Below are 55,160 nucleotides of genomic sequence, written 5' to 3'. Positions count from 1 at the left end.
TGGACGGTGACGGGCCGCATCGATGGATCGATGCAGAGCTTCAAACGTTGCCGCGATATCATTGTTTCACCACGAGGACAGGCATGACCGCAATTTCCCTGAGATCCCGGTCCTGGCCGAGGGCCAGCGCCTATGCGCTGGCCCTGGTTGCAGGGCTGGCATGCTGGCCTGCCGCCGGCCAGGTTCGGCAGGTGCCCGAGACGCGCCAGGAGATTTCGCTGTCCTTTGCCGGCGTCGTCAAGAAGAGCGCCGGCGCCGTCGTCAACGTCTATGGCGCGCGCGTCGAAGCCCAGCCGCGCAACCCGTTCATGGACGATCCGTTCTTCCGCCGCTTCTTCGGCGATCGCGGCTTCGGTGTGCCGCAGGAGCGGGTCAAGCGTTCGCTCGGCTCGGGTGTGGTGGTGGACGGCAGCGGCCTCGTCGTCACCAATAACCACGTCATCGAGGGGATGAGCGAGGTCAAGGTCGCGTTTGCCGACAAGCGCGAGGTCGAGGCGACGATCCTGCTGCGTGACCCGCGCACCGATCTCGCCGTGCTCAAGCTCAAGAGCGCCAAGGATCTGGTTGCGATCGAACTCGCCGATTCCGACAAGGTCGAGATCGGCGATATCGTGCTGGCGATCGGCAACCCGTTCGGTGTCGGCCAGACGGTGACGCAAGGCATCGTCTCGGCGCTGGCGCGCACGCAGATCGGCGTCGGCGACGCGCAATCCTTCATTCAGACCGATGCTGCGATCAACCCGGGCAATTCGGGCGGCGCGCTGGTCGATATGCAGGGCCGGGTGATCGGCATCAACACGGCGATCTTCTCGCGCTCGGGCGGCAGCCATGGCATCGGCTTCGCCATTCCCGCCGCCATGGTGCGCGTCGTGGTCGAAAGCGCCAAGACGGGGGCCACCACCGTGCGCCGCCCCTGGTTCGGGGCACGGCTCCAGGCGCTGACGGCCGAGGTCGCCGACGGGCTCGGGCTCGATCGACCGGCCGGCTCGGTCGTCGCGGGCGTGGTCGAGAAGGGCCCGGCGGCGGAGGGGGGGCTGCGCCGCTCCGACGTGATCCTGGCGGTCGACGGCTTCAGCGTCGATGACCCCGAAGCGTTCGGCTATCGGTTCGCGACCCGGCCGCTTGGCGGTGTCGCCTCGCTGACGGTGCTGCGGAGCGGCAAGCGGGTCGTCCTGCCGGTGAAGCTGATCCCGGCACCGGAACTGCGCCCGCGCGAGCCGGTGACGTTGTCGGGCCGCTCGCCGCTGGCGGGGCTCACCGTGATGAACCTGTCGCCGGCTTTGGCCGAGGAACTCGCGATCGATGCCGGGACCGACGGGGTCGTCGTCGGCGATATCGAGGAGGGCAGCACAGCCGCCCGCATCGGCTTCCAGAAGGGTGACATCGTCCAGGCGCTGAACGGCGAGCGCATGGTCAATTCACGCGATGTCGAGGCCGCGCTGAAAGAGCGTAAGCGCTCCTGGGAGGTGACTATCTCACGCGGCGGCCAGAGCGTGACCTCGGTCTTTCCGGGGTGAGCCACAATCTCTGTCATTCCGGGGCAGGCCGGAAGCCTGAACCCGGAACCCACGACCGGGTGAGAGTTCCCCTACGCATCGGCAGGTCCAGCCCGATCGTGGGTTCCGGGTTCGCCGCGTTGCGGCGCCCCGAAATGACAGGTTGAGGCTGACATGAGCGATCTTTTCGCCGCATCGGGGCTCGACAAATCCGGTCCTCGCCCGCTGGCCGACCGGTTGCGGCCGACGACGCTCGGCGAGGTCGCCGGCCAGGAGCATCTGACGGGGCCGGAAGGCGCGCTGACGCGGCTCGTGCAGTCGGGCTCGCTCGGCAGCCTGATTTTTTGGGGGCCGCCCGGCACCGGCAAGACCACCGTGGCACGGTTGCTCGCGGGGCAGGTCGAGCTCGGCTTCGAGCAGATCAGCGCGATCTTCTCCGGCATCGCCGATCTGAAGAAGGTCTTCGAACAGGCGCGGGGCCACCGGCTCGGCGGCAAGGGCACGCTGCTCTTCGTCGACGAGATCCATCGCTTCAACCGGGCCCAGCTCGACGCCTTCCTCCCCGTGATGGAGGACGGCACGATCACGCTGGTCGGCGCCACCACCGAAAACCCGTCCTTCGCCCTCAATGCCGCGCTGCTCTCGCGCGCCCGCGTGCTGACCTTCAAGTCGCTGGACGAGGGCTCGCTGTTGTTCCTGCTCGGCCGCGCCGAGCTTCTGGAAAAGCGCGATCTGCCGCTGACGCCCGAGGCCAAGCTCGCACTCGCGCGCTTCGCCGATGGCGACGGGCGCGCCGTGCTGACGCTGGCCGAGGAGCTCTGGCGCGCGGCGCGGCCGGGCGAGATCTTCGACGAGGCGGGGCTGGCCGAGGTGATCCAGCGCCGCGCGCCGATCTATGACAAGGCGCAGGACGGCCACTACAATCTCATCTCGGCGCTGCACAAGACGATCCGCGGCTCCGATCCCGATGCCGCGCTCTACTATTTTGCCCGCATGCTCGATGCCGGCGAGGATCCGCGCTTCCTGGCGCGCAGGCTGGTGCGGATGGCGGTCGAGGATATCGGGCTCGCCGACCCCCAGGCACTGGTCCATGCGCGGGCCGCCACCGAGACCTACGAGCAGCTCGGCTCGCCGGAGGGAGAACTCGCGCTCGCCAATGCCGTGATCTATCTGGCGACCGCGCCGAAATCCAACGCCGCCTACAAGGCCTACAAGGCGGCGCGCAAGGTCGCCGCCGAGCGCGGCTCGCTGATGCCGCCCAAGACGATCCTGAACGCGCCGACCAAGCTGATGAAGCAGGAGGGCTATGGCGCGGACTATGCTTACGATCACGATGCGCCCGACGCCTTCTCCGGCCAGGACTACTGGCCCGACGCGCTCGGCCGCCAGCGCTTCTACGACCCGCCCGAACGCGGCTTCGAGCGCGAGATCAGGAAGCGGCTCGAGTATTGGGAGAAGCTGCGGGAGGAGCGGGGGGAGGAGTGAGCCAAAACGTCCGGATTGATCGATCGCAAGGGCGTGGCGACCATGCCGGCATTATCATGCGTGTTCGCCGATGATGTCGGCCTTGGATCGAACGCCCATGATCTCGCTCGTCGCTCGCGCTCTCCTGATCGTGCCCTCGCTGATCGCGGGCTGGTTCGTGTCGGAGGACGACGTCGCCTATTGGGTCGTCGCATTCGCCATCGCGCTGGTCTTCATTATCCTGACGATCGCCTTCGAACTCTATGTCCATCCGCTGCTGACGCGCGGGCGCAAGGCGTAAAGGCCTGTTCGAGCCGTCGCTGGCGCGACTCGTCAGGAGCGGCTCAGAACGCGCGTTCGATGAAAAGCTGGGCCGAGAGCTGGCGGCCGCCCAGGGAGGCCGGGACGGCACGGTTGGCGATGGCGATGTTGGTCCAGGCGACAGAGCCTTCGAGACCGGCCTTGAGGCCCTCCAGCGGCGTCCAGACGAGGTTGGCGCTGGCGCGGTCGATGCGCAGCTTCCCCTTGCTGGAATGGGTGAGCGGCACCGTGAGCTGGTAGCGGCTGACATAAAGGTTGCTGGCGAGCTCATCGGTCCATTCGCGCCGTGCTGCCAGCACGCCCGAGAAGCCACGGGTTGAATCGACCGCGGTCAGCACCTGCCGGACGATCGTGGCGTCGAGCGACGAGCCGATATAGGCGGCGGCATCGGTTGCGCCGGCGATCTGGGCGGTGATTTCGCCGGGGCGGCCGAGGATCGGCAGCTGATAGGTCGCGCCGACGATGCCGGCGCGGCCGAGCTTGGGCACCGAGCCGGGCACGTCGCGCAGCGCTCCGGCCATATGCAGCGTCAGCCCGCCATTTGTGTAGGTCAGGCGCGCGATGCCGTCGGGGACGCGTCCCTTGGCCACGGGGATGGTTGACGTCGTCGCCAGCGTCGTGTCCTCGGCGGAGAGCGCCAGGTTCCAGCGCTCCGTCAGATCGCGCTCCCAGGCGATCAGCCCGACAGTACGGCCGGGAAGGCGGGCGCTGAAGGCGAATTCCTCGCCGGTCCAGAAGCTGAAGCGGGAGGATGACAGCCCGAAGGTCACCGTGCCGACCGTGACGGTGGCCTCGTCGATCGTCGGCGTTTCGGGTTCGCCGCTGGCGGGCCGCAGCGAAAACTCGAAAGCCGAGCCGATGCGCAGGCCCGAGGCGAGATCATGGGCGGTCTCGATCCGCAGCGAGGCGCTCGTCGGCCAGGAATAGGCCGGCTTGGGTGCGGCGTCTCCAGCGCGCGGGATCCGGTAGCTGTCGAACTGCAGGCCGGCGGTGACACTGCCCGAGACGGCAAGGCAAGTGCTCGAGCCCGGCAGGATCAGCCCCGGGACGCTCTCGTCATCCTCGTCCTCATCATCGGAATCGTCGTCATCGTCCGCGTCGTCCTCGGTCCCCGGCGCGGCCGCCGCGCTCGCGTCCTCGGCTTCAGGGAAGAGGGAGGCGATGTCGGGCGGCTTGATGATGCAGCTGCGGGCGAATTGCGGGGCGCTGGCCGGGAGCGGGCGTGGCATGGCGGCCTGCGCGGCCCCGAGCGCGATGCAGGAGGCACTGATCGCCAGAAGGAGTGCGCGGCATGCGCGTCGCGCCCTTGCCCCGCCGGCACAAGCCGCCTCCTGCGCGCCCTCCCGCATGTCGTTCCGTGCCCCCCGGCCCCAGCGTCAAGACGCTTCCGCTACACCTCTCAGCTTGGCGACCATGCGGCAAGGGCCCGATTTCGTTTGTGCGCAGGCGATGCGCTGGCTATTGCAGGGCGATGACCTCCACTCTTCTCGTTTTCCTGGGCGCCGGTATTGGCGGCATGCTGCGGCATGGCGTCAATCTCGTCTCGCCGCGCTGGTTCGGCAGTGGCTTTCCGACTGGCACGCTGCTGATCAACGTGCTTGGGTCCGCGCTGATGGGGCTGATCGCCGGCTGGCTTGCCTTCAAGACGCAAGCCGGCTGGTCGCAGCATGCCAGGCTGTTCCTGACCACCGGCGTGCTCGGCGGCTTCACCACCTTCTCGGCCTTCTCGCTCGACGCGGTTCTGCTGTGGGAGCGCGGCGAGACCGGGCTCGCCGCGACCTATGTTGTGGGCTCGGTCGTCCTCTCGCTGGCGGCGCTGTTCGCCGGCCTCGCATTCGTCCGGAGCCTGTCATGAGAATTGGTGGGAGCAAGGCCGGCAGCGGCGGCAGGGCTGGTGGCAAGGGACCCGGTGGCAAGGGACCAGGTGGCAGGGGAACGGCGGGCAAAGGACCGGCTGGCAAGGGGCCGGCTGGCAAGGTCAGGCGCCCGAGCCATGACGCGCGTCGCTCGGCGCAGGCCTCGGCCCGGCCACGCCCCGAGCGCGAGGAGGCGGAGATCCGCACCGAGCCGACGCGCAACCCGGCGCCGCACCACCCCGTGCCGCGTGCGGCCGGGCCGCGAAAGCCTGCTGCTCCGCTGGTTGCCAAACCTGCCGCCAGACCTGCTCCCGCGCGCCGCGCGCCGGTCAGCGAGGGGCCGACGCGCGCCGAGGTCAAGGCCGAGACGGCGCAGGTGCTCGCCACCGGCGTGCAGCAGCTCGTGGTCAGCGCCGACGAAAACGAGATGCGGATCGACCGCTTTCTCGAGAACCGCTTTCCGCAGCTCTCCTTCAGCCATATCCAGCGCATCGTCCGCAAGGGCGAGCTGCGCGTCAACGGCAAGCGCGCCGACAGCAAGGACCGGCTCGAAGAGGGCCAGACGGTGCGCATCCCGCCGCTCAAGCTGGAGCCGCAGGAAAGCCGGCCGCGCTCGCTCAAGGCCGATGACGACACGCTGGGGTTCCTGCGTTCGATCACGCTCTACGAGGATGACGACGTCATCGTCCTGAACAAGCCGGCGGGGCTCGCCGTCCAGGGCGGCTCGGGCACGACGCGCCATGTCGACCAGATGCTCGACGTGCTGACCGACAAGAGCGGGCAGAAGCCGCGCCTCGTCCACCGGCTCGACAAGGACACGGCCGGCTGCCTTGTCATCGCCAAGTCGCGCTTCGCGGCGGCGACGCTGGCCAAGACCTTCCGCTCGCGTTCGGCTCGCAAGGTCTACTGGGCGCTGGTGGCCGGCGTGCCGCGCGTGCGCCAGGGCCGGATCTCGACCTATCTCGCCCGCGAGGAGGCCTATGACGGCGACCAGCGCATGGCGGTGGCCCAGCATGGCGAGGACGGCGCGATGCATGCGGTGACCTATTACGCCGTCGTCGAGACCGCCGCGCAGAAGCTCGGCTGGCTCTCGCTGAAGCCGGTGACGGGGCGCACCCACCAGTTGCGCGCGCATGCCGCCCATATCGGCCATCCGATCGTGGGCGATCCGAAATATTTCAACATCAAGAACTGGGAGCTGCCCGGCGGCATCCAGAACAAGCTGCATCTGCTGGCGCGGCGCATCGTGCTGCCGCATCCGCGCGGCAAGGGCACGATCGATGTCAGCGCGCCGCTGCCGCCCCATATGCGCCAGTCCTGGAACCTGCTCGGCTTCGAGGACGCGCATTACGACCCGATCGTGGACGCGCCCGACGAGTGATCCTCGTGAGGCTCGGGATCGACCCGAGCCTCTCCTGCGAGCGAATCTCCGGTCTGCGCTTCGCTTTGCCCGTGAATGACGAAAGAGAACGATTGCGGAACAAAAGGAATTATGTTTTCTTTTTGTTCCCATCACTCTTTTGCGCAGGTGCTCCGATGATCCGTTTCGCCTTCCTGCTGGCCGGCCTCGCTTTCACCACTTCCATGCCTGTTTTTGCGCAGAGCCCCGTTGCGCCGGCTTCGCGCGTCGCTTCGGTCGCGGCCGACGAGCCCGTGCCGCGTACTGAGCGCGCCAAGGCCCGGCAGGATTGCCTGGCCGAGCATGTCGCGCTCTCCGGCGACGATCTGCGGGCCGCGATGCGCGACTGCATGCAGGCGAAGTTCCCCGGCGTTCAGCTCTATGCCCGCGACGGCTTGACGCGAGACGGCAAGCCGACGGCCGTGGCGACGCGGGCGGCCTGCAAGACCGAGATCGACGCCCAGAACCTTGCGGGCTCGACCCGGACGGCGGCGCTCATTGCCTGCTTCAACGCCAAGCGCCCCGATCTCGCCCAGCGCGCCGAATGCCGCAAGGATGCGCGCGGCAAAGGGCTGGATGGCGAGGATCTGCGCAAGGCGGTCGAGGCCTGTGCCCGCGAGGCCCGTAGCTGAACACGTGCGGGGCTGGTGGTTCGAGCCATGACCGCAGCGCAGTGGATCGCGCCTGCGATCCGGGCTACAGCGCCGCCATGGACCTCATCATCTTCGATCTCGACGGCACGCTGATCAATTCCGAGGCGATCCTGCTTGCCGCGCAGGTCGAGACCTTCGCCCGGCATGGGCTCGTCCATCCCGGCCGCGAGGCAGGTCTCGGCGTGGTCGGCTTGACACTCGACATCGCCCTGATGCGGCTTGGCGGGCTGCCCGCGCCGGATGCGGCCTTGGCCGAGACCTACAAGCAGGTCTTCGGGGCGATGCGGCAGCAGGCGCAGATCGACTCCGCCCTCGACGAGCCGCTCTTTCCGGGCGTCGCCGAGACGCTGGCGGCACTGGCGGAAACGCCCGGCGTCAAGCTCGGCATCGCCACCGGCAAATCCCGGCGCGGAGCGGACTACATCATCGCGCGCCATGGCTGGGAGGGGCTGTTTGCGACCGTGCAGACCGCCGACGACGCGCCCTCCAAACCGCATCCCGGGATGATCCTGCGGGCGCTGGCGGAGACCGGCGCGGCGCCGCAGCGGACCGCGATGGTCGGCGACGCCTCGTTCGACATCGAGATGGCGCGGGCCGCCGGCGTCGTGCCGGTCGCGGTCTCCTGGGGTTTCCAGCCGGTCGCGCATCTCGTCGCGCTGGGCGCGCGGCATGTGCTCGACAACTTCCCGGAGCTGCCCGGGGTGTTGGGTTTGCGGGCTACGCTCGCGGCTGGCGAGCGGGTTTGACCGGCGGCGTCGTCTGACCTCTGCTCGGGCTTGACCCGAGCATCTCGGAAACCAGTTCTTCCGTCACGAGATTCTCGGGTCTGCGCTTCGCTCGCCCGAGAATGACGCTCCGACGCAGCAGGTCGCTGTCCTTCAGAGTAACATCCTCGCAACCACGTCCGCTCAGGGCCGTTTAACCTGAACACGCGTTCAGGTTTGGGCGTTAACCACCTGATGGCGGGTCTCGACCCATGGTGTTCCCACAGCAGGAACGTACCGGCACAAAACAACGCCGGACAGGGGTCGAACAATGATTGGTCATGAGCTCCGCGAATTCGTTGACCGTGTGATGGATCGTCTGGTCATCGATGATGAAGACGTGCGTCTTCTCCAGCGTGACATTCTGAACGAAAGCGTTCTGACGCGCGACGTGATCGATGTGCTGGTGGCGCTCGATCGGGCCGTGCCCGCGCATGGCGAGGCCTTCGCCGACTATCTCGTCGCGCTGGTCGTCGATTTCGCGGTCTGGCAGAACCGGCCGACCGGCGTCATCGACCGCGACAAGGCGCAGTGGCTGGTAACGACGTTGTCGGCCGGCGAAGGCCCGACGCCGACCGCCCGTCGCATCGCCTTCGAGATCGTGCGCGAGGCGGAGCGCTGCGACGAGGCGCTGATCGGCTTCGCACTCGATAAGGGCCATGCCAAGCCCGCGCGCTTCTGGCCCGAGCGGGTGCTGCTCGCGAGCTGACGGCTCGGCGCGCATCGATCCCTCGATCACCAACTTTCGCATCGGTGGACGCCGCCTACGGCGTCCCCTACACCCCAGATCCGGATCGGAGCGCCCGCCAGGCGCATCGGTTCGGGTTTCGCGATTCGGGGCTGTGCGAAAAACCGGTAGCCGGTTTCATCCGACATGCTCTAACTGGAAATTCAGGGCATGTCGCCGAAAAGGGGTCCGATCGCGGGCCCCGGCATGCCCGGGCTATCGACGGCCGGGGAGGCGCCACGCATGTTCTCGAAGATCCTGATCGCGAACCGCGGCGAGATCGCCTGCCGGGTCATCAAGACGGCGCGGCGCATGGGCATCAAGACAGTGGCGGTCTATTCCGACGCCGATCGTGACGCCCTTCATGTCGAGATGGCCGATGAGGCGGTTCATATCGGCCCGCCCGCCGCCTCCGAATCCTACCTCGTCATCGACAAGATCATCGCTGCCTGCAAGGCGACCGGCGCGGAAGCCGTGCATCCGGGCTACGGCTTTCTCTCCGAGCGCGAGGCCTTCGCCCAGGCTCTCAAGGACAATGGCATCGTCTTTATCGGCCCCAATCCGGGCGCGATCGCGGCGATGGGCGACAAGATCGAATCGAAGAAGGCCGCCGCCGCGGCATCAGTCTCGACCGTTCCCGGGCATCTCGGCATCATCGAGAGCCCCGAGCACGCGGTGACCATCGCCGACGAGATCGGCTACCCCGTCATGATCAAGGCCTCGGCCGGCGGCGGCGGCAAGGGCATGCGCATCGCCCATTCCGCCGGGGAGGTCGCCGAGGGCTTCGCGCGGGCGAAGTCTGAAGCGGCGTCCTCCTTCGGCGACGATCGCGTCTTCGTCGAGAAGTTCATTGTCGATCCGCGCCATATCGAGATCCAGGTGCTCGGCGACAAGCATGGCAATGTGATCCATCTCGGCGAGCGCGAATGCTCGATCCAGCGCCGCAACCAGAAAGTCGTCGAGGAGGCGCCGTCGCCGCTGCTCGACGCGGTGACGCGGGCGCTGATGGGCGAGCAGGCGGTCGCCCTGGCCAAGGCCGTGAACTATGACAGCGCCGGCACGGTCGAGTTCGTCGCCGGCCAGGACAAGTCGTTCTATTTCCTCGAGATGAACACGCGCCTCCAGGTCGAGCATCCGGTGACGGAGATGATCACCGGGATCGACCTCGTCGAGGAGATGATCCGCGTCGCTTGTGGCGAAAAGCTGCGGTTGACGCAGGCCGATGTGACGTTGAACGGCTGGGCGGTGGAAAGCCGGGTCTATGCCGAGGACCCGACACGCAACTTCCTTCCGTCGATCGGGCGGCTGGTGACCTACCGGCCGCCGGCCGAGGGCGCCGATGGCGACGCCACCGTGCGCAACGACACCGGCGTGTTCGAGGGTGGCGAAATCTCGATCCACTATGACCCGATGATCGCCAAGCTCGTCACCCATGCGCCGACGCGAAAGGCCGCGATCGAGGCGCAGGCGCGCGCGCTCGATGCCTTCGCGATCGACGGCATCCGCCACAACATCCCCTTCGTCTCGGCGCTGATGCATCACCCGCGCTGGATCGCGGGCGATCTCTCGACCGGCTTCATCGCCGAGGAATTTCCGGAAGGCTTCTCGCTGCCGGTCCCGCAAGGCGAGGTCGCGCTGCGGATGGCGGCGATCGCGATCGCCTGCGACCACAGGCTGAACCAGCGCAAGCGCCATGTCAGCGCGCAGATGGAGGGCTGGCGCAGGGTGTCCTTCGAGCGCACGCGGGTCGTCGTTCTCGGCGGGGAGCGATTCGAAGGCGAGGTCACGGAGCAGGGCGAGGCGGTTGTGATCGCCTTCGGGCCTCGCAGCCTGGCCGTCGTCAGCGATTGGCGCCCCGGGCAGCCGGTCTGGCGCGGCACGCTGGACGGGGTGGCGGTTGCCGCTCAGCTGCGCGCGATCCTGAACGGTTTCGCGCTCGGCCATGCGGGGGCCTATGCCGATGCGATCGTGCGGACGCCGCGCGAGGCGGAACTGGCCGCGCTGATGCCCGAGAAGGTCGCCGCCGACACCGGCAAGGTGCTGCTGTGCCCAATGCCCGGTGTGGTCAAGGCGATCTCGGTCACCGTCGGCCAGGAGGTCAAGGCCGGCGAGGCCCTGTGCATGGTCGAGGCGATGAAGATGGAAAACGTGCTGCGCGCCGAGAAGGACGCCACGGTGTCCAAGATCCTGGCTAAGGAAGGCGAATCGCTGGCGGTCGATGCGGTGATCATGGAGTTCGCCTGAGAAACGCTCGGGACACCCACCGTCGTCCGCTGCCCCTGTCGTCATTGCGGGCGAGCGCAGCGAAGACGCCGCTTCGCGGCTTGTCCGGATTGACGGCTTATGGGCAAGCTTCCTCCAAGGGCCGCAACGGAGACCATCGACCATGCTGACGATCTGGGGGCGCATCAGCTCCATCAATGTCCAGAAGGTGGTATGGGCCGCCGGCGAGGTCGGCCAGAGCTTCGAGCGCATCGATTGCGGCGGCGCTTTCGGGGGGCTGCGCGAGCCGGTGTTCCTGGCCAAGAACCCCAATGCCCAGATTCCGGTTCTGGAGGATGGCGAGGTCTGCATCTGGGAGTCCAACAGCATCGTGCGCTATCTTGCGGCGCGCTATGGCGCGGGCTGGATCTGGGAGGAGGATCCGGCGCGCCGCGCCGATGCCGACCGCTGGATGGACTGGATGCAGTCCGCGTTGCAGCCGGCGCTGATGCCGCTGCTGTGGGGCCTTGTCCGCAAGGTGCCCGAACATGCCGATCCGGCGAAGATCGAAGCCAGCGTCGCCAAAGCCGAGCAGCTGATGGAGATCCTCGACCAGCACCTTTCCAACCGCGGCTTTCTGGCGGGAGAGCGTTTCGGCATGGCTGACATTGCGGTCGGTTGCGGGGCGCATCGCTGGCTCAACATGCCGGTCGAGCGCGTCGCACGGCCGCATGTCGAGCGCTGGTACGAGGCGATTTTCGCGCGGCCTGCGGCGCAGCCCGCGCTTGTCCTGCCTGTCACCTGACATGATCGCGAGCTGCCTTGATCGGCGCGCGATCGGTGCCAAGATGCCCGCCATGACCAGATTTCGTCTTGCGCTGCTGTCGGTGGTTGGCGTCACCTTGCCGTTATGGGGGCCTGGAGCGGCCCTGGCGCAGGCGCCCGTGCCGCTCGCCGCCGACCGGGCGCAGTTGTCGGCCTGCCTGCGCGACAACCGGGCCGGAACTCCAGCCTGCATCGGCTCGATCGCGGTCGCCTGCGTCGGGGCCGCCAGCACGGATCGTCGCGGTGCGGAGGTCGGTTGTGCGCGTCGCGAAGAGGCGGTCTGGCGCGAGCGCCTGATTCAGGCGGTCCAGCAGAGCGGCCGGGCCCTCGATGCCGGCCAGCGCAGCCGGCTGGTGGCGCTGCAGCTGTCCTGGGAGGGGTTCATCGCCCAGAAATGCGCCTTCTACGGCTCGACACAGCGCGAGGGTCTGCAACTCGGCCGGCAGGCGGGCTGCGAACTGCGCGAGGTCGCGTCACGTACCCTGGAGCTGGAACGCACTACGATGCGGCAGGCCCCGACGCGGCGTCCGTCGCAACCGCCGCAGATCATTCGCTGATCCTGTTAGCAGGCTGTCAGCTTTCGCAGGCTAGAAGCGGTCGCTCGCCGCTGCCGCAGAAAGCTGCCCATGTTCTTCGTGCTCTCCAAGCTGGTCTGGTTCGTGCTCTCGCCGGTGAACCTGGCGATCCTGCTGGCGGGCCTGGCTGCGATCTTGTCCTTCACGCGGCTGGCCCGCCCGGCGCGCTGGCTCGGCGCTGCGGCGCTGCTGGCGCTGGTGCTGATGGCCTTCAGCCCGTTGCCGCGCCTCGTGGTGCGGCCGCTGGAAGACCGGTTTCCGCAGCAGGATGCAGCCAAGGGCCCGGTGGCCGGCATCATCGTTCTGGGAGGGCCGATCGGCATCGCTCGGGAGGATGTCGTGCTGCTTTCGGCGGGGGCGCGGATCACCAAGGGGGTCGAACTCGCCAGATTGCATCCGCAGGCCAGGCTGGTCTTCACCGGCGGGGCGGGCCATCTGATCTCGCCGGTGACGACGACCGAGGCCGACGGGGCGCGGCTCCTGTTCACCGGGCTCGGGCTTCCGCAGGAACGGCTCCTGTTCGAGGACAAATCGCGCAATACGCTGGAGAACGCCGTCTTTACACGCAGACTGGTCGATCCGAAGCCCGGGGAGCGCTGGCTTCTGGTCACCTCGGCCTGGCACATGCCGCGTTCCATGGGTGTCTTCCGCAGGGCCGGCTTCACGGTCGAGGCCTTCCCGGTCGATTTCCTGTCCGAGGGCGATTCCAAGGATTTCGTCCGGCCCTACATGCGCGCAGCGCGTGGCCTCACGATCGCCGATGACGGCTTCAAGGAATGGGTCGGTCTGCTCGCCTATTGGCTGGCGGGCTATACGGATGCGCTGTTTCCCGGGCCGTAGGGGCGAATGGCGAATGGACGGAGAGCTTCCTCGCCATTCGCTATTCGCCCCCCGGCATCCTCAACCGATAGACTCCCCGGAAATCATCCGGATCGACGGGCCTGCCCTTGCGGGTGATGACCAGCTTGCCCTCCTTCATCAGGCGCACCGCGACACGGCGGATCGGCTGCATCAGCGGACCCCAGCCGTCGGGATGGTCGCCGCCGAGCGCGCGGGCGGCTTCCGAGGGGCAGATGGTCTTGCCTTCCCCGCGTTGCGCCGTCAGCCCCAGGATCGTCGCTTCCAATTCGGTCTCGTCTGGCGTCGTCATGGTTCGGGCGTTGCCTGCGTCGTGTCGGGATAGCGGAAGACGCGGGCGGCGTCCGAGGCGAATTGTCGTCGGTACATCGCCACCAGCACAGCTCCGGTGAACAGGATGAAGGTGGTCGGCCCGAGGAACCAGCCCATATAGGCGAGCGCAAAGAAGAAGGCGCGCTGGCCGCGGTTGAAATGCCTGCCGCCTGCGACGTTCATTTCGGTCGCCTCATGGACCGCGCGTTGCGCATCCTCCGGCTCGTGGTTCTTGGCTGGGGGCAGCGAGCCGAGCAGGATCACGCAGTAGTTGAACAGCCGGTAGCTCCAGGCGAATTTGAAGAAGGCGTAGCCGAAGATCAGCGCCAGGCCGATCACCTTCATCTCCCAGGCAGCGCGGGTCGGCACGTTGCCGAAGGGCAGATCAGAGAACAGCGCCACGACGCGGTCGGTCGATTGCAGCAGCGTCAGCGTGCCGCCAATCGCGATCAGCGAGGTCGAGGCGAAGAACGCCGTGCCGTTCTGCAGGCCGTTCATGATCTGCGTGTCGACGATGCGGTTATCGCGACACATCGCCTCGCGAATCCAGCGGGCCCGACGCAGATTCATCCGCATGTTCAGGCTCTTGCCGGCATGCGGCCCCATCTCGACGGCGAAATGGTAGCCGATCCAGGCGGCGGCGAAGAACACCATGCCGATGATGTCGAGAGTTCCGAATCCGATCATGCCCTGCCTCCGGCGGGCACAGTGCTGCGCGGGGCTGCCAGCCGCAAGGCGCGATTGACGCAGGGCCGGACTCTGGCCACGGTGCCGTCCGTTTCGAAGGGAAGACCGCGATGCCGCAGACTATCACCAAGGGCTACAAGGCGCTGCTGGCGGAAGCGGAGGCGGTGGTGACGACGCTGAGCGTGGCGGACGCCCGGGCGCTGCTGGGTCGCGACGACGTCGTCTTCGTCGATCTGCGCGATCCGCGCGAATTGGAGCGGGAAGGGCGGATGCCCGAGGCCTTCCATTGCCCGCGCGGCATGCTGGAATTCTGGATCGATCCCGAGAGCCCCTATGCCAAGCCGGTGTTCCAGGAGGACAAGCAGTTCGTGTTCTTCTGCGCGGGCGGCTGGCGCTCGGCGCTGGCGGCGCAGACGGCGCAGGCGATGGGCTTGAAGCCCGTGGCGCACTTGGCCGGCGGCTTTGGCGCCTGGAAGAAGGCCGGTGCGCCGTTCGACGCAGCCGAGCCGAGCGACACGGCGTCGAAAGGCACCGCGTGAGCCCCGTCAACGTCGTCGTCGTCCTGCTGGTCGTCGCCTTTCTGTTCCGCAAGCCGCTGGTCCGGCTGTTCAACCGGCAATTCCCCGACCGGGCGAAGCGTCACCGCATCGTCGGCACGATCATCCTGGGCTTTGCGCTGGTGATCGCGATCCGCCTCGCGGCGCTGTTGTGGAAATGACGGCCGCTCACTTCGGCGCCAGCGCGCGAGGTCGCACGCCCTTGACCGGTCCCGGCGGCAGATCGGTGGCACGAGGAATCAACGCCTTCACATCCAGAGTCGGATGCTTCAGAAAGCGATTCAAGCCGGCTACATAACTCTCTGGCAGGGCCCAGTGTTTGGCGCTGGCGATGACGGTTTCCATATAGCCGGGCTTGGGCCGGCCGACCTCGCCGGAGCGGCCGATATAGACCAGTGAGCGCTTGGCGCCGCCGGCTAAGATCACCGGCTGGCTGATCTTGACGTAGAGCCCGCTGGCCAGCTCCTCGAACTTGTCGAGGCTGCGGATGTCGGCCAGCGCGCAATCCCAGAGCACGCCATGGACCTCCTCGCGCGGGTCGCGGATGACCGAGGCATAGCCGTCGCGGGTAATGATGAAACGGTGGCGCGGCAGGCGGGCCAGCCCGAGCGGTTTCGAGCGCGGGCAGCGCTGCGCCATGCCGGCGGGGTCCATGTTGAGGCCGTAGGCGAAGTAGAGGGGCATTTAGGCTATCCCACTTTCCCCTCGAAAGCTTTAAACAGCGTTGCGATGGACGAGCTGATTATTTCACTTCGACTGGTCAAGAATGATCCATAATCTTTTCCCATGAATTCACTGTATGGGATAAGGTGGGACTCAACTCGTTTCTTCACCTCGGTCTCTCCGAGTGTCGATGCTTCAACTCGATCATAGAGATATAGCTGAGGACCCTTATCGGATATTGTGCGATTGGTAGGCTGTGAAATATATGCGCAATTCAGTGCTCTATTTATCAAAGAGGCCGGTTGATCCGAGATGAAGTTTTTTGGGAACAGATGGTGAAGCTCTCTTGATTCGTGATTCCGAAGTGAAATCTCACTCCCATCAGCAAAATCATAGGCCCCAGTCCGAAGCGAAAGAGCCAGTATGGCACGGGCTAGCCTATCGCTACGCGCCGGCCATCCGGCCAATATTAGTGTCGATTCGTCGGGGAGCGGGTAGAATCTCTCGTCAAAAATTTCGACCTTGGATTTATCATTATCAGAAAAATATTGTGTTATCTGCTTTAGATCAGCAAGGGCTCTCGTCGATCCTGTTTTTTCATATCGGTTCGTCAAGAATCCTTTCCACAGATACTCCTTGCTGATTATCCGTAGATTTCCTTCGTTGTCTAATTTCACTGGATGCTTAGCCCATATTGCTGCAACAACGTGAAACGCTATTTCTGTGGGGAGCGTTTTTTCTGAATAAATTCGCTCTTCTTCTAATATTGCAATAGCGCGTTGTATTCCGCGCTGTAAGTCCGAGAAATTAGTTATTAGCTTAGCAGCAAACTCTGGCTCTAAAAAGGTCCGGCGGACAGGCGGTTTGTCGAGAAAAAGCGCAGCGATAGACAAAATTGCTTCTTCGATATTCGAGTATTTTTCCAATTCTGGAACTGCGCTCTTTAGTTGCGCAATTCTGTTATGAAGCGATTCACCCGTGGCGGCTTCAGCTTGAGCAACAACAATATCAAATGGAGCAAGAGGTGTTCCAGATGTGTTTAATCTTATAAAGACATCTAGTGCTACCGCCGGCTTTGTTGTGCTAGGTAGCGACAGGAATGGTATATTGAAATTCGCAAAAAGATTACGAAGAGTATTAATTTTGTCCATTAATTCGATTTGTATTTCAGCGCTACTGTTGCTCGCTTCTTTGGCCCATGTCCGGGCTCGTGTCTCGGAGTCGCTGGTTGGAGCCAGTAGATTTACAGGAATCAGTTTCCGCGACCAGATCGCTAGTGGGTCGTGTATCCACTGAGGATATATTTGGCCGCCTTTAAGGTATTTATTGGTTCCCGTTATTGTAAAATCGGAATCTATATCTGAGTCCGGTTCGAGATTTACAAAATAAAACCTATCATCATATTGGTCTGTCAGCGATTTCCACAAGGCTGTTAATCGTTGTTGGCCGTCCAATAGGTGTTCAGTAACGCGCTCCGGGTTCGGCACTTCGACATTTGGTAGGTACCGTGAAACGAAAGGCTCCGGACCCGCGACCTCGAGCGTGAGAACCGATCCCGCAGGAAGCTGACTAACGACGCTTTGTAATAGGCCCTCGACTTGTTTAGTGCCCCACGACTCGTGACGCTGAAATCGTGGAAGTTTGATCTGGCCGAGAGAGATGCGCGGAAACCATTCTTTGAGCGGCCTGTTCCGGGCTTCCATAGACACCTCGCGTCACGATGTGATTCGAATTACAATCAAGCGTTCCAAAATAGTACGCTTGTCCATCTTGAAATTCACCTCGTCTTCTCGAACAATTCCCGGCCGATCAGCATGCGGCGGATCTCGCTGGTGCCGGCGCCGATCTCGTAGAGCTTGGCGTCGCGCAGCAGGCGCCCGGTGGGGTAGTCGTTGATGTAGCCGTTGCCGCCGAGCAGCTGGATGGCGTCGAGCGCGATCTGGGTTGCCTTCTCGGCGGCGATCAGGATGGCGCCGGCGGCGTCCTCGCGCGTGGTTTCGCCGCGGTCGCAGGCCTTGGCGACGGCATACACATACGCCTTGCAGGCGTTCATCATCACATACATGTCCGCGAGCTTGCCCTGGACGAGCTGGAACTGGCCGATCGACTGGCCGAACTGCTTGCGCTCATGGACATAGGGCATGACCACGTCGAGCGCCGCCTGCATGATCCCCAGCGGCCCGGCCGCCAGCACGACGCGCTCATAGTCGAGCCCCGACATCAGCACATTGACGCCGCGCCCGACGCTGCCGAGCACGTTCTCCTCGGGCACCTCGCAATCCTGGAACACCAGTTCGCAGGTGTCGGAGCCGCGCATGCCGAGCTTGTCGAGCTTCTGGGCGGTCGAGAAACCCTTCATGCCCTTCTCGATGAGGAAGGCGGTGATGCCTTTCGAGCCGGCCTCGGGGTCGGTCTTGGCGTAGACCACCAGCGTCTCGGCGATCGGCCCGTTGGTGATCCACATCTTGTTGCCGGTCAGGACGTAGCGGTCGCCGGTCTTGATCGCCTTCGTCTTCATCGAGACGACGTCGGAACCTGCTGATGGCTCCGACATGGCGAGCGCCCCGACATGCTCGCCGGAGATCAGCTTGGGCAGGTATTTCGCCTTCTGGGCAGCGCTGCCGTTGCGGGCGATCTGGTTGACGCAGAGGTTCGAGTGGGCCCCGTAGGACAGGCCCACCGAGGCCGAGGCGCGGGAGACCTCTTCGATCGCCACGACATGCTCGAGATAGCCAAGCCCCGCGCCGCCATCCTCCTCCTTCACCGTGATGCCGTGCAGGCCGAGCGCGCCCATCTGCGGCCAGAGATCGCGCGGGAACTGGTTCGTCGCGTCGATCTCCTGGGCGCGCGGGGCGATCTTCTCCTGCGCGAAGGCATGGACCGTGTCGCGGATCGCGTCGGCGGTCTCGCCGAGATCGAAATTGAAGGGGCGCGGCGCGTTGGCGAGCATGGTGGACCTCCCGGTGGGCCTGCGCGTCGGGCGCGCGGCGGTTAGGGAGGTTATAGCGCGGATGGCGCCCAAGTCAGCGCGCGCGGATGCGACCTTGGTTTGGCATCGGCGCGCAGGGCCGCGAACGGATCGTCGTCAGCCGCCGATCACGCCGCGCCGCCGCAGCAGGATGAGCGTCAGGAGCGCGGCGGTGACGCAGGTCAACGCGACGAAGACCGCGCCGAGATCCTGCTCCATCCAGGGCAGCCCTTTCACATTGATGCCGAACAGGCCGGTGATGAAGGTCGCGGGCATGAACAGCGCGGTGAGGATCGAGAGTGCGTAGAGCTGGCGGTTGGTCTGGCTTGCGGTGCGGGCGCTCATCTCGTCCTGCAGCAGCCTTGCCCGGTCCTGCACCGACTGGACGTCGTGATGCAGCCCTTCGATGCGCTGCAGCAGGCGCCCTGCGGCGGCCTTGACCGCCTCGGGCGCCTTGCGGCCGGAATTGCTTTCGGCAAAGCGCCGAAACAACAGATGCAGTCCGCCGAGCTGGCGGCTCAGCCTCACCGCCATGCGGCGCACGGAGCCGACACGGGCAGGGGCTTCGTCGAAGCGGTCCTGAAGGACGTGATCCTCGACATCGTCGGTCTCTTCCATCAGCCGGACGACCGCTTTGGTGACATCGTCGATGATGTATTCGATGATCTGCTCGAACAGGGCGACCGAATCCTCGACCGGTTCGCCGCGGTTGAGCGCTTCGGCGGCGAGGCGGGTTGATTGCAGCGCGTCGCGCCGCCCGGTCAGCAGCAGTCGCGCGCCGACGATCCAGTAGAGCGGACCGACCCTGTCGGTATCGGCCGCGATGTCGCGCACCAGATCATGCGAGACGCCCCAGACGAAATCGGCGGAATGATCGAGCCGCTGATGGCTCTCGGGCGAGATGAACATCTCCTCGGCCTCGGCCGGCAGCCAGGGCTGTTCGGCGACCCAGGCCTTGGCGCGGCTGTGGACGAGATCGAGATGGATCCAGACGAACCCCTCGGCCGGATCGACCGGGGGCACGGTTTCGCGCTCGACCAGCAGCGGCGCGCCGTCGGCATCGAAGCGATAGGCCCAGACCATGCCCATGCGGGACTGGGCGTCGGCGGCGATGGCGAGCGGGGAGGTCATCGGGATGCTGAACGATGCGGGTGAGTCTAGCGGCGAGCCCTGCGCCCGCCTCGTGACGTTTCGATGACAGTACCGCTAGGCCTGGTCGCGGGTGCGGGGCGGCATCGTGTCAGTCGCGCTGCGCGGTGCGCTGCGGGATTCGCGCCGGCGGGATGGGACGCAGCGCCGCGCCGCCGGCGGCCTTGGTCGCCCGCGAGCCCGCGGATGTCGCTGGCGGCTTGCGCCCCGCGATCAGCGGGCCGCTGCCGTGCCATGTCCGCGTACCGATGTCGAAGCGACCTTCGCGCCAGGCCGCGAACTGGCTTTCGCTGCCGAAAAAGGCATTGCGATCGACGTCGCCGGTGATGCCGGGCACGCGGCCGGTGGTGGTGAACTGCCAGAACTCCCACTGCTCGCGCTTGTAGCGATGCTTCAGCGGTGCGGCGGTCGAGCGCAGCCAATAGGGATAGTCGTTGAACTGCCCCTCGAGGATGTCCTCGTGGAAATTGATGTCGGTGTAGATGATCGGTTTCTTGCCGGTGTGCTCATGCAGGGCGGCCAGCATGATGCGCATCTTCTCCAGCGCATCCTCGCGCGAGACCTTGCGGGCACATTGCGAGCCGTTCTGCCATTCGACGTCGAGCACGGGGGGCAGCGCGTCGGGGTCGCGCGGGATGTGGCGCTTGAACCAGCGGACCTGCTCGCGCGCCGGGCGGCACCACCAGACGAAGTGGTAGGCGCCGCGCGGGATGCCGGCCTTCTTCGCGCCGGCCCAGTTCTGCCTGAAGTTCGGATCGAGATGGTCGCCGCCTTCCGTCGCCTTCATGAAGACGAAGCGGGTGCCGGCATCCTTGACCTTGTCCCAGTCGATCTCGCCCTGCCAGCGCGAAATGTCGATGCCCTGGATCGCCTGGCGGCGCGCATCGCGCACGCCGTGATGGGGCGAGGCATCGCTTTTCTTGGGGTAGAGGGCGGCGGCAGGGGCGGCCAGGCCGGTCAGCAGGCCGCACAGCGCCAGGGCGCCAAGCGCAGCCCGCTTCAAGATCCTCGATCGCACCGGCATCTCCTCACTCCTTGCGTCGTCCGTCGAATTGCGGCGGTGGCGGTTAAGAGCCGGTTAGATTTGGCGCCAATGCGCCTTGCTTGTTTCAGCTTTGGTTAACCGGGGAGGGGCGGTCCGGTGCGTGCCGGTGATAACGCCTGCGTCTGACAGCCGGCGCGATGACCTGTCACTGTGTCTCGGCGACCTCGTCGTCGGGCGGCTGAAAGGACGAGGCGACAGGGGCGACGCTGCCGGGAATGCGCGCCACCACCGGCGAGGGCGTCGGAGCCGCCGGCCGCTCGGGACCGGGGCTCGGCTGGGGCGGCACGCCCTTCTGCTTGTCCCAGCGGCGTGTGCCGATGTCGAATTCGCCGGTGCGCCAGCCAATGAACTCGCCCTCATTGCCGAAGAAGGCATTGCGATCGACGTCGCCCTTGATGCCGGGCACACGGCCGGTCGTGGTGAACTGCCAGAATTCCCAGGGCCGGCCGTTATAGCGTGTCTCCGGCAGTCCCGCAGTCGAGCGGATCCAGTAGGGGTAATCGTCGAACTGCCCTTCGAGCACGTCCTTGTGGAAGGTGATGTCGGTATAGATGATCGGCTTCTTGCCGGTGAGCTGCTCGAGCTCGGTCAGCATCAGCTGGATCTTCTCCAGCGCGAGATTGCGATCGATCTTCTTCGGGCAGCTTTTCGAGTGGCCGTTCCACTCGACGTCCAGAACCGGCGGCAGCGCGTCGGGGTCGCTGGGGATATGCTGCTTGAACCAGATCGCCTGCTCATGGGCAGGCCGGCACCAGTAGACGAAATGATAGGCGCCACGCGGAATGCCGGCGCGGCGCGCCCCCTCCCAGTTGCGCTGGAAGGCGGGATCGACATGGTCGCCGCCCTCCGTCGCCTTCATGAAGACGAAGCGGGTCCCGGCGCCCTTGACGGCCGTCCAGTCGATGTCGCCCTGCCAGCGCGAGATGTCGATGCCATGGATCGGGTAGGCATGGGCCTGCGCCACGCCGGGATGGGGACGGGCATCGCCCTTGGCAGGGTAATGCCCCTCCATGGCCACGCAGCCGCCAAGGACCGCGAGAGCGGCGGCGGCGAGACAGGATGCTGGCTTGAAGAGGTTCATGCGACGACGGTTCATATCGCGCAAGATCGTGGAGAAAACTTGACGGCGCGTTTACGCTGTCGCGCTTTTCGCCTGATCGGGCGCAGGGCGCCCACGCGGTGGCGTCCAGCCACGTCGAACCACAGGGCGCGACCGGACCGGCGCTCTTCAGATATGCGCCAGCCAGATCGCGGCGATGCCGAGGAATGAGAAGAAGCCCACGACATCGGTCACCGTGGTGACGAAGGTGCCTGAGGCGATGGCGGGATCGACCTCCAGGCGATCGAGGATGACGGGGATCGCGACACCCGCCAGGGCGGCGGCCAACAGGTTCAGCACCATGGCGATGGCGATGACGACGCCAAGACCCTGGCTGCCGAACCACAAGGCCGCGACGCCGCCGGTGATCAGCGCGAAGCCGACGCCGTTGATCATCCCGACGATCATCTCGCGGGTGAGGAAGCGGCGCAGGTTCCAGGAGCCGAGCTGCTGGGTCGCGAGCGCCCGCACCGTTACCGTCATCGTCTGCGTCGCGGCATTGCCGCCCTGGCTGGCCACCACCGGCGCAAGAATGGCCAGCGCCACAACCTGCGACAGCTGCGCCTCGAACAGGCTCATCACGGCGGCGGCGAGAAACGACGTGCCGAGGTTGACAATGAGCCAGCTGAATCGGCTGCGGGCGATTTTGGGAACGGGATCGGACAGTTCCTCGTCCGCATTGACGCCGCCGAGCTGCTTGACGTCGTCGTCGGCCGCATCCTCGATCACATCGACGATATCGTCGATGGTGAGCACGCCGACGAGCCGCCCGGCATCGTCGATGACGGGCGTAGCGATGAGATTGTAGCGCTGGAACAGGCGCGCCACGTCCTCGATGTCGTCGGTCGCCTTCACGGCACGGCTGTCCTCTTCGACGAGGGTCGCGATCGCCACCGGCCTTTGCGTGCGCAAAAGCCGGTCGAGCGGGACCGAGCCGACGAAGTGATGAGCGGGGTCGGCGACGAGGATTTCGAAGAACCGTTCAGGCAGGTTGTCGGTCTGGCGGAGATGGTCGATCGTCTGACCGACCGTCCAGAAGGCCGGCACGGCGAGGATTTCGCTTTGCATGCGCCGGCCGGCGCTGTCCTCCGGATAGTCGAGGCCCTGCTGCAGGACGATGCGTTCGGCCGGGGTCAGGCGGTCGAGCACCTCTTTCTTGTCGGCGTCGTCGAGGTCCTCGAGGATGTAGACCGCGTCGTCGGTGTCGAGGTCGCGCACGCCTTCGGCCACTGTCTGGGCCGACAGCGTCTCGAGAATCTCCTCGCGAATCGAATCGTCGACCTCGGTCAGGGCGGTGAAGTCGAAGTCGCGACCAAGCTGCGAGATCAGCCGGGTGCGCTCATCGCGGTCGAGCGCCTCGAGCAGCGCGCCGAGATCGGCCTCGTGCATGTCGGCGACGACGTCGCGCAGCGTCGTCAGATCCGACAGCGCCAGCGCCTGCGAGACCTGCTCGACCAGGCCGGCGTCGATCGCCCCGTCCTCGTCGCGGATCGGACGATCGAGCGTTTCGCCCGGAGCCTTTTCGGTGTCCGTCATGGGCCCGCTCCGCGCTTTGCGATGGTGGAAAAGGAATGCGGCCGAACCCTAGGATTCGGTGCCGTGCCTGACGCCCTTGTGTCAGCGGCCTCCCGCCGTTGCAATGCAGCACGCTCGATCGGGGATAAAAAGCTCGTGGGCCCAAACGCGAACGGCGACCCCGAAGGATCGCCGTTCGCCGGGCCGAAGCCCCCAATCTGGTGCGGTCAAGAGGACTCGAACCTCCACGGGTCTCCCCGCTACCACCTCAAGGTAGTGCGTCTACCAATTCCGCCATGACCGCGACGGCTCCGACAATCCGCGCTGACGCGGTGAACTCCGGAGCGGCGCGGGTCTAGCAAATCGAATCCCTCGCCACAAGGGGCCTGCGCAGGAAAAGGCGGTCAGGCCGCCGCAGCGACACTTTGCAGGCTGTAGACGGTCGGTCGCTTGAGCATCTGGGTGATCTCGACCGAGATCCTCGAGCCGCTGACGACGACGATTCCCTTGGCGAAGGGGTGGTTGTTGGCGAGAATCTGGACCTCGTCGGTCTCGCTGGCATTGAGTTCGATGATCGCGCCGCGGCCCATGCGCAGCAATTTGTAGATCGGCATCCGGGCGGAACCCAGGACGACGGTCAGTTCGACGGGGACGAGATCAAGATCGGCCTTCAAGTCGTGCCTCCGAAACCCTACTTCAACATTCGACCAACGAAACTTGCCTGTTCTCCGAACGGGGAGCATGAGGCGGGCCGCATCCTCAGTCCCGAGGTTGGTCGCAACAGGGTTAATGCGCAGTGAAGACCCGCGAGACGCTCGCCGAATTGTTCCGGAGCGAGGCTGGCTGCGCGCCGGTCGAATGGGTCGTGGCCGACGGCCTCGTCGGCTATGACGATGCGGTTGCGCAGATGGAGCGCCGTGCCGGGCTGATCGCCGACGGGCTGGTCCCCGAGCGCGTCTGGCTGGTCGAGCATCCGCCGCTCTACACCGCCGGCACCTCGGCGAAGGACGCCGATCTGATCGCGCCCGAGCGCTTTCCCGTGCATCGCAGCGGCCGGGGCGGGCAATTCACCTATCACGGGCCGGGCCAGCGCGTGGCCTATGTCATGCTCGATCTGAAGCGGCGCGAGCCGGACCTTCGGCGCTTCGTCGCGGCGCTCGAATCCTGGCTGATCGCGACGCTCGACGGTTTCAACGTCAAGGGCGAGCGGCGCGAGGACAGGGTCGGCGTCTGGGTGCGCCGGCCGGAGAAGGCGGTGCGTGGTGGGCACGCGATGGCCGAGGACAAGATCGCCGCGATCGGCATCCGCGTGCGACGCTGGGTCTCGTTTCATGGCATCTCGCTGAATGTCGAGCCGGAGCTGTCGCATTTCGACGGGATCGTGCCCTGCGGCGTCAGCGAGCATGGCGTGACCTCGCTGGTCGATCTCGGCCTGCCGTTGACGATGGCGGATGTGGATGTCGGGCTGCGACGGGAGTTCGAGCGCATCTTCGGGCCGACGGTCTCCGCGCCGGCCGGCTGAGCGCCGGCTTCGGCGCGCGGGGCGGTTTGCCCCGACCCTTGTGAGCATCGTCGCCGGTTGGCGTTTGCGCCGCGCCGCGCCATAACCCGGGCAAGCCTATTTCGCCTGGGAGGGCGCCGTGCCGGTCATCGAGAGCAAGGTCGATCTGAATTCGGTCGAGACGCAGGCCAACCGCCAAGCCTGGGCGGGGCTGCGCGCCGAACTCGAGGCACGGCGCGCGGCGGCTGCGCTCGGCGGCAATGAGAAGTCGCGCGAGCGCCATACCGCCCGCGGAAAACTTCTTCCCAGAGAGCGCGTGCTGCGCCTGCTCGATCCAGGCTCTGCCTTTCTCGAGATCGGGTCGCTGGCGGCGTACGGGATGTATGAGGGCGATGTCCATGGTGCTGGCATGATCGCCGGCATCGGCCGTGTCGCCGGGCGCGAGGTGATGGTCGTCTGCAACGACGCCACCATCAAGGGCGGCACCTATTACCCGATAACGGTGAAAAAGCACCTCCGCGCCCAGGAGATTGCCCGCGAGAACCGGCTGCCCTGCATCTATCTGGTCGATTCGGGCGGAGCCAACCTGCCGCACCAGACCGAGGTCTTTCCCGACAAGGAGCATTTCGGCCGGATCTTCTACAACCAGGCGACGCTCTCGGCGGAGGGGATTCCGCAGATCGCGGTCGTCATGGGCTCCTGTACGGCCGGCGGCGCCTATGTCCCGGCGATGTCGGACGAGACCGTGATCGTGAAGCAGCAGGGCACGATCTTCCTTGGGGGGCCGCCTCTGGTGAAGGCCGCGACCGGCGAGGTGGTGAGCGCCGAGGATCTCGGTGGTGCCGATGTCCATGCGCGGCTGTCGGGCGTTGCCGACCATTATGCCGGCGACGACAGCCATGCGCTGGCGATCGCGCGCCGCATCGCCTTCAACCTCAACAGCCTGAAGCGGCCCGACATCGACATCGCTGAAGCGGCCGAGCCGCTCTACGACCCCGCCGAGTTCGAAGGCGTCGTCCCGACCGATCTCAAGAAGCAGTACGACATTCGCGAGGTCATCGCCCGGCTGGTCGATGGTTCGGAATTTGACGAGTTCAAGAAGCTCTACGGCACGACGCTGGTCACGGGCTTTGCCCGCATCCACGGCATTCCGGTCGGCATCATCGGCAATAACGGCATTCTGTTCTCGGAGAGCGCTCTGAAGGGCGCGCATTTCATCGAATTGTGCTGCCAGCGCCGGATTCCGCTGCTCTTCCTGCAGAACATCACCGGCTTCATGGTCGGGCGCGATGTCGAGACACGCGGCATCGCCAAGGATGGCGCCAAGCTGGTCACGGCTGTTGCCACGGCCCGCGTGCCCAAGATCACCGTGCTGGTCGGCGGCTCCTTCGGGGCCGGCAATTACGGCATGTGCGGGCGGGCCTATTCGCCGCGATTCCTGTTCTCCTGGCCCAATTCGCGGGTCTCGGTGATGGGGCACGAGCAAGCGGCGAGCGTGCTCGGCACGGTCAGGCGCGACAACATCGAGGCGGAAGGGAAGAGCTGGTCGGCCGAGGAGGAAGAGGCCTTCAAGGCGCCGATCCGCGACAAGATCGAGGCCGAGGGCTCGCCCTATTACGCCACCGCCCGGCTCTGGGACGATGGCATCATCCTGCCGTCGGAGACCCGTCGCGTGCTGGCACTGGCCTTCTCCGCCTGCCTCAACGCCCCGGTGCCGGAGACGAAGTTCGGCGTGTTCCGGATGTGACGCCCTAACGGAAGAGGTGACCCGATCGCGTTCTCGCGCCGTAGATGAGCAAACGTCGCCGCTGCACGAGGCCGCTCATCATGTCGCTTCCCGCCTGGCTCACGGACGGCATGGCCGCGCTCAGGGCCTATGCGCATCATCCCGATCCGCGCGTCGCCACGGCCAATTTCATTGCCCTGCTGGTCGCCTCCAACCAGCCCTTCTACCCGCTGTATTTCTACTGGTCGGTCGGTCCCGAGATCGGCCCGACCGCCTGGACCTTCCTGTCGACGCCGTTCTTCCTGGCGGTGCCGGCGCTCTCGCGCTGGAACACGGTGCTGGGCCGGGCGCTGCTGCCGATAGCCGGCATCGCCAACACGCTGCTTTCGGCGAAGGTGTTCGGCGTCGCCTCGGGCGTCGAGATATTCCTCATTCCCTGCGCCGTGCTGGCGCTGCTGATCTTCCGGCCGTCCGAGCGCTGGATCGCGGCCTTCCCGCTCGCCGGCTTCTGCTTCCTGGCGTATTTTTTGTTCCATGACGCCTATGGCGCGCCGAGCCGCATCTACAGCGCGGCCGAGTATGCGGCGCTGCTGCGCCTCAACATGCTGAGCGCGGGAGGGCTCACCGCCTTCACCGCGCTCACCTTCTCGACGCTGCTGGCCGATGCGGAAGTCGCCTCAGCCAAAGCGCCGGGCGGCGGCGAAGCCCGCGACTGAAGCCGAGGCCGTCAGCAGCGTGCCCCAGATCATGTCGGCGACCGTGATAATGAGCGGCCAGTCGCGTAGGGTCGCGTGGTTGGTGAGGTCATAGGTGCCATAGGCGACGAAGCCGAGCGCCGCGCCGTGGAGCGCTGCGGTGGCGAGCCGCCCCGTCACGAGCGCCGGACGGATGGCGAAGAAGACGATGCCGCCGATATAGATGACGTAGAACGCCACGGCGGGCGCCAGCGCGAACTGGGGCGCAAGCATGTCGCCGAGCAGCGGCCGGTACAGAAGATTGGCCATGGTGGAAAGCCACACCGCGTCGACCGCGAGGAAGGCAAGGGCGGCGGCGGCATAGGCGATCAGGATGGTTTTCAAGGCATGTCTCCGGTTGCGGGTCTGGTGCTTCCTACGCCCCCGGTGCCCGGGGGGATCACATTCCGCGTGATCGTGAAACCGCTGCGACGGAAGCAGCGTATCGACAGGCCAGACCGATTGGGAGAACCGACCATGAAGCCGACCCTGGCTGCTCCGACCCTCATTTTGGCGCTTCTGGCGCCTCTGCCGGCGCTTTCCAACAGCCCCGACCCCAGCGGCGTCTGGCTGCGCGACGACGGCAATGCCCGCGTGCGGATCGCGCCCTGCGGCAGCGACATCTGCGCCACCAATGTCTGGATCAAGGACACCAGCGGCGGCGAGGAGGTCGGCGACCGGTTGGTGCTGACGCTGAAGCCCGAGGGGGCCGACACGCTCAAGGGGGAGGCCTTCGATCCCAAGCGCAACCGCCGCTTCGCCATGACCCTGACGGTCAAGCCCGACGGCCTGTCCACACGCGGCTGCATCGTCGGTGTGATCTGCAAGACGGTGACCTGGACGCCGGTGGAGTAGGGCGGGCGGGTCGACGATCGAACCAGCGGCCGGCCGCCGAGGCGCTGCGCGCCGGAGCGTGACGGGTCAAGTGGCCGCTGCGCATCGATGCGCCCAAAACGCGGCATCGATCTTTACGTTTGACTATCGATTTCGCTGTAACGGTTCCGGACTGACGTTGGTGTTCTCAAGTCTGGACGAGCCTGTTGTTTGCGCATCCCCCCGTGGTTCTGCAGCCCTCGGGCGAGGTCTCCATGGCCTTGTTCCCGATCGTTCGGCGCAATTATCTTCCCTCCCTGTTCGTTAACTTTGCGGCATCGGTCGCAGTAAGCTTGTCGGCGGCATCGGCCGGCGTGGCGTGGGTGTGGTGGTGGCTGGGTTTTGTTACCCTTGCCTCCCTGCTCCGGATCATCGTGCATGTGTGGACGGGAGGACGCGCGCCGTCCGAGGACGGTAGCGAGGCCGAGGCCCGGCGCCAGATCCTGATCGCGGGTCTCGGCATGCTGGTGGGGGCGGCCGGCTGGGCGGTTCTGGGCTGGCTTCTGCTGGCGTTCCCCGATCCTCTGGTCAGATACAGCACCAGCATCATCCTGGCCGGCATGGCCGCGGGTGCGATTGGCGTGCTGGCACTGTTTGCGCTGATTGGCCCGCTCTACATTTCCATCCTGATGGTTCCGGGCTGTGTCCGGCTAATGGCGTTCGGACAAGGCGAAGCGGTGACCGCTGTGATCGGTCTCGTTGGGCTGATCTTCACCGTTGTGATGATCGTGGCGCATCGGGGCAACCGCCTTCTCCTGATGCAGTCGGTGCAACTGGGGCAACGCAACACGGAGCTGATGGCGCAGGTGCTCGATGCAAACCAGACGCTCGAGAACAAGGTTCGCGAGCGAACCGAGACGCTGAAGCACCAGGCTTCGCATGACCTGTTGACGGGGTTGCTGAACCGACGCGGGCTGAGCGATCTGTTCAGCCTGGCCGCCGAGGGGCACTGTCAGGGCTATGTCTATTTCCTCGACCTGAACCGCTTCAAGCGAATCAACGATACGTTGGGCCATGAGGCCGGTGACTATGTGCTGCGAGAGGTGGCAGCGAGGCTCGTGGTGCGCCTGCCCCCAGATGCGATGGTCGGCCGCTGGGGTGGTGATGAACTTGTGATCCTCATCCCCGCGGCCAATGAAGCCGACCGGATCGACTCCCAGCTTGTCGCGCTCTTCGCCGCGCCCTTCGTGTTCTACGGCCAGACGCTGGACGTCAGCGCCAGCATCGGTGTCGCGCGCTGCCCTGAAAACGGGACAGGTCTGGAAGAGCTGATCCGGGCAGCCGATCTCGCCGCCGCCCAGGCAAAACGACAGGGCTCGGTCGTTCCAATCTGTTACGATCCGTCACTGGCCGCCGCCCTGGAGCGGCGCGAGCGCATTGCCGACGATATTCGCTCCGGCCTCGACGAACATCAGTTTTGGCTCGCGTTCCAGCCGATCGTGGGCGCCGCGACGGGCGAATTGCGGGCATTTGAAGCGCTGATCCGCTGGGCTCACCCCACGCTCGGTCATCTGTCGCCGGATGAATTCATCTCCATCGCCGAGGAAAGCAACCAGATCGGCGCGCTGGGCGCCTGGGTGCTGGACCGGGCTTGCGAGGCCGCAGCACTCTGGCACCGCTCCGGCATCCGCGCAGCGGTGGCGGTCAATTGCTCGGTCAGACAACTGGTGCAGCCGGACTTCATCGAGATCGTGCGCACGACGTTGGCCCGACATGGGCTGGCGGCCTCCTGGCTTCATCTCGAGGTCACCGAGTCGGTATTCATGCCGGCTAGCGACGCTCAGATGCTCGAGGTGCTCAACCAGCTGGACGCCATCGGCATCTGTCTTGCCGTCGACGATTTCGGCACGGGCTATTCCTCGCTGGCCCGCCTGCGCGATTTTCCGATTCGACAGATCAAGATCGACCGGTCCTTCATCGCCGATATCGATGGCAAATCCCGCTCGGTGATCGAAGGGGCGGTGTTGATCGCCCGACGGTTCGATCTGCAGATCGTCGCCGAGGGCGTCGAGACCCCGAAACAGGCGCAGGCGCTGCTGGCGCTGGGGATCGATGCGTTCCAAGGCTATCTCATCGGTCGCCCCGTCGAGCCGCCGCAGCCCGTCGTCAACTGCCCCTGGATCAGCATGGCGAAGGCGGGATAGGGCAGGCCCGGCCTGGCGACACGCGCGCAGGCCATCTGCGCGAAAGCCGGTTCCGTCTTACTCTGGCGCTGCTATGGTCGCCGACACCGTTTCAAAACGGTTGAACGATCAAGAAACCAGAGGATACGCCATGCCGTCCGCCAGCAAAGCCGCTCACACAAAGGTCGCGATCATCACCGGAGCCGGATCGGGCGTCGGGCGGGCCGTGGCGCTCGCCTTCCTGAAAGACGGCTACCGCACCGTGCTGGCCGGGCGCCGGATCGATGCGCTGGAGGAGACGATCGCGCTGTCGGGCGTGGACGCCTCGCAGGCGCTCGCCGTTTCGACCGACGTCACCGACAAGGCCTCGGTGGATGCGCTGTTTGCCAGGACGAAGGAAGCGTTCGGGCGGCTCGACGTGCTGTTCAACAATGCCGGCGTGAACGCGCCCGGCGGCATCATGCTGGAGGATCTCTCGCTGGAGGACTGGCAGAAGGTCGTCGACACCAACCTGACCGGCCCCTTTCTGTGCACGCAGGCCGCCTTCAGGCTGATGAAGAGCCAGGAGCCGCAGGGCGGGCGCATCATCAACAACGGCTCGATCTCGGCCCATGCGCCGCGGCCCAATTCGGTCGCCTATACCGCAACCAAGCACGCCATCAACGGCCTGACCAAGACGGCCTCGCTGGACGGGCGCAAATACGGCATCGCGGTCGGCCAGGTCGATATCGGCAATGCCCTGACCGAGATGGCGCGCAAGATGACCACCGGCGTGCCGCAGGCCGACGGCTCGATCAAGGTCGAGCCGGTGATGGATGTCGACCATGTCGCGACGACCGTGCTGCACATGGCGAGCCTGCCCCCGGAGGCCAATGTGCTGTTCGTCACGGTGATGGCGACGAATGCGCCGTTTGTCGGGCGCGGGTGAGGGGCAGGCTGCTTCCGGTTTCGTCGTTGAAGCGCTCCGTCATTCCGGACGCAGCGAAGCGGAGCTCCGGAATCCATCGTAAAGCACTGCGCCTATGATGGATTCCGGATCGGCACCGCTTCGCTTGCCCGGAATGACGGTGAGGGTTTGAGGGATGGCTGAGCCTCACGACAATGCCGTGCCCGTCGCGCCGCGCATCGCCCGCGCCTACACCCTGACCATCTGGGGCATCGCGCTCGGCATCCTCGTCTTCGCCAGCGGCGTCGTGGCTTACGCGCTCGCGGTGGGCAATGCGCAATTGTTCAAGGATGGCGTCGACTGGGTCTATGACGTCGCGCTTTATGGTATCGCGGCGGTGGTGTTCGGGCGCGATGCCCGGGCCGAGCGGCTGGCGGCGCTGGCGATCGGCGCGGTGATGGCGGTGGCGGGCTTCCACACGCTCTACGACCTCGCCGCCAAGATCGCCGTGCCGCGGCCGATCGAGATCTGGGCGCTCGGCTTCTCGGCCGGCAGCGCCGTGGTGATCGCGGTCTTGATCGTCGCCGTGCTCTGGCGCTTCCGGGGCGAGGACAATCCCGTCATCAAGGCGACCTGGCTGTCGTCGCGCAACGATGTGATCTCGACGACGGGTTTTGCCCTGGTGGGGCTGGCGGCGCGCGTCGCGCCGGTGCGTTGGCCGGAATATGTCTTCGACGTCTTCGTCGCCGGGCTCTGCTTCCAGGCGACCTGGGCGATCTGGCGTTCGCTGCGCGTGAAGCCTGCCGATGCGCCTGTGCACAACAAGGCGGCGACAGCACCCGTCGGCGGGCTATAAAGGCGGCACGCCTGCGCAGGAACGACGCCCGAGGACCGCCGCCCATGACGATCGCCGAGACGCTGCCCTCCATCCTGATCGCCAATCGCGGCGAGGTCGCCTGTCGCGTCATCCGCACGGCCAGCCGGCTGGGCCTGCGCACCATCGCGGTCTATTCCGACGCGGACGCCGAGGCGCTGTTCGTGCAGATGGCCGATGAGGCCTATCATATCGGCCCCGCGCCGGCCCGCGAGAGCTATCTCGACGGGGCCAAGATCCTGGCGGTGGCGAAGGAGTCCGGCGCTGCCTGCATCCATCCGGGCTACGGCTTCCTCTCCGAGAATGCCGATTTCGCCGAGGCCTGCGCGCAGGCGGGCATCGTCTTCGTCGGGCCGCCGGCCTCGGCGATCCGCGCGATGGGATTGAAGGACGCCGCCAAGGCGCTGGTCGAAAAGGCAAATGTGCCGGTGGTGCCGGGCTATCACGGCGCCGAGCAGGGCGTGGAGTTCCTCGCGAAGGAGGCCGAACGCATCGGCTATCCCGTGCTGATCAAGGCGGTCGCGGGCGGCGGCGGCAAGGGCATGAAGAAGGTGGACCGCGCGGCGGATTTTGCTGACGCGCTTACCAGCGCGCAGCGCGAGGGGCAGAGCGCCTTTGGCGATGCCCGCGTGCTGGTCGAGAAATATGTGCTCTCGCCGCGCCATGTCGAAATCCAGGTTTTTGGCGACAGCCACGGCAACGTCGTGCATCTGTTCGAGCGCGACTGCTCGCTGCAGCGCCGCCACCAGAAGGTCATCGAGGAGGCGCCGGCCCCGGGCATGACCGACGAGGTCCGCGCCGCGATGGGCCGGGCCGCGACCGAAGCGGCGAAGGCGGTTGGTTATGTCGGGGCGGGCACGGTCGAGTTCATCGCCGACGGGCGCGAGGGCCTGCGCGCCGACCGGTTCTACTTCATGGAGATGAACACGCGGCTGCAGGTCGAGCATCCGGTGACGGAGGCGATCACCGGGCTCGATCTGGTCGAACTGCAGCTGCGGGTCGCGGCCGGCGAGAAGCTGGGCTTTTCGCAAGGCGATGTGACCGCCACCGGGCATGCCGTCGAGGCGCGGCTCTATGCCGAGGATCCGGAGAAGGGCTTCCTGCCCTCGACCGGCAAGCTCTGGGCGTTGCAATTCCCGGAGGGCGAGGGCATCCGCATCGACACCGGCGTCGAGGCCGGCGATACGGTGACACCGTTCTATGACCCGATGATCGCCAAGATCATCGCCCATGGCGCGACGCGCGACGAGGCGCTCGATCGTCTCGGCGCGGCCCTGGGGCAGACGGTGGTCGCGGGCCCGCGCACCAATCTCGCTTTCCTGAAGAAGCTAACGGAGGCGCAGGGCTTCCGCGACGGCCCCTTCGACACCGGCTTCATCGAACGCAACATCACGGCGCTGGGGGCCGAGCCGCAGCCGCTCGACGCAGCGGCGGTGGCGGCCGCTGCGCTCCAGCTCGAGGAGGAGCGCGAGCTTGCCGGCGTGATGCAGGCAGCCGAGCGTGTCGATGGCGAGCATCGTTCGCCCTGGCTCGTAGCAGACGCCTTTTCGCTGATGCCGCGCCCGGCGATTGGGCTGCCGCTGCTGGTCGATGGCGAGCGGGTCGAGGCGCGGATCGAGTGGCATGATGAGGGCGCCCACATCAGCCTGCCGGGCCATGATATTGCCGAGGGCGAGCACGAGATCGCGCTGGCGCAAGGCGAGCGGGGCACCTGGCTGGCGCTGCATCGCGGCCGGCAGACTTCTGTGGCTCTGTTCGATCCGTTCAGTGTGGATCTCGACGCGGCAGCCGGTTCCGGCGGCGTGATCAAGGCGCCGATGCACGGCAAGCTGATCGCGCTGTTCGTTGCGGCCGGTGACGCGGTGGTGAAGGGCCAGCGGCTCGCCATCGTCGAGGCGATGAAGATGGAGCATGTGCTGGTGGCCCCGCGTGACGGGACTGTGAGCGAGGTCGCGGGCGAGGCGGGTGCTCAGGTGGCCGAGGGCGCGAAGGTGGTGGTGCTGGGGGACTAAAGGTGGTGGTGCTGGGGGACTAGCTGAGTCGTTGGAGTCGCTTGCGGACGGTTCCTCATTTGGAATCGCGTTCATCGGCTCTTTTCCCGCAGAGCAAACACGTGCTCCGTCATTCCGGGCGAGCGCAGCGAAGACCCAGAATCCATCGTAAGGCATGACGGTGCTCTATGATGGATTCCGGAGCTGCGCCGCTACGCGGCTTGTCCGCAATGACGTCGCGTGTTGGATGGGTCTTGGCATTCGCGTTTTGACGGGATCGCCCGCTCACATCCGCCCGATCACCGGGAACTGCTCGACCTCGTAGATCTGGCCCGAGACCGGGGCGCTCTGGTCCGACAGCCAGAAGGCGGTATGGGCGGCGATCTCGGCCGGCTGCATGATCTGGCCGCTCGGGGCCTGGCGGAGGGGCACATGGTTCTCCCAGCCCGGCGCCTTTCCCTCCTTCTGCTGTGTCGCATCCTCATTGGCGGTGAAGGTCCAGCCGACATTGAGCTGGTTGAGGCGGATGCGCTCGGGGCCGAGCGCGTCAGCGAGGTTGCGCGTCATCGTCATCAGCGCGCCCTTGGACATGGAATAGACGGTGAGATTTTGCTGTCCGCACCAGGCGTTGATCGAGCCGATGGTCACGATCGATCCACCCGAGCCCTGCCGGCGGAAGGCGCGGATCGCAGCCTCGGCGCAGAGCAGCGGCGCGCGCGCGTTGACGGCGAAGACCTTGTCGAAGAAGTCAGCCGTGGTCTCGCCGATCGTGCCGCGCGGGTACATGCCGGCATTGTTGACCAGCCCATCGATGTGCCCGAACGCTTGGACCGTCGCATCGACCAGCGCCTGCGCCGTGGCCGGATCGGCCAGATCGCCGGTGGCGCCCTTGGCGGCGGTGCCGAGTTCGCGGCAGGCATCGTCGACCTCGGCCTGGTCGCGGCCATGGACGAGGACCTTCGCGCCATCGGCGACCAGCCGCTCCGCCATCGCCCGGCCGATGCCGTTGGTCGAGCCGGTGACGAGGATGGCCTTGTCGTTGAGCCCGTGCATGTCTGTCTCCGTTCGATCCAATGTCTCGTCGGCGGTGCTGAATCATCGTCATTGCGAGCGCAGCGAAGCAATCCAGGCGGACATAGTGCGAAACGCTGGATTGCTTCGCTGCGCTCGCAGTGACGGTTGCGCATCGCATCTGTGGAGAGAAACGCGCGGGTGCTGGTCGGGTTGCGTCGCCGGCATTAGGTTGCCCGCCATGGCTCTCCATCTGCTCAAGCTCTGCGTCGGCGCCGAATCGATCAACGATCTCGAAGAGTGGATCGAGGAGCGGCTGACGCTGGAGCGGCGGCTTGGTCGGCCGGCCGAGCAGATGCACACCACCCGCATGGTGCCCAAGCGCCTCGACGAGCTGCTCGATGGCGGCTCGCTCTACTGGGTGATCAAGGGCCAGATCGCGGCGCGGCAGCGCCTGACCGCCATTCGCCCCTTCACCGATGGCGACGGTATCGGCCGTTGCCATCTCGTGCTGGAGCCCGTGGTCGTGGCGCTGGAGCCGCGGCCCTGCCGCCCGTTCCAGGGCTGGCGCTATCTCACCGAGACCGACGCACCCCGCGACATCGACGGCCGCAGCGGCGATCTCGGCGCGATGCCCGAGGCGCTGCGGCGCGAGTTGGCGGGGTTGGGGCTGCTTTAGCGCAGCCGCTTGGCGGCGAGCCCACCGCTCGCTATCTTGAAAGCCGGGTCGAGGGAGACGTCATGTCGAAGATCACGTCGGTTTCGCTCGATGAGCATTTCAGCAGCTTTGTGGGCGTGCAGATCGAAACTGGTCGCTATGGCTCGGCGAGCGATGTCGTGCGCGCCGGGTTGCGCCTGCTCGAGGATCACGAGGCTAAGGTCAAAGCCCTCGAGAACGCGTTGATCGAAGGGGAACAGTCCGGGCCCCCGCGCCCCTTCGACAATGAGGCGTTCAAGGCGCGGATGCGCGCCCGGAATGGCTGAGCCGCTTGGCTATCGGCTTTCACCTCGCGCGGAAGCCGATCTCGAAGAGATCTGGTCCTACACGGCCGAGCGCTGGTCACTGATGCAGGCAGAACGTTATCACGGCATGATCGTGGCGGGTTTCGAGGCGCTCGCCTCCGGCCAAAAACGCGGTCGCCCGAGCGATATTCGTGCCGGATACCTATGCTATCCAGTGGGATCGCATAGGGTGTTCTACACAATCTCGGGGACGGGGTTGGACGTCATGCGCGTACTTCACCAGCGCATGGATGTGAGCCGCCATCTGGGATGATTCTTCACATCACACCGCGATATTGTCGATCAGCCGCGTTGCGCCCAGGCGCGCCGCGATGAGCAGGCGGATGGGGCCGTCGGCCAGCGAGGTCACCGGCGCCAGCGTGTCGGCATGGCGGGCCTCGAGATAATCCAGTTCGAATCCCGCCGAAATGATCTCGCCCTGCGCGTCGGCGACCGCCCTGAACAGGTCGTCGCGGTTGCGGATGCGGACCGCCAGCGCCTGCATGACCCGGTGCAGCAGCGGCGCCAGCGCGCGGTGTTCGGGGGTGAGGTAGCGGTTGCGCGAGGACATGGCGAGGCCGTCTTGCTCGCGGAAGGTCGGCAGTGGCACGATCGCGATGCCGAGGTCGAGATCGGCGGCCATGCGCGTCACCACCTTGAGCTGCTGGTAGTCCTTCTCGCCGAAGACGGCGAGATCGGCTCGCGACTGCGTGAAGAGCTTGCAGCAGACCGTCGCGACGCCCTCGAAATGGGTCGGCCGGAAGCGGTCGTCGAGGCCGACGGCTGCGGGGCCGAGCAGCAGCACGCGGGTCGCAAAGCCGGCCGGGTACATCTCTTCGACGGAGGGGAAGAAGACCGCATCGGCGCCGGCTGCGACGAGCTTGGCGCAATCGTCGTCGAAGGTACGCGGGTATTTCTTGAAGTCCTCATGCGGCGCAAACTGCGTCGGGTTGACGAAGATCGTGACGATGACCCGCCTGGCATGGCGCTGCGCTTCCTTCACCAGCGCGATATGGCCCTCATGCAGCGCGCCCATGGTCGGCACGAGCCCAACCTTGTCGCCCGCCGCGTGCCAGTTCGCCACCGCCGCGCGCATGGCGGCGACGGTCTCGAAGATCGCGATCTCGGTCATAGGCCTTGTCCCTCGTCCGGGGCGGTCATCTGCCGCTGACCGCCCGTGGCGGTGACGGGTAGCAAATGTCCCGGCGATGGCCAATATCAGACGCATGACAGACAAGACCGACAGGGTGGTGGGCAAGGCCACGAACGCAGGGATCGCCGGCGGCCGCTCGGCACCCGGCGAGATCGACCGCTTTCTCGGCGCGGCGAAGCAGCTTGCACCGCTGGCGACGGGACAGGCGGGGCGGCTGGTCTTCGCACTCGACGCGACCATGAGCCGCCAGCCCACCTGGGACCTCGCCTGCTCGCTGCAGGCCCGCATGTTCGAGATCGCGGCGACGAGCGGCGGGCTGGCGGTGCAGCTCGTCTATTTCCGGGGCCTCGCCGAATGCCGGGCCTCGGGCTGGGTCGGCGAGCCGCGCCGGCTGAACGGGCTGATGGCCGGCATCGCCTGCCAGGGCGGCCAGACCCAGATCGCGCGTGTCCTCAAGCATGTCCGCGACGAGGCGAGAGCCGTGCCGATCCGCGCCTTCGTGTTGGTAGGCGATGCAATGGAGGAGGAAGCCGATTCGCTGGCGGGGCTGGCCGGCGAGCTCGGCCTGCGCGGCATTCGCGGCTTCCTGTTCCAGGAGGGGCATGATCCCGCCGCCAGCGCAGCCTTCGCCATGATGGCGCGGCTGACCGGCGGGGCGCATGCCCGTTTCGATGCCAACGCACCCGATTCGCTGCTCGATCTGCTGCGCGGGGCCGCCGCCTATGCGGCCGGCGGGCGCGAGGCGATGCTGAAGCTCGCTGGTGGCAGCCCGGTCGTGCGCGGGCTGATCGGTTCGATGGATGGAGGTCGCCGGTGACCCTGCTCTACGGCATCGCCGCCGTGCTGTTGTTCTGGTGGGTTTCGAAGCTGTTTGCCAGCACCAACCCGAAGCTTCTTGCCCGGGCCTTGAAGACCGGCGGCGGCTTCCTGTCGCTGGGCGTGGCTGGCCTGCTGATGATGCGCGGCCGGCTCGACATGGCGATCTTCGTCGGCGGCATCGGTGCCTGGCTGCTCGGCTGGAGCGCGACCGGCCCCGGCGGCTTCCGTTTTCCCTGGAGTTCGACGGCGGGCGAGACGCCCGGCGCCCGATCGACCGTCACCTCGCCGCTGCTGGCGATGGAGCTCGACCATGACAGCGGCGGCATGACCGGCAAAGTCAGTGGCGGCAGCTTCGCCGGGCGCGATCTCGACGATTTGTCGATGGGCGAGCTCGGCGCCTTGATGCGCGAATGCCTGGCGCAGGACCCCGACGGGGCGAGGCTGCTAGAGGCATATCTCGACCGCCGGTCGCCCGGCTGGCGTGAAGACGCTGATCGTCACGGCGACGCGGGGCAGGGCCGCGCGGCGGGCACGGGCGCGATGTCGCATCAGGAGGCCTACGAGATCCTGGGGCTTCAACCGGGGGCGGGAGAGGAGGCGGTCCGCGAGTCCCATCGCGCCTTGATGAAGCGCATCCACCCGGATGCCGGGGGCACCAGCGGTCTTGCCGCTCGCGTCAACCAGGCCAAGGACGTCCTTCTGAAGTGAGGTGCCGGCCGGGAACAGGGATGAGGTCTGGTACGACATGTCAGCTATCCTTGTCCTTGTCCGTCAGCCGCGGGTGGCGAAGCAGGCGAAGCCGTCGCGCTTGAGCCGGGCGCAGGCATTCTGGGCATCCTTGGAGTCGTCGAAGCCGGCGAAGCGGGCGCGGAACAGCGTCGAGCCGCCCTTCTCGACCTTCTCCGTCACGGCCGTGGCATCGGCCAGCGGGCCGGCGGCCTTGGCGCGGGCGCGGGCGAGGATGTCCCTGGCCTTGGCCTCGTCATCGGTGGCGCCGAGCTGGATGATCCATTTGCCGGTGGTGGCCAGCGCCGTGCGGCTGTCGGCCGCCTTCAATGGCTCAGGCGCCCTTTCGATCGTCTTCTCGATGGTCTTTGCGACATGGGTGGTCCCGGGCTCGTGAGCCTTCTCGGCCGGCGCCGGGGCGGCGGCGAGCCTGACGGGGGCGGGCTCCTGCGGCTCCGCCACCTTGGCGATCGACGAGGTCACATCGACATTGGCCGGCGGGCGCATCACCTTGCCGTCGGCGGCGGGCGCGCCGATCGACCAGCGCATCGCCGAGGGCGTCGTCGTGGCGGTGACGGGACGCATGCCGGAGATCTGCAGCTGCTGGGCGCTGATCGGGCGCGGCGGCGCGATCGGCGTCGTTGTTGCAACCGGTGCATAGGCGCGGGCGGCGATCGGAAGGGGAGCTTGCGCCTCGACGCGCGGACGCGGGATGGGCAGTGGCGTCGGCTCGGCGCTGGCGGCCGTTACCACCGGTGCGGCGGCACGCTGCTGGATGCGCTCGGAAGCGCGCTCCTGCGGCCGCTCTTCCGGCTCGGGGGCTTCGGCGACCATGCTCGCGGCGCGGCCCGAAGTGGCGGCCTTGGGCAGGTTGGCAAGAACCAGATCGGCCATGATCTTGTCGCGTGAGGCGCCCGAGCGGCCCCCCAGGACGATCGAGACGACATGGCGGCCATCGGCCTTGGCCGAGGTCATCAGGTTGAAGCCCGAGAGGTTGGTGTAGCCGGTCTTGATGCCGTCCACACCCTCGATGCGGCCGAGCAGCTTGTTGTGGTTGCGATAGGCGCCGCCGGCATAGTTGAACACCCGCGTCGAGAACATCGGATAATAGCGGGGGAAACGCTCCTGGATCGCCCGGGCGAGGATCGTGAGATCGCGCGCCGTGGTGATGTTGGGCGGGCTGTGGGGCAGGCCGTGGGGGTTGTAGAACGCGGTGCTGCGCATGCCGAGCGAGCGGGCGCGGGCGGTCATCATCCGGGCGAATTCATCCTCCGAACCGGCGACGTTCTCCGCAACGGCGACGGCGACGTCATTGGCCGATTTGGTGACCAGCGCCAGGATCGCATCGCGGACCGCGATGGTCTCGCCCGGCCTGAAACCGATCTTGGAGGGGGCCTGACGCGCCGCATAGGACGAGACCGTCAGCTCCGAATTCATCGTGAACTTGCCGCGCTCGAGCTGCTCGAACAGCAGATAGAGCGTCATCACCTTGGTGATCGAGGCGGGGATGCGCGGCGCGTCCTCATTGACGCCATGCAGGGTGCGGCCGCTTTTCACGTCCACGACCATCGCCGCATAGGGCGGCGCATAGCCCCCGCCGGGGCGCCGCTTCTTGCGCGCCGCTTCGGCCGGAGACACCGATGCGACCGCGACCGCAACGATGCCGATCATTCCGACAAGCGCGCGAAAACGCACGCGTCGGGACCCAACGCAACTGAAAGCCATGAACCCGCCTCAACTCGAACGCTCGTTCAGGTCCCCTGCCTGTCTTGCGACGTGGCATATGGGACACAGTTTTGGAGGTTAGGGCGATGCGGTTACGGAGCCGTTAAAAGGCTAACGATCTCTCGCCGCGACAGCGCGCTTCCCGCCTGCGGCTGACGCAACGCACCACGCGCTTGACTTTTATGTTGCGGTGCACAATATGACATGCGTCCCGGTGGTGAACACTTGTCATCTGACCCAGGGGCGCCAAACCCGGGCCTTCAAGGCTCGTCAGCAAGAGGCGGCCTTCGGGCCGAGGGAAGAAACATGATCCAGCAGTTTGAAACGATCCAGAAGGCCTCCAAGGAGAACGTCGACGCGGCCCTGAAGGCTTTCGGCGCGACCTCCAAGAGCGTCCAGACGATCGCTGTCGAGGCGAGCGACTACGCCAAGAAGTCGTTCGAGACCAGCACCGCGACGCTCGAAAAGCTCGCCGCCGTCAAGACGATCGACAAGGCCATCGAGATCCAGACCGAATATGCCAAGGCCGCTTTCGAGGGCGCCGTCGCTCAGATGACGAGGATGGGCGAACTCTACGCCTCGCTCGCCAAGGATGCCTACAAGCCGTTCGAGGGCATCGTCGCCAAGGCCGTTCCGGCCACCAAGTGAGCTGACGCCGCGCCGCCCATGGGTGGAGCCGGTATCGCTGACACGCTATCAAGCCCGGCCGTGAGGCCGGGCTTTTTTATTGCCCGAACGCCGGCCTCATGCTGCGCTGCGGCATCTGAAGCCTCTTTGAACCGATTGAAAACTGATGCGATGAGGCGCATGTCTGGCACATCGCCGCGGTGGGCCGTGGCTTGCTAGCCAGTGGTTGCTCCCCATGCTCGACAAAGCCATTCCGCCCCGCACCCTCAGACTGAACGCGATCGACAATGTCGCGGTCGCCGTCGATCCGGTTGATCTTGGTGTGACAGTGGCCGGTGTGACGGCGCTGAAGCGGATTCCGCGCGGGCACAAGCTGGCGCTGAGCCTGATCGCCAAGGAACAGCCGATCCGTAAATTCGGCCAGATCATCGGCTTCGCCACGGTCGACATTTTGCCCGGCGAATGGGTGCACGAGCATAATACCGGCTTCCATGCTTTCGAGCGCGACTATGCCTATTGCGCCGAGGCGAAGCCGGAATTCGTGCTGCCGGTCGAGAGCCAAGCGACCTTCGAGGGTTTCCGCCGCGCGAATGGAAAGGCCGGCACGCGCAATTATGTGGGCATCCTGACCTCGGTGAACTGCTCCGCCTCGGCCGCCCGCTTCATGGCCGAGGAGGTCAAGCGCTCGGGTCTGCTCGCCGATTACCCGAATGTCGACGGCGTCATCGCGCTCACCCACGGCACCGGCTGCGGCATCGACTACAATGGCGAGAGCTTCGAGGTGCTCAAGCGCACTACCTGGGGCTATGCCTGCAACCCGAACATGGCGGCTGTCCTCGTCGTCGGGCTCGGCTGCGAGGGTTTTCAGATCAAGCGGATGAAGGACGCCTATGGCGTCGAAGAGAGCGACGTCTTCCGCACCCTGACGATCCAGGAGACCGGCGGCACGAAAAAGGCGGTCGCGGCCGGCATCGACGCTCTCAAGGTCATGCTGCCGATCGCCAATCGCGCGGTGCGCGAGACCGTACCGGCATCCGAGCTGATGCTGGCGCTGCAATGCGGCGGTTCGGATGGATATTCGGGCATCACCGCCAACCCGGCGCTGGGCAAGGCCGTTGACCTTTTGGTCGAGCATGGCGGCACGGCGATCCTTTCCGAGACGCCGGAGATCTACGGCGCCGAGCATCTGCTGACGCGGCGCGCCGCCACGCGTGAGGTCGGCGAGAAGCTCGTCGGCATCATCAAATGGTGGGAGGATTATACAGCGCGCGCCCGGATGGACATGAACAACAACCCGTCGCCCGGCAACAAGGCCGGCGGGCTCACGACCATCCTGGAGAAATCGCTGGGCGCCGCCGCCAAGGGCGGCACCAAGACGCTGGCGGCCGTCTACAACTATGCCGAGCCGGTCCGGTCCAAGGGTTTTGTCTACATGGACACGCCCGGCTACGATCCCGTCTCGGCGACGGGGCAGGTGGCGGGCGGGGCCAACATCCTCGCCTTCACCACCGGGCGCGGCTCGGCTTATGGCTGCAAGCCGACGCCATCGGTCAAGCTCGCCACCAACACGCCGATGTATCTCAAGCAGACCGACGACATGGACATCAATTGCGGCGATGTCCTCGACGGCGTGACGCTGGAGGCCAAGGGCCAGGAGATCTTCGACTATCTGCTGAAGGTGGCCTCGGGCGAGCCCTCGAAATCCGAAGCGATGGGCTATGGCGACGCGGAGTTCGTGCCCTGGCAGATCGGCGCGACGATGTGAGGGTGGGAACCGGCGTAGAGGTCGCGGCGTTCTTTCCCATTGCCTGGGAAAGGGATTCTATGACCCGTCACGCGCTCGCTACCATCGTTATCGCAGCTTTCCTCTTCGTCGGAGGCCCTGCCGTCGCAACCCCCGTTTCCGCACCCGCAGCATCGACAGGCCTTCTCGGCGCGGCTCAGCCGTTCGATATCGAGACGGTCCAGATCCGCGGCAACGAGCCCCAATATCGCGGGAACCGTCAGTTTCGCGGCAACCAGCAGTATCGCCGCGGCGGTCCCGGCGTGAGACGCTACGGCCCCCGTCCGCGTTACGCGCCAGGCGCACGCTTTCGCTCTCCGCCTTCCGGCTATCGCCGCTATGGCGCGCGGCCGGGCAATTGGCGGACGCGCGGCTGCGTCACGGTCGGCGCGATCTGGTTCTGCCCCTGATCTCACATGAGTTCTTGACGTTGAAGCCGGGCTTGCGCCCGGCTTTTTTTCGGGAGAACGTGAACCCTGGGGAGGGCTGAAATGACTGCGTAACGATGCCGCGCCAAGAGACAGCGCGCCGGCCGTTCCCTTTCCTTCGCCTGAGGTTCGTCATGAAGACCGTTGTGCTCGTCACCATCCCGCGCATCCTGCTCGGGCTGCTCTTTCTCGTCTCCGCCGTCGACGGTTTCTGGTGGCTGGCGACCGGCAGCCACCTGATCCACCCCCCGACCAGCGCGCGTGGCGTCGCGTTCGAGGCGGCGCTGCAGGAGACGGGCTTCTTCTGGCCGCTGCTGAAAAGCGTGAACCTGATCGGCGCTTTGAGCCTGCTGACCAACATCGCGCCCGCGCTGGGCCTGGCGCTCATCGCGCCGGTGATGGCGGTGATCGTGCTGTTCCACCTGGTGCTCAACCCGCAGGGTCTGCCGGTGGCGATCATCCTCGTGGTGCTCGGCGTCCTGCTGATCTGGGCTTATCGGGATCGCTATGCGGCGCTGCTGCGGTAGAGGCCTCATTGAGGCCCGCTCCGCCGTCATTGCGAGCGCAGCGAAGCAATCCAGAGGCGTGCGCTCGACGTCCCCCTGGATTGCATCGTCGCTGCGCTCCTCGCAATGACAGTGACGTCTAAACCGAAAATCCGCGCAACCGGTCGCTCAACGCGCCGATCCGGTCGGCGGCGACATTGGCGATGGCGATGCGCAGATGCTGCTCCTGGCCCGGGCCGAAATAGGGACCGGGCAGGGTCAGCACGCCGCGCTCCTGCACCAGCGCGCGCACCACATCCGCTGCCGGCACGCCGGCGAAGGGATGCGCGACATAGGCGAAATAGGCGCCGGCCGCGAGCACGCGCCAATCGTTGAGCGGCGCCATGGCTTCGCGAAAGAGGGCGGCGCGGGCGTTGATCTGCGTGCGGTTGGCCTCGCGCCAGTCGCGGATGCCGTCGATTCCCCAGGTAATGGCAGTCTGGCCAGCGCGCACCGGGCTGATCTGGACGCAGTCGAGCACCTTGGCGATCTGCGCCATCACGGCTTCAGCGGCCGTGATGGCGCCGAGGCGCCAGCCGGGCACAGCATAGGCCTTGGAGAAACTGTAGAGGCCAATCACGGAGTCCTGCCAGGGTCTTGTGGCGAAGACTTCATGCGGTGCGGCAGCGCCGGCGGGCAGGAAATCGCGATAGGTCTCGTCGAGCACCAGCCAGAGCCCGCGCCGCGCGCAGAGCTCGGCGAAGGCTGCGATGGTCGCGGGCGGATAGATCGCGCCGGTCGGGTTGTTGGGTGTCACCAGCACGATGGCGCGGGTGCCGGCATCGATCAGCGCCTCGGCGGTCGCGGCATCGGGCACGAAGCGCGCAGCCGGGTCGCAGGGCAAGGGCCGCGCCTCGATGCCGAGCATGCGCAGCGTCATCTCGTGGTTGAAATACCAGGGCGCCGGCAACAGCACGCTCTGTCCTGCTTTGGCCACCGCCATCATCGTCATGACGAAGGCCTGGTTGCAGCCCGAGGTGATGGCGACTTCCGCTGGTCGGAAGCGCGTGCCGTAAACCGTCGAAATCTCGGCCGCATAGGCCTCGCGCAGCGCCATGTCGCCGGTGATCGCCCCATAGCGGGTGGCATCGGGCGAGGCCGCGGCCTGCGCCAGCCGCTCCAGGAGTTCGGCCGGGGGCGGGGAGCCCGGCACGGCCTGGGAGAGATCGACGAGCGGGCCGGAACGCCCGTCATAGGCCCGGGCCCAGGCTTGCGCCTGCGGGATCGGCGGCGTGCCGGTGTCGAGGAGATCGGGGTTCAGGGTCGGGAGCGTCGTCTGGAGCATGGGCGCAAGCTTTGGGATGCGGCCCGCGTTGCGTCAATCGGGCCGCAGCCAGCTATCCGATGACACGCGTTGAGGGTCACGCCATGCAGGGCCGTCGTTTGGAAAGGCGAGAAGAACGCCCAACCGGGAGATGCGCTCCCGCGCCTGCTCCCTATATCCTGTCAAAGAGCGAACGGGACCGCGCGCATGCCAGACGATAGCACCGACACCATCGACAGGCTGCACGAACTGCTCGACCGGGCGGCGTCCATCGTCGCCTTCACCGGGGCCGGCATCTCGACGGAATCGGGCGTGCCGGATTTCCGGACGCCGGGCTCGCCCTGGATGGTCAACAAGCCGATCCCCTTCGAGGCCTTCGTCAAGAGCCGCGAGGCGCGCATCGAGGCCTGGCGGCGCAAATTCGCCATGGATGACCATTATGCCGATGCCGCGCCGAATATCGGCCATCGGGCGCTGGCGCGGCTGGTGGCGGAGGGGCGGGCGCCCGCCATCGTCACCCAGAACATCGACGGTCTGCACCAGGCCTCGGGCGTGCCCGACGGCAAGGTGATCGAACTCCACGGCAACGGCACCTATGCGACCTGCCTCGCCTGCGGCTGGCGGCACGAATTGGCGGCGATCCGCCCCGCTTTCGAGGCAAGCGGCGAACCGCCGGCCTGCGTGATCTGCGCCGGACCGGTGAAATCGGCGACAGTCTCCTTCGGCCAGGCGATGCCGCAGGACAAGATGAGCGCGGCCCAGCAACTGGCTCTGGAGGCGGAGCTTTTTCTCGTCGTCGGCTCGTCGCTCGTGGTCTATCCGGCGGCGACGCTGCCGATCATCGCCAAGAAGCAGGGAGCGACGCTCGTCATCGTCAATCGCGAGCCGACGGAACTGGACGCGATCGCCGATCTGGTGGTGCGAGCCGAGATCGGGGCGGTGCTGGGACGGCTGGCGGGGTAGGGTCCGCAGCCAAGGACTGGGAGACGGGCAAGCGGTGGCCGCGAGGTCGCTACGGGCCTTTGGCGAATTCTTGACCTTACCCTAGGACAGGCTGGTCGATTGGGTGTAGCATCCCTCCAACGGTTCAATAAAAAAGGCCGGCAGGGAGAGAGCTATGCAAAAAATCCTGATGGCGGTCTGCCTGATCGGCAGTTCAATGACATTCATGTCGAGCGAGGCCAACGCTGTCGTCTGTGCGCGCGGCGTCGTGCGCGCCGGCTGCGTTTCGGCTGGCGGCGCGGTGGCTGTCCGCCGTCCGGTCGCCGTCGCGCCGAGGGCGGTCGTGGTCGCGCCGCGCGCCGTGGTCGTCGCTCCCAGGCGCGCGGTGGTCAGGCGCCCCGTTCGCTATTGAATCCTTGACTGTCGATCAGACGGAGAATTCCGATGCTGAAGCAAATGAGCATTGTGCTTGCGATGTCGCTGGCGGCGGGGCTGGCAGGTTGTGCATCCTCCCCGGTGGTTACGACCCAGACTGTCATGGTCGCTGGCGTCGGGCCCGTCGAGGTCGAACAATTGAATGTCGAGGTTGTCGATGTGGAGCCCGCCGAACGGATCGTGCGCGTGCGGCAGGGCCGGAATACCTGGCAGGTCGCGGTGCCGGAATTGTTCGGCGACCTCCAGAACATCAATGCCGGAGATCGGGTTGAAATCCGGCGCGTCGAAGGGGTGATTCTCGGAGCGAGGCGGGCTCGCAGGGGCGCTCAGCCCAGCATCATCTACTCGGAGGCGGTCAGCGATCCGTCCTTCCAGGGCCTTCCGGAGAGATTCGTGGTGCGCTCGCTCACGCTGACGGCGCGGTTCGAAAGCTTCGATCCCGCGACCCGCATCGTGAACTACGTCGGACCGGCGGGAGCGCGAACCCATACGGTGTCCGATCCCGCCATTCAGAACGATCTCCGGCGCCTCAAGCGCGGCGATATGGTTGAGTTGACCTTCGCGGAAGCTTTTCAGTTCCGAAAGTACTGATCGTGAGACCGACCCGCCCCCGGCTCGACCGGCGCGGGTAGGACCTTACAGGATGGTGCCGGCGCCGCCCACGGGTTGAACGCCCCTGCGACGTTTCGGTCCAGGGCCGCCAAAGGACTTGAGGCTGCGCGGAAACAGGCTATGCGGGCAGGGCGTCGCCATCCCGTCGTCCGTAGCCCCGTCGAAGGCCAGCCATGTCCAGCGAGAAATCCATCCCGCCCGCCGCGCTCGTGCTGGGCGTCGCGGGCATCGTCCCATTCCTGGCCTGTACGGTCGGGCTGGTGTCCGGGCTGACGCTGCCGGTGCTGGGCGGCGGCGCGCAGCTGACGCAGGCGCTGATCGTCTACGGCGTCGCGATCCTGTCCTTCCTCGGTGGCGTCCGCTGGGGGATCGCGATCGGCTATGAAAGCGAGGCGGTGCAGCGGCGGGATTTCATCATCGCGGTGGTGCCGGCCCTGATCGGCTGGGGCGCCACGCTTCTGTCTCCCGTCGGTGCTTTATGGACCCTTTGCGCAGCCTTCATCCTGCTCGGCCTGCTGGACTATGGCTTGTACTGCCGCGAGGTCGCGCCCGAATGGTATGGCCGGCTGCGGCTGGCCTTGTCGGGGGCGGTCGCGGTGCTTCTGGGCGTGGCGGCGGCTGCGGTCTGACGGGGCGATCGCAGGGCCGCCTCACCGCGCTTGATCTATCTCAAAAATCATCCCGCGCACGCATTTTGGGTGGTGCAGGTGTGGATACCGCGAAGCCGGCTGTATCGCGACTCAGCAGCAATGGTATCGTAGGGGCACGAATCAAGCTGTTCGTGGCGGCGGGGGTCAGCGGCACATGTCCGACGAGTATGGTGGGAACGGGCGGCCACCCATGGGGCCGATCCAGTCTCTGAACCGCATCATGCGGCTCGACGGTGCCGACGGCCTGGAGACGGGTGTCGAGCTCAGCGGCCATGTCAAATGGTTCGACGTCAGCAAGGGCTACGGCTTCGTTGTGCCCGAGGATGGCGGCGCCGATGTGCTGGTCCATGTCACCATCCTGAAACGCGACGGTTTCAACGCCATCGCCGAAGGCGCTCACATCGTGCTCGAGGTCATCGAGAAGCCGCGCGGCCGCCAGGCGATCCGGGTTTTGTCGATCGACACCAGCGCGGCACGCCATCCCGCCGAGATGCCGCTGGCGCGCACCAATGTTCAGGTCACGCCAACAAGCGGGCTCGAGCGCATGACGGTGAAATGGTTCAACCGGCTGCGCGGCTTCGGCTTCGTCTCGGCCGGCGAGAATGCGCCCGACATCTTCGTCCATATGGAAACGATGCGGCGCTACGGGCTGGTCGAGCTGATTCCCGGCCAGACCGTGCTGGTGCGCTACGGGCCTGGGCCCAAGGGCCTGATGGCGGCCGAGATCCGGCTGGAGCAGGGCGGGGCGCCCAGCTCGCACTGAGGGGGCCCGTAGCCTCCCGTCATGCTCGGGCTCGACCCGAGAATCTCATCCCAGCAAGCTTCTGATGCCGCGAATAGCACCTGTTCCGGCCTGAGATGGTCGGGTCAGGCCCGACCATGACGCTTCACAACGCAAACGATGTCCCGCAGCCACAGGAACTCGTTGCGTTGGGATTGGTGATCTTGAAGGATTGGCCGACCAGGTCGTCGACGAAGTCGATGGTGCAGCCTTCGAGCAGATCGAGCGAGGTCTCGTCGATCAGCACGGTGGCGCCGTGGCGCTCGATCACGAGGTCGCCGGGCGCCTTCTCGCTATCGACATCGAAGATGTACTGAAAGCCTGAGCAGCCGCCTCCAGCGACGCTGACGCGCAGCATCGAGCCCGGTGGCTCATGAGCCATCACCGAGAGAATGCGGGTCGCGGCCCTGTCCGTCACGGCTACGCCGCGCGGTGGGGTTTCCAGAATAGCGGTCATGGCGGTCTCCCGGAGCAGAAGCTCCTTGCACCTTCGTTGCCTGCGAAGGTAATTGCGGCGCAGCGCCTCCACAAGCCGGGGCGGCGACGAGGCCGCCATGCCGCATCCGGACATCTTCGACCCAATGGCCGGTTCCGCGCGCGAGCCCGGCGATCGCTGGCGCGCGCCTTATGCCTGCCGGACCGCGACGAGCCGGGGCAGGCTGGTTGCCGAACCGGCCTCGCCGACGCGCAATCCCTATCAGCGCGACCGCGACCGCATCATCCATTCGACCGCATTCCGGCGGCTGAAGCACAAGACGCAGGTTTTCGTCTCGCATGAAGGCGACCATTTCCGCACAAGGCTGACGCATACGATCGAGGTCGCGCAGATCGCGCGGGCTCTGGCGCGGGCGCTGGGGCTCGACGAGGATCTGGCGGAGGCGCTGGCGCTGGCCCACGACCTCGGTCACACGCCCTTCGGCCACACCGGCGAGGATGCGCTGGCGGAGTGCATGGCCGCGTTCGGCGGCTTCGACCACAACGCCCAGACGCTGCGGATCGTGACGCGGTTGGAGCGGCGCTATGCCGGCTTCGACGGGCTGAACCTGACCTGGGAGACGCTGGAGGGGCTGGTCAAGCATAATGGCCCGCTGCTGCTGGCCGACGGGGCTCCGACCGAGCGCTATGCGGAGGCGGGCATTCCGGCCGCGATCGTCGAATACCAGTCCAAGCAGGATCTCTGGCTCGACACTTACGCCTCCGCCGAGGCGCAGGCGGCGGCGCTCGCCGACGACATCGCCTACAACGCCCATGACATCGACGACGGTTTGCGGGCGGGGCTGTTTGGGCTCTCCGACCTGCGAGCCGTGCCCTTCCTTGCCGATCTGCTCGACGAGATCGAGGGCCTGCATCCGGGTCTGGAGACGACGCGGGCCACCAACGAATTGGTCCGGCGGGTGATCACGCGCTTCGTCGAGGGCGTCATCGGCGAATCGCAGGAACGCCTTGCGGATTTGGCGCCGGTGGATGCCGATGCGGTACGCCGGGCAGGGCGGCCCGTCATCGCCTTTCCAGCCGCGATCGAGGCCGCCGACCGCGCCATCAAGGCCTTCCTCTACCCCAACATGTACCGCCATGCCCGGATCGCGCCGATCCGCGAGCAGGCGGCGCAGGTGGTGCGCGATCTGTTCGCGCGCTTCAGCGCCGATCCGGCCCTGATGCCGGCGGACTGGGCTGCGGGTTGCGAGCGCCTCGACGCGCAGCGCCGGGCGCGGCGCATCGCCGACTACATCGCCGGCATGACCGACTGGTACGCGCTCGACGAACATCGCCGCCTGTTTGACGCGACCCCCTCGCTGCGATAGGGCCGGACCCTCCCGACCTTCCCGACCTGCCGTTTTGCAGCAGATATTGGCCGCCATGAACCTGTTCGAGACCTATTCCGCCCGCGTCAATGCCGCGCTGTCGGCGCTCGCCGAGCGCGGTGCGCTGCCTGCGGGGCTCGATTTCGGCCGCGTCGTGGTCGAGCCGACGCGCGATACCAGCCATGGCGATCTGGCGACCAATGCCGCGATGGTGCTGGCCAAGGAGGCCGGGACGAACCCGCGTGCGCTCGCGGCGCTGCTGGTCGAGGAACTCGTCAAGGACGGCGAGATCGTGAAGGCGGAGATCGCCGGCCCCGGATTCATCAATCTGACGCTCGAGCCTTCCGTCTTCACCGCGATCCTGAAGGATGCCGTCGAGCGCGGGCAGGACTACGGACGCGGCGCGGCCAAGCCCGAGCCCAGGATCAATGTCGAATATGTCTCGGCCAACCCGACCGGGCCGATGCATGTCGGCCATGGGCGCGGTGCCGTGTTCGGCGATGCGCTCGCCAATATCCTCGCCTTCGCCGGCCATGACGTGACGCGCGAATACTACATCAACGATGCCGGGGCGCAGGTCGATGTGCTCGCGCGCTCGGCCTTCCTGCGCTATCGCGAGGCGCTGGGCGAGACGATCACGATCCCGGAGGGACTCTATCCCGGCGATTACCTCGTTTCGGTCGGGCAGACGCTGGCGAAGACGTATGGCGATGCGCTGCTGGCGAAGTCTGAAGCCGAATGGTTGCCGCTAGTTCGTTCCGTGGCCATCGACGGCATGATGGCGATGATCCGCGACGATCTCGCGGCTCTCGGCGTCGTCCATGACGTGTTCTTCTCGGAGCGTTCTCTGCAGGATGTTGCGGGCGGAGGCGATGCTGTCGCCGAGACGATCGCGGATCTGCGCGCCCGTGACCTGATCTATCAGGGCCGGTTGCCGCCGCCCAAGGGCCAGAAGGACGAGGATTGGGAGGACCGCGAGCAGGCGCTGTTCCGCGCCACGCAGTTCGGCGACGACGTCGACCGTCCGCTGCTGAAGTCGGATGGCAGCTACACCTATTTCGCCAACGACATCGCCTATCACCGCTCGAAATTCACCCGCGGCTTCGCCCAGATGATCGACGTGTGGGGCGCCGATCATGGCGGCTACGTCAAGCGCATGCAGGCGGCGGTGAAGGCGGTGACGCATGAAAAGGGCAGCCTAGACGTCAAGCTCTGCCAGCTCGTCAAGCTTTTGCGCAACGGCGAGCCGGTGAAGATGTCGAAGCGCTCGGGCGATTTCGTCACGCTGCGCGAGGTCATCGACGAGGTTGGCCGCGATGCGGTCCGCTTCATGATGATCTTCCGCAAGAACGACGCGACGCTCGATTTCGATCTGGCCAAGGTGGTCGAGCAGTCAAAGGACAACCCGGTCTTCTACGTCCAGTATGCGCATGCGCGCTGTGCCTCGATCTTCCGGCAGGCACGGGAGACCTTCCCCGATCTCGATCTGGCACCGTCCGCCTTGGCGCAGGCGGATCTGGCGCGCCTGACCGATGAGGCCGAGCTTGGTATCGTCAAGTTGATCGCGGCCTATCCCCGAATCATCGAAGGCGCGGCGAGTGCCCATGAGCCGCATCGCGTGGCCTTCTTCGTTCACGAGCTTGCGAGCGCATTTCACTCGCTGTGGAACAAGGGCAAAGACTCGCCGCAATTACGGTTCGTTAATCAAACTGATCGAGAGTCGACTGTGGCGAGGTTGGCGTTTGTGCATGCGGTGCGCAGCGTTCTTGCTTCCGGTCTGGCAGTCGCTGGAGTTGCGGCGCCGGAAGAGATGCGCTGACGGCCCGCTTGGCCCTCAGCGCGCACAAGGTCAGGTTGACCGCGAGGCGCAATGGGAATCCATGCGCGCCGGGTGGCCTGCGCTGGAATGGATCAAGCCATGAGTGAGCCCGCAAGAAACCGTTTCGCCCTCGATCTCGAAGATCTCGAGCGCCAGCTTCGCAGTGCCGGGCAGGCGCCGAAGGTCGGCAAGCCCGTCGATCCGCTCGCCGAACTGACGCGCATCGTCGATCAGGGCGATCCGCTGAAGGACATCTTCGGCCATCGCGGTCAGGTGTCGGGGGGGAGCAGGGCGCCGGCATCATGGCCTGCCCAATCCGCGAACCATGATGCGGCGTCGCGCCTGGAACCCTCATTCGATCCTGTCCAGCAGCTGCAGTCAGCTGTTGAGCAGTCGCCGCCCCCGGCCGAACTGCGTGGAGCGCTCGACGAATTCGAGGCGCTGCTGCGGCGCAGCGATGCGCCGCGAGCCGTGCCCGCCCAGGCCGCGCCCGACGCGAAGCGGGCGGAGCCCCGTTTCGAGGTGGCCGATGAGGGCTTCGATCAGCCCGCGCCGCAAGCCTACCAGCCGCAGTACCAGCACCCGATCGCGCCGCAGGCGCAAGCCGGGATGCCGCGCGATCTCGACGCGGAGCACCAGACCTATCCCGATTACGAACAGCCGACGCCTTACGATGCACATCCGTCGCAGGCGCAGCTTCAGGCGGAAGACGAGTTGCCGGACCTCGAGCCGCGCCGCTCCCGCAGAGGTCTCTATACCGCAGCTGCCCTGATCGTGGTCGGCGTGGTCGGCGTTGGCGCCGTCATGTCGATGCGCGGTACGACCTCTCCTTCGGGCGGTCAGCCGCCGGTCATCGCGGCCGATACCGGACCGACCAAGGTCGAACCGGTCAATCCCGGCGGAGCCGAGATTCCCAACCAGAACAAGCAGATCTATGAGCGCCCCGGCGAGGCGCAGACCGCTCAGACAAAGGTCGTGAGCCGCGAAGAACAGCCGGTCGACGTCCAGCAGGCGGCGCGCTCGCTGCCGGCCCGCGTCGTGCTGCCCGGTCCCGGAACCGGCACGGCGACGACCCCATCCGCCGATCCGCTGGCGCAGGCCCCCGCGGCCATCGCACGCGATCTGATGCCGTCGGAGCCGCTGCTGACCCCCGTGCCCCCTGTCCCAGGTCTGGGTGAGCCGCGCCGGGTCCGCACGGTCTCGATCCGTCCCGACGGCACGCCCGCAACACCGGCCAATGGTTCGGCCGGGCCCAGCAACGGCGCGGCGCCCCTCGTCACCGGCTCGGCCTCGCCGGCTCGCCCGGCCTCGATCGCTGCATCGGATACGGCTTCGGCGACGGCCCAGCCTCGGCCGCGCGCGACGACGCCGGTGCAGGAGCCCCCCAAGGTTCAGGACCGCGCCGCAGCGCCCGCAACGACGCCGTCCGGCCCCCTGCGCATCGCCAGCGCGCCGGCCACCACCGCGCCGCCTGCCGCACCGGCCACGGCGGCGATTCGCAGCGGCACGGGCGACTTTGTCGTCCAGCTCGGAGCGCCCGGCAGCGAATCGGAGGCGCGCGCGACCTTCGCGGCGCTGCAGCGCAAATATCCCGGCCAGCTCAGCGGCCAGGCGCCCATCGTGCGCAAGACCGAACTGGCCGGCGGCAAGACGGTGTTCCGCCTCCGGGTCGGGCCTTATTCGCGCGACGACGCCACGGCGATGTGCACCGCCCTGCAGGCAGCCGGCGGACAGTGCTTCATCGCCAAGAATTGATCCCACGGGCGCAAGCCCAGGTTCTGCGAAAACCGGCGGCGCTTCTGGCGCCGCCGGTTTTTTCGTTCGCGTGGGGCGCAATGCCTGCCGGCAGACCAACGATGGTTCGCGCCGTCGTTTCATGCGATGAGCGGTGCGGCAGGTCCGCCGCGATAGCCCGCTGACGCCGTGGACCCAAGACCATAAGAACGACCGGAGGACTACCATGGACCGTCGCAATTTCGTGAAGACAGCCGCGACCGGCGCTGCCGGCAGCGCGCTCGTCGCCGCCCCCGCCATCGCCCAGACCGCGCAGCCCAAGGTCAACTGGCGGCTGACATCGAGCTATCCCAAGAGCCTCGACACGCTGTTTGGCATCTCGACCCAGGTCGCCAAGCGCGTCGCCGAAGCGACCGACGGCAATTTCCAGATCCAGGTCTTCGCGCCCGGCGAGATCGTGCCCGGACTGCAGGCACTCGACGCCGTCCAGAACGGCACGGTCGAGTGCAGCCACACCCTGTCGAGCTTCTATGTCGGCAAGGACCCGGCTTTCGCCTTCGAGACCTCGCTGCCCTTCGGCTTCAACACCCGCCAGCAGAACGCCTGGCTCTATGCCGGCGGCGGGCTGGAACTGTGCCGCGCCTTCATGCGTAAGTTCAACATCCACACCATCCCGTCGGGCAACACCGGCGCGCAGATGGGCGGCTGGTACCGCAAGGAAATCAAGTCGCTGGAGGATCTGAAGGGCCTGAAGATGCGCATCGCCGGCATGGGCGGGCAGATCATGGCGAGGCTTGGCGTCGTGCCGCAGCAGATCGCCGGTGGCGACATCTACCCGGCGCTGGAGCGCGGCACGCTCGATGCGGTCGAGTTCTCGGGGCCGCTCGACGACGAGAAGCTCGGCTTCCAGAAGGTCGCGAAATACTACTATTACCCCGGCTTTTGGGAGGGGAACGCCAATGTCAGCTTCATCGTCAACACCGAGAAGTGGAACGCGCTGCCGGCCTCCTACAAGGCGATCGTCGAAGCAGCCTGCGCCGAGGCGAACGCGCTCTGCATGGCGAAATACGACCATGGCAACCCCGATGCGCTGATCCGCCTCGCCGGGACCGGCGCCGAGTTGCGGCCCTTCCCGCAAGAGGTGATGCAGGCGGCGTTCAAGGAGGCGTTCGCGCTCTATGGCGAGCTTTCGGCCAAGAACCCCGAATTCAAGACGTTCTACGATTCCTTCCTGCCGTACTGGAAGAAGGAGAACCTCTGGTTCCGCGTCGCCGAGCTGCCCTTCGACGCCTTCAACGCCCAGATGGCGGCGCAGATGCGGTGAACGGCACTGGCCTCCTGATGTTTAGCGCGCCGTCATTCCGGACGTAGCGAAGCGGAGATCCGGAATCCATCATAGGGCAATGCCTTACGATGGATTCCGGATCGGCGCCGCTTCGCGGCTTGTCCGGAATGACGA

General features: G+C 66.3%; 57 protein-coding genes and 1 tRNA gene. 40 read left to right on the top strand and 18 right to left on the bottom strand.

The genetic code is table 11. The features are described from left to right. Positions 1-83: 83 nt before the first annotated feature. The 3 genes from IP69_RS19100 to IP69_RS19090 all read left to right on the top strand — a co-directional run bounded on the left by IP69_RS19100 (position 84) and on the right by IP69_RS19090 (position 3,261). A complete protein-coding gene (locus IP69_RS19100) occupies positions 84-1,517 on the top strand; it encodes a Do family serine endopeptidase (RefSeq protein WP_054144420.1) in 1,434 nt (477 codons plus the stop codon). Positions 1,518-1,670: 153 nt separating this feature from the next. Beyond that, entirely contained in the window at positions 1,671-2,981 is a 1,311-nt protein-coding gene (locus tag IP69_RS19095; RefSeq protein WP_054144419.1) for a replication-associated recombination protein A, read from the top strand. A gap of 97 nt (positions 2,982-3,078) precedes the next feature. Continuing rightward, the gene (locus IP69_RS19090; RefSeq protein WP_054144427.1) at positions 3,079-3,261 is read left to right on the top strand and encodes a hypothetical protein; all 183 of its coding nucleotides are present in this window, start codon (positions 3,079-3,081) and stop codon (positions 3,259-3,261) included. Between the two features lie 43 nt (positions 3,262-3,304). Here the strand turns inward: IP69_RS19090 and IP69_RS19085 are convergent, their stop codons facing one another. After that, positions 3,305-4,510: a hypothetical protein gene (locus IP69_RS19085; protein ID WP_156323547.1), complete on the bottom strand. Its 1,206-nt coding sequence runs from the start codon at positions 4,508-4,510 to the stop codon at positions 3,305-3,307. Positions 4,511-4,752: 242 nt separating this feature from the next. Here IP69_RS19085 and crcB point away from each other — a divergent pair, with 242 nt between their 5' ends. The 9 genes from crcB (at position 4,753) to IP69_RS19040 (ending at position 13,122) form a co-directional block, all read left to right on the top strand. After that, complete coding sequence (crcB, locus tag IP69_RS19080; RefSeq protein WP_054144417.1) at positions 4,753-5,136, top strand: fluoride efflux transporter CrcB; 384 nt, start codon at positions 4,753-4,755, stop codon at positions 5,134-5,136. Then, a complete protein-coding gene (locus IP69_RS19075; protein ID WP_054144416.1) occupies positions 5,133-6,518 on the top strand; it encodes an RluA family pseudouridine synthase in 1,386 nt (461 codons plus the stop codon). Before crcB ends, IP69_RS19075 begins: the two co-directional genes overlap by 4 nt. 155 nt (positions 6,519-6,673) lie before the next feature. Next, positions 6,674-7,168: a hypothetical protein gene (locus IP69_RS19070; RefSeq protein WP_054144415.1), complete on the top strand. Its 495-nt coding sequence runs from the start codon at positions 6,674-6,676 to the stop codon at positions 7,166-7,168. Positions 7,169-7,245: 77 nt separating this feature from the next. After that, positions 7,246-7,935: an HAD-IA family hydrolase gene (locus IP69_RS19065; protein WP_054144426.1), complete on the top strand. Its 690-nt coding sequence runs from the start codon at positions 7,246-7,248 to the stop codon at positions 7,933-7,935. 358 nt (positions 7,936-8,293) lie between these two features. Then, complete coding sequence (locus IP69_RS19060) at positions 8,294-8,662, top strand: hypothetical protein (RefSeq protein ID WP_156323546.1); 369 nt, start codon at positions 8,294-8,296, stop codon at positions 8,660-8,662. A gap of 261 nt (positions 8,663-8,923) precedes the next feature. Then, entirely contained in the window at positions 8,924-10,924 is a 2,001-nt protein-coding gene (locus IP69_RS19055; RefSeq protein WP_054144413.1) for an acetyl/propionyl/methylcrotonyl-CoA carboxylase subunit alpha, read from the top strand. A 142-nt stretch (positions 10,925-11,066) separates the two neighbouring features. Beyond that, positions 11,067-11,687, top strand: a complete 621-nt coding sequence (locus IP69_RS19050) for a glutathione S-transferase (RefSeq protein WP_054144412.1) — start codon at positions 11,067-11,069, stop codon at positions 11,685-11,687. A gap of 52 nt (positions 11,688-11,739) precedes the next feature. After that, on the top strand, positions 11,740-12,264 hold the full coding sequence (locus IP69_RS19045) for a lysozyme inhibitor LprI family protein (protein WP_197279964.1): 525 nt from the start codon (positions 11,740-11,742) through the stop codon (positions 12,262-12,264). A gap of 69 nt (positions 12,265-12,333) precedes the next feature. Continuing rightward, positions 12,334-13,122 carry a YdcF family protein gene (locus IP69_RS19040; RefSeq protein WP_054144410.1) on the top strand — a complete coding sequence of 263 codons (789 nt, stop codon included), beginning with the start codon at positions 12,334-12,336 and terminating at the stop codon, positions 13,120-13,122. 40 nt (positions 13,123-13,162) lie between these two features. Here IP69_RS19040 and IP69_RS19035 read toward each other — a convergent pair whose 3' ends face one another. Next, complete coding sequence (locus tag IP69_RS19035) at positions 13,163-13,432, bottom strand: DUF3253 domain-containing protein (RefSeq protein ID WP_054144409.1); 270 nt, start codon at positions 13,430-13,432, stop codon at positions 13,163-13,165. Further along, the gene (locus tag IP69_RS19030) at positions 13,429-14,139 is read right to left on the bottom strand and encodes a DUF599 family protein (protein WP_054144408.1); all 711 of its coding nucleotides are present in this window, start codon (positions 14,137-14,139) and stop codon (positions 13,429-13,431) included. The genes IP69_RS19035 and IP69_RS19030 overlap by 4 nt, the downstream gene beginning before the upstream one ends. A 110-nt stretch (positions 14,140-14,249) precedes the next feature. Between IP69_RS19030 and IP69_RS19025 the strand changes: the two genes are divergently transcribed. Together IP69_RS19025 and IP69_RS19020 are read left to right on the top strand one after the other, a co-directional pair. Continuing rightward, entirely contained in the window at positions 14,250-14,678 is a 429-nt protein-coding gene (locus IP69_RS19025; protein WP_054144407.1) for a rhodanese-like domain-containing protein, read from the top strand. After that, a complete protein-coding gene (locus tag IP69_RS19020) occupies positions 14,675-14,857 on the top strand; it encodes a hypothetical protein (RefSeq protein ID WP_054144406.1) in 183 nt (60 codons plus the stop codon). The genes IP69_RS19025 and IP69_RS19020 overlap by 4 nt, the downstream gene beginning before the upstream one ends. A 7-nt stretch (positions 14,858-14,864) precedes the next feature. Here the strand turns inward: IP69_RS19020 and IP69_RS19015 are convergent, their stop codons facing one another. The 9 genes from IP69_RS19015 to IP69_RS18980 form a co-directional block, all read right to left on the bottom strand. Beyond that, on the bottom strand, positions 14,865-15,380 hold the full coding sequence (locus tag IP69_RS19015) for a gamma-glutamylcyclotransferase family protein (RefSeq protein ID WP_054144405.1): 516 nt from the start codon (positions 15,378-15,380) through the stop codon (positions 14,865-14,867). A 5-nt stretch (positions 15,381-15,385) separates the two neighbouring features. Further along, the gene (locus IP69_RS21565; protein WP_082359473.1) at positions 15,386-17,062 is read right to left on the bottom strand and encodes a DUF262 domain-containing protein; all 1,677 of its coding nucleotides are present in this window, start codon (positions 17,060-17,062) and stop codon (positions 15,386-15,388) included. Between the two features lie 74 nt (positions 17,063-17,136). After that, positions 17,137-18,309 (bottom strand): isovaleryl-CoA dehydrogenase, encoded by a 1,173-nt coding sequence (locus IP69_RS19010; RefSeq protein ID WP_054144404.1) that lies wholly within the window; start codon positions 18,307-18,309, stop codon positions 17,137-17,139. Positions 18,310-18,444: 135 nt separating this feature from the next. Then, positions 18,445-19,458 (bottom strand): CorA family divalent cation transporter, encoded by a 1,014-nt coding sequence (locus tag IP69_RS19005; RefSeq protein ID WP_082359472.1) that lies wholly within the window; start codon positions 19,456-19,458, stop codon positions 18,445-18,447. 109 nt (positions 19,459-19,567) lie between these two features. Beyond that, positions 19,568-20,494 (bottom strand): GH25 family lysozyme, encoded by a 927-nt coding sequence (locus IP69_RS19000; RefSeq protein WP_248306901.1) that lies wholly within the window; start codon positions 20,492-20,494, stop codon positions 19,568-19,570. 172 nt (positions 20,495-20,666) lie between these two features. Continuing rightward, the gene (locus IP69_RS18995; protein WP_248306900.1) at positions 20,667-21,602 is read right to left on the bottom strand and encodes a GH25 family lysozyme; all 936 of its coding nucleotides are present in this window, start codon (positions 21,600-21,602) and stop codon (positions 20,667-20,669) included. Between the two features lie 147 nt (positions 21,603-21,749). Then, positions 21,750-23,156 (bottom strand): magnesium transporter, encoded by a 1,407-nt coding sequence (mgtE, locus tag IP69_RS18990; protein ID WP_054144402.1) that lies wholly within the window; start codon positions 23,154-23,156, stop codon positions 21,750-21,752. A 198-nt stretch (positions 23,157-23,354) separates the two neighbouring features. After that, positions 23,355-23,439, bottom strand: a tRNA-Leu gene (locus IP69_RS18985). A gap of 100 nt (positions 23,440-23,539) precedes the next feature. Next, the gene (locus IP69_RS18980) at positions 23,540-23,809 is read right to left on the bottom strand and encodes a FliM/FliN family flagellar motor switch protein (protein WP_054144401.1); all 270 of its coding nucleotides are present in this window, start codon (positions 23,807-23,809) and stop codon (positions 23,540-23,542) included. A 122-nt stretch (positions 23,810-23,931) separates the two neighbouring features. On the opposite strand from IP69_RS18980, the gene lipB reads away from it, so the two are divergent. The 3 genes from lipB to IP69_RS18965 all read left to right on the top strand — a co-directional run bounded on the left by lipB (position 23,932) and on the right by IP69_RS18965 (position 27,078). Next, positions 23,932-24,657 (top strand): lipoyl(octanoyl) transferase LipB, encoded by a 726-nt coding sequence (gene lipB / locus IP69_RS18975; protein ID WP_054144400.1) that lies wholly within the window; start codon positions 23,932-23,934, stop codon positions 24,655-24,657. A 118-nt stretch (positions 24,658-24,775) separates the two neighbouring features. Then, complete coding sequence (locus IP69_RS18970) at positions 24,776-26,383, top strand: carboxyl transferase domain-containing protein (RefSeq protein WP_054144399.1); 1,608 nt, start codon at positions 24,776-24,778, stop codon at positions 26,381-26,383. 80 nt (positions 26,384-26,463) lie between these two features. After that, positions 26,464-27,078, top strand: coding sequence for a hypothetical protein (locus IP69_RS18965; RefSeq protein ID WP_054144425.1), 615 nt, complete (start codon positions 26,464-26,466; stop codon positions 27,076-27,078). Here the strand turns inward: IP69_RS18965 and IP69_RS18960 are convergent. After that, positions 27,040-27,441 (bottom strand): DUF2177 family protein, encoded by a 402-nt coding sequence (locus tag IP69_RS18960; RefSeq protein ID WP_054144398.1) that lies wholly within the window; start codon positions 27,439-27,441, stop codon positions 27,040-27,042. The genes IP69_RS18965 and IP69_RS18960 overlap by 39 nt on opposite strands. A gap of 132 nt (positions 27,442-27,573) precedes the next feature. Here IP69_RS18960 and IP69_RS18955 point away from each other — a divergent pair, with 132 nt between their 5' ends. The 5 genes from IP69_RS18955 to IP69_RS18935 all read left to right on the top strand — a co-directional run bounded on the left by IP69_RS18955 (position 27,574) and on the right by IP69_RS18935 (position 33,864). Then, positions 27,574-27,951, top strand: coding sequence for a DUF2147 domain-containing protein (locus IP69_RS18955; RefSeq protein WP_054144397.1), 378 nt, complete (start codon positions 27,574-27,576; stop codon positions 27,949-27,951). A gap of 233 nt (positions 27,952-28,184) precedes the next feature. Beyond that, positions 28,185-30,113 (top strand): GGDEF domain-containing phosphodiesterase, encoded by a 1,929-nt coding sequence (locus IP69_RS18950; protein ID WP_156323545.1) that lies wholly within the window; start codon positions 28,185-28,187, stop codon positions 30,111-30,113. Positions 30,114-30,243: 130 nt separating this feature from the next. After that, positions 30,244-31,020 carry an SDR family oxidoreductase gene (locus tag IP69_RS18945; RefSeq protein WP_054144395.1) on the top strand — a complete coding sequence of 259 codons (777 nt, stop codon included), beginning with the start codon at positions 30,244-30,246 and terminating at the stop codon, positions 31,018-31,020. A 154-nt stretch (positions 31,021-31,174) separates the two neighbouring features. Next, the gene (locus tag IP69_RS18940) at positions 31,175-31,834 is read left to right on the top strand and encodes a cation transporter (protein ID WP_054144394.1); all 660 of its coding nucleotides are present in this window, start codon (positions 31,175-31,177) and stop codon (positions 31,832-31,834) included. A 44-nt stretch (positions 31,835-31,878) separates the two neighbouring features. Then, positions 31,879-33,864 carry an acetyl-CoA carboxylase biotin carboxylase subunit gene (locus IP69_RS18935; protein ID WP_054144393.1) on the top strand — a complete coding sequence of 662 codons (1,986 nt, stop codon included), beginning with the start codon at positions 31,879-31,881 and terminating at the stop codon, positions 33,862-33,864. A 264-nt stretch (positions 33,865-34,128) separates the two neighbouring features. On the opposite strand, the gene IP69_RS18930 is transcribed toward IP69_RS18935, so the two are convergent. Next, positions 34,129-34,896, bottom strand: a complete 768-nt coding sequence (locus IP69_RS18930) for an SDR family oxidoreductase (protein WP_054144392.1) — start codon at positions 34,894-34,896, stop codon at positions 34,129-34,131. A gap of 199 nt (positions 34,897-35,095) precedes the next feature. Here IP69_RS18930 and IP69_RS18925 point away from each other — a divergent pair, with 199 nt between their 5' ends. The 3 genes from IP69_RS18925 (at position 35,096) to IP69_RS18915 (ending at position 36,130) form a co-directional block, all read left to right on the top strand. Beyond that, complete coding sequence (locus IP69_RS18925) at positions 35,096-35,533, top strand: DUF1489 family protein (protein WP_054144391.1); 438 nt, start codon at positions 35,096-35,098, stop codon at positions 35,531-35,533. A gap of 62 nt (positions 35,534-35,595) precedes the next feature. Further along, complete coding sequence (locus IP69_RS18920) at positions 35,596-35,838, top strand: type II toxin-antitoxin system ParD family antitoxin (RefSeq protein ID WP_054144390.1); 243 nt, start codon at positions 35,596-35,598, stop codon at positions 35,836-35,838. Beyond that, positions 35,831-36,130 carry a type II toxin-antitoxin system RelE/ParE family toxin gene (locus IP69_RS18915; protein ID WP_054144389.1) on the top strand — a complete coding sequence of 100 codons (300 nt, stop codon included), beginning with the start codon at positions 35,831-35,833 and terminating at the stop codon, positions 36,128-36,130. The genes IP69_RS18920 and IP69_RS18915 overlap by 8 nt, the downstream gene beginning before the upstream one ends. Positions 36,131-36,139: 9 nt before the next feature. Here the strand turns inward: IP69_RS18915 and panC are convergent, their stop codons facing one another. Further along, positions 36,140-36,988 carry a pantoate--beta-alanine ligase gene (panC, locus tag IP69_RS18910; RefSeq protein ID WP_054144388.1) on the bottom strand — a complete coding sequence of 283 codons (849 nt, stop codon included), beginning with the start codon at positions 36,986-36,988 and terminating at the stop codon, positions 36,140-36,142. A 94-nt stretch (positions 36,989-37,082) separates the two neighbouring features. Here panC and IP69_RS18905 point away from each other — a divergent pair, with 94 nt between their 5' ends. Both IP69_RS18905 and IP69_RS18900 read left to right on the top strand, forming a co-directional pair. After that, positions 37,083-37,826, top strand: coding sequence for a hypothetical protein (locus IP69_RS18905; protein WP_054144387.1), 744 nt, complete (start codon positions 37,083-37,085; stop codon positions 37,824-37,826). Further along, entirely contained in the window at positions 37,823-38,536 is a 714-nt protein-coding gene (locus IP69_RS18900; protein ID WP_054144386.1) for a hypothetical protein, read from the top strand. Before IP69_RS18905 ends, IP69_RS18900 begins: the two co-directional genes overlap by 4 nt. A gap of 63 nt (positions 38,537-38,599) precedes the next feature. On the opposite strand, the gene IP69_RS22440 is transcribed toward IP69_RS18900, so the two are convergent. Beyond that, positions 38,600-40,225 (bottom strand): SPOR domain-containing protein, encoded by a 1,626-nt coding sequence (locus IP69_RS22440; RefSeq protein WP_054144385.1) that lies wholly within the window; start codon positions 40,223-40,225, stop codon positions 38,600-38,602. Between the two features lie 360 nt (positions 40,226-40,585). Between IP69_RS22440 and IP69_RS18890 the strand changes: the two genes are divergently transcribed. From IP69_RS18890 to IP69_RS18875, 4 genes are all read left to right on the top strand, one after another. Next, complete coding sequence (locus tag IP69_RS18890; RefSeq protein ID WP_054144384.1) at positions 40,586-40,927, top strand: phasin family protein; 342 nt, start codon at positions 40,586-40,588, stop codon at positions 40,925-40,927. A gap of 214 nt (positions 40,928-41,141) precedes the next feature. Beyond that, entirely contained in the window at positions 41,142-42,671 is a 1,530-nt protein-coding gene (locus tag IP69_RS18885; protein WP_054144383.1) for an altronate dehydratase family protein, read from the top strand. Positions 42,672-42,730: 59 nt separating this feature from the next. After that, the gene (locus tag IP69_RS18880; protein WP_054144382.1) at positions 42,731-43,099 is read left to right on the top strand and encodes a hypothetical protein; all 369 of its coding nucleotides are present in this window, start codon (positions 42,731-42,733) and stop codon (positions 43,097-43,099) included. Between the two features lie 152 nt (positions 43,100-43,251). After that, entirely contained in the window at positions 43,252-43,644 is a 393-nt protein-coding gene (locus IP69_RS18875; RefSeq protein ID WP_054144381.1) for a hypothetical protein, read from the top strand. A gap of 118 nt (positions 43,645-43,762) precedes the next feature. On the opposite strand, the gene IP69_RS18870 is transcribed toward IP69_RS18875, so the two are convergent. Then, positions 43,763-44,947 carry an aminotransferase gene (locus tag IP69_RS18870; protein ID WP_054144380.1) on the bottom strand — a complete coding sequence of 395 codons (1,185 nt, stop codon included), beginning with the start codon at positions 44,945-44,947 and terminating at the stop codon, positions 43,763-43,765. 186 nt (positions 44,948-45,133) lie between these two features. On the opposite strand from IP69_RS18870, the gene IP69_RS18865 reads away from it, so the two are divergent. From IP69_RS18865 to IP69_RS18845, 5 genes are all read left to right on the top strand, one after another. After that, complete coding sequence (locus tag IP69_RS18865; protein ID WP_054144379.1) at positions 45,134-45,889, top strand: Sir2 family NAD-dependent protein deacetylase; 756 nt, start codon at positions 45,134-45,136, stop codon at positions 45,887-45,889. Between the two features lie 154 nt (positions 45,890-46,043). Then, positions 46,044-46,280: a hypothetical protein gene (locus tag IP69_RS18860; RefSeq protein ID WP_054144378.1), complete on the top strand. Its 237-nt coding sequence runs from the start codon at positions 46,044-46,046 to the stop codon at positions 46,278-46,280. 32 nt (positions 46,281-46,312) lie between these two features. Next, positions 46,313-46,894 carry a hypothetical protein gene (locus tag IP69_RS18855; protein WP_156323544.1) on the top strand — a complete coding sequence of 194 codons (582 nt, stop codon included), beginning with the start codon at positions 46,313-46,315 and terminating at the stop codon, positions 46,892-46,894. 194 nt (positions 46,895-47,088) lie between these two features. Then, a complete protein-coding gene (locus tag IP69_RS18850; protein WP_054144376.1) occupies positions 47,089-47,544 on the top strand; it encodes a DUF3429 domain-containing protein in 456 nt (151 codons plus the stop codon). A gap of 241 nt (positions 47,545-47,785) precedes the next feature. Continuing rightward, positions 47,786-48,328 carry a cold-shock protein gene (locus IP69_RS18845; protein WP_248306902.1) on the top strand — a complete coding sequence of 181 codons (543 nt, stop codon included), beginning with the start codon at positions 47,786-47,788 and terminating at the stop codon, positions 48,326-48,328. Positions 48,329-48,452: 124 nt separating this feature from the next. Here the strand turns inward: IP69_RS18845 and IP69_RS18840 are convergent, their stop codons facing one another. Further along, the gene (locus tag IP69_RS18840; RefSeq protein ID WP_054144374.1) at positions 48,453-48,803 is read right to left on the bottom strand and encodes an iron-sulfur cluster assembly accessory protein; all 351 of its coding nucleotides are present in this window, start codon (positions 48,801-48,803) and stop codon (positions 48,453-48,455) included. A 97-nt stretch (positions 48,804-48,900) separates the two neighbouring features. On the opposite strand from IP69_RS18840, the gene IP69_RS18835 reads away from it, so the two are divergent. The 4 genes from IP69_RS18835 to dctP all read left to right on the top strand — a co-directional run bounded on the left by IP69_RS18835 (position 48,901) and on the right by dctP (position 55,025). After that, positions 48,901-50,148, top strand: a complete 1,248-nt coding sequence (locus tag IP69_RS18835) for a deoxyguanosinetriphosphate triphosphohydrolase (protein ID WP_248306899.1) — start codon at positions 48,901-48,903, stop codon at positions 50,146-50,148. 55 nt (positions 50,149-50,203) lie between these two features. Then, positions 50,204-51,967, top strand: a complete 1,764-nt coding sequence (gene argS / locus IP69_RS18830; RefSeq protein WP_054144373.1) for an arginine--tRNA ligase — start codon at positions 50,204-50,206, stop codon at positions 51,965-51,967. Positions 51,968-52,066: 99 nt separating this feature from the next. Beyond that, entirely contained in the window at positions 52,067-53,722 is a 1,656-nt protein-coding gene (locus IP69_RS18825; RefSeq protein WP_054144372.1) for an SPOR domain-containing protein, read from the top strand. 205 nt (positions 53,723-53,927) lie between these two features. Further along, entirely contained in the window at positions 53,928-55,025 is a 1,098-nt protein-coding gene (dctP, locus tag IP69_RS18820; protein ID WP_054144371.1) for a TRAP transporter substrate-binding protein DctP, read from the top strand. Positions 55,026-55,160 lie beyond the last annotated feature (135 nt).

The organism is Allobosea sp. AAP35, from assembly GCF_001295925.1.
Taxonomy (GTDB): domain Bacteria; phylum Pseudomonadota; class Alphaproteobacteria; order Rhizobiales; family Beijerinckiaceae; genus Allobosea.
This window is presented reverse-complemented; position numbering and strand designations above follow the sequence as displayed.

Bases quoted from the DNA above. Each gene is read 5' to 3' on its own strand.
- IP69_RS19100 (WP_054144420.1), top strand. From the start codon at position 84: ATGACCGCAATTTCCCTGAGATCCCGGTCCTGGCCGAGGGCCAGCGCC.
- IP69_RS19095 (WP_054144419.1), top strand. From the start codon at position 1,671: ATGAGCGATCTTTTCGCCGCATCGGGGCTCGACAAATCCGGTCCTCGC.
- IP69_RS19090 (WP_054144427.1), top strand. From the start codon at position 3,079: ATGATCTCGCTCGTCGCTCGCGCTCTCCTGATCGTGCCCTCGCTGATC.
- IP69_RS19085 (WP_156323547.1), bottom strand. From the start codon at position 4,510: ATGCCACGCCCGCTCCCGGCCAGCGCCCCGCAATTCGCCCGCAGCTGC.
- crcB (WP_054144417.1), top strand. From the start codon at position 4,753: ATGACCTCCACTCTTCTCGTTTTCCTGGGCGCCGGTATTGGCGGCATG.
- IP69_RS19075 (WP_054144416.1), top strand. From the start codon at position 5,133: ATGAGAATTGGTGGGAGCAAGGCCGGCAGCGGCGGCAGGGCTGGTGGC.
- IP69_RS19070 (WP_054144415.1), top strand. From the start codon at position 6,674: ATGATCCGTTTCGCCTTCCTGCTGGCCGGCCTCGCTTTCACCACTTCC.
- IP69_RS19065 (WP_054144426.1), top strand. From the start codon at position 7,246: ATGGACCTCATCATCTTCGATCTCGACGGCACGCTGATCAATTCCGAG.
- IP69_RS19055 (WP_054144413.1), top strand. From the start codon at position 8,924: ATGTTCTCGAAGATCCTGATCGCGAACCGCGGCGAGATCGCCTGCCGG.
- IP69_RS19050 (WP_054144412.1), top strand. From the start codon at position 11,067: ATGCTGACGATCTGGGGGCGCATCAGCTCCATCAATGTCCAGAAGGTG.
- IP69_RS19045 (WP_197279964.1), top strand. From the start codon at position 11,740: ATGACCAGATTTCGTCTTGCGCTGCTGTCGGTGGTTGGCGTCACCTTG.
- IP69_RS19040 (WP_054144410.1), top strand. From the start codon at position 12,334: ATGTTCTTCGTGCTCTCCAAGCTGGTCTGGTTCGTGCTCTCGCCGGTG.
- IP69_RS19035 (WP_054144409.1), bottom strand. From the start codon at position 13,432: ATGACGACGCCAGACGAGACCGAATTGGAAGCGACGATCCTGGGGCTG.
- IP69_RS19030 (WP_054144408.1), bottom strand. From the start codon at position 14,139: ATGATCGGATTCGGAACTCTCGACATCATCGGCATGGTGTTCTTCGCC.
- IP69_RS19025 (WP_054144407.1), top strand. From the start codon at position 14,250: ATGCCGCAGACTATCACCAAGGGCTACAAGGCGCTGCTGGCGGAAGCG.
- IP69_RS19015 (WP_054144405.1), bottom strand. From the start codon at position 15,380: ATGCCCCTCTACTTCGCCTACGGCCTCAACATGGACCCCGCCGGCATG.
- IP69_RS21565 (WP_082359473.1), bottom strand. From the start codon at position 17,062: ATGGAAGCCCGGAACAGGCCGCTCAAAGAATGGTTTCCGCGCATCTCT.
- IP69_RS19010 (WP_054144404.1), bottom strand. From the start codon at position 18,309: ATGCTCGCCAACGCGCCGCGCCCCTTCAATTTCGATCTCGGCGAGACC.
- IP69_RS19005 (WP_082359472.1), bottom strand. From the start codon at position 19,458: ATGACCTCCCCGCTCGCCATCGCCGCCGACGCCCAGTCCCGCATGGGC.
- IP69_RS18995 (WP_248306900.1), bottom strand. From the start codon at position 21,602: ATGAACCTCTTCAAGCCAGCATCCTGTCTCGCCGCCGCCGCTCTCGCG.
- mgtE (WP_054144402.1), bottom strand. From the start codon at position 23,156: ATGACGGACACCGAAAAGGCTCCGGGCGAAACGCTCGATCGTCCGATC.
- IP69_RS18965 (WP_054144425.1), top strand. From the start codon at position 26,464: ATGTCGCTTCCCGCCTGGCTCACGGACGGCATGGCCGCGCTCAGGGCC.
- IP69_RS18955 (WP_054144397.1), top strand. From the start codon at position 27,574: ATGAAGCCGACCCTGGCTGCTCCGACCCTCATTTTGGCGCTTCTGGCG.
- IP69_RS18950 (WP_156323545.1), top strand. From the start codon at position 28,185: ATGGCCTTGTTCCCGATCGTTCGGCGCAATTATCTTCCCTCCCTGTTC.
- IP69_RS18945 (WP_054144395.1), top strand. From the start codon at position 30,244: ATGCCGTCCGCCAGCAAAGCCGCTCACACAAAGGTCGCGATCATCACC.
- IP69_RS18940 (WP_054144394.1), top strand. From the start codon at position 31,175: ATGGCTGAGCCTCACGACAATGCCGTGCCCGTCGCGCCGCGCATCGCC.
- IP69_RS18935 (WP_054144393.1), top strand. From the start codon at position 31,879: ATGACGATCGCCGAGACGCTGCCCTCCATCCTGATCGCCAATCGCGGC.
- IP69_RS18930 (WP_054144392.1), bottom strand. From the start codon at position 34,896: ATGCACGGGCTCAACGACAAGGCCATCCTCGTCACCGGCTCGACCAAC.
- IP69_RS18925 (WP_054144391.1), top strand. From the start codon at position 35,096: ATGGCTCTCCATCTGCTCAAGCTCTGCGTCGGCGCCGAATCGATCAAC.
- IP69_RS18920 (WP_054144390.1), top strand. From the start codon at position 35,596: ATGTCGAAGATCACGTCGGTTTCGCTCGATGAGCATTTCAGCAGCTTT.
- IP69_RS18915 (WP_054144389.1), top strand. From the start codon at position 35,831: ATGGCTGAGCCGCTTGGCTATCGGCTTTCACCTCGCGCGGAAGCCGAT.
- panC (WP_054144388.1), bottom strand. From the start codon at position 36,988: ATGACCGAGATCGCGATCTTCGAGACCGTCGCCGCCATGCGCGCGGCG.
- IP69_RS18905 (WP_054144387.1), top strand. From the start codon at position 37,083: ATGACAGACAAGACCGACAGGGTGGTGGGCAAGGCCACGAACGCAGGG.
- IP69_RS22440 (WP_054144385.1), bottom strand. From the start codon at position 40,225: ATGATCGGCATCGTTGCGGTCGCGGTCGCATCGGTGTCTCCGGCCGAA.
- IP69_RS18890 (WP_054144384.1), top strand. From the start codon at position 40,586: ATGATCCAGCAGTTTGAAACGATCCAGAAGGCCTCCAAGGAGAACGTC.
- IP69_RS18885 (WP_054144383.1), top strand. From the start codon at position 41,142: ATGCTCGACAAAGCCATTCCGCCCCGCACCCTCAGACTGAACGCGATC.
- IP69_RS18880 (WP_054144382.1), top strand. From the start codon at position 42,731: ATGACCCGTCACGCGCTCGCTACCATCGTTATCGCAGCTTTCCTCTTC.
- IP69_RS18875 (WP_054144381.1), top strand. From the start codon at position 43,252: ATGAAGACCGTTGTGCTCGTCACCATCCCGCGCATCCTGCTCGGGCTG.
- IP69_RS18870 (WP_054144380.1), bottom strand. From the start codon at position 44,947: ATGCTCCAGACGACGCTCCCGACCCTGAACCCCGATCTCCTCGACACC.
- IP69_RS18865 (WP_054144379.1), top strand. From the start codon at position 45,134: ATGCCAGACGATAGCACCGACACCATCGACAGGCTGCACGAACTGCTC.
- IP69_RS18860 (WP_054144378.1), top strand. From the start codon at position 46,044: ATGCAAAAAATCCTGATGGCGGTCTGCCTGATCGGCAGTTCAATGACA.
- IP69_RS18855 (WP_156323544.1), top strand. From the start codon at position 46,313: ATGCTGAAGCAAATGAGCATTGTGCTTGCGATGTCGCTGGCGGCGGGG.
- IP69_RS18850 (WP_054144376.1), top strand. From the start codon at position 47,089: ATGTCCAGCGAGAAATCCATCCCGCCCGCCGCGCTCGTGCTGGGCGTC.
- IP69_RS18845 (WP_248306902.1), top strand. From the start codon at position 47,786: ATGCGGCTCGACGGTGCCGACGGCCTGGAGACGGGTGTCGAGCTCAGC.
- IP69_RS18840 (WP_054144374.1), bottom strand. From the start codon at position 48,803: ATGACCGCTATTCTGGAAACCCCACCGCGCGGCGTAGCCGTGACGGAC.
- IP69_RS18835 (WP_248306899.1), top strand. From the start codon at position 48,901: ATGCCGCATCCGGACATCTTCGACCCAATGGCCGGTTCCGCGCGCGAG.
- argS (WP_054144373.1), top strand. From the start codon at position 50,204: ATGAACCTGTTCGAGACCTATTCCGCCCGCGTCAATGCCGCGCTGTCG.
- IP69_RS18825 (WP_054144372.1), top strand. From the start codon at position 52,067: ATGAGTGAGCCCGCAAGAAACCGTTTCGCCCTCGATCTCGAAGATCTC.
- dctP (WP_054144371.1), top strand. From the start codon at position 53,928: ATGGACCGTCGCAATTTCGTGAAGACAGCCGCGACCGGCGCTGCCGGC.